At 47.4% G+C, this 57,671-nt stretch carries 52 protein-coding genes and 2 pseudogenes; 37 read left to right on the top strand and 17 right to left on the bottom strand.

The genetic code is table 11. The features are described from left to right. Window positions 1-249 precede the first annotated feature (249 nt). Window positions 250-1,149, top strand: coding sequence for a YeeE/YedE thiosulfate transporter family protein (locus C4S60_RS10430; protein ID WP_244183080.1), 900 nt, complete (start codon window positions 250-252; stop codon window positions 1,147-1,149). Window positions 1,150-1,249: 100 nt separating this feature from the next. Here the strand turns inward: C4S60_RS10430 and C4S60_RS10425 are convergent, their stop codons facing one another. The 6 genes and pseudogenes from C4S60_RS10425 to C4S60_RS23650 all read right to left on the bottom strand — a co-directional run. Further along, window positions 1,250-1,906, bottom strand: coding sequence for a HEPN domain-containing protein (locus C4S60_RS10425; protein WP_103880287.1), 657 nt, complete (start codon window positions 1,904-1,906; stop codon window positions 1,250-1,252). Between the two features lie 108 nt (window positions 1,907-2,014). Then, window positions 2,015-2,647, bottom strand: a complete 633-nt coding sequence (locus C4S60_RS10420) for a peptidase M15 (protein ID WP_103880286.1) — start codon at window positions 2,645-2,647, stop codon at window positions 2,015-2,017. A 323-nt stretch (window positions 2,648-2,970) separates the two neighbouring features. Further along, window positions 2,971-3,365 (bottom strand): annotated as a pseudogene (locus C4S60_RS10415) (transposase); the annotation flags it as partial. Window positions 3,366-3,442: 77 nt separating this feature from the next. Continuing rightward, window positions 3,443-3,847 carry a Cu(I)-responsive transcriptional regulator gene (gene cueR, locus C4S60_RS10410; RefSeq protein ID WP_103880285.1) on the bottom strand — a complete coding sequence of 135 codons (405 nt, stop codon included), beginning with the start codon at window positions 3,845-3,847 and terminating at the stop codon, window positions 3,443-3,445. Between the two features lie 10 nt (window positions 3,848-3,857). Next, entirely contained in the window at window positions 3,858-6,227 is a 2,370-nt protein-coding gene (locus tag C4S60_RS10405) for a heavy metal translocating P-type ATPase (protein WP_103880284.1), read from the bottom strand. A 359-nt stretch (window positions 6,228-6,586) separates the two neighbouring features. Then, window positions 6,587-6,961, bottom strand: a pseudogene (locus C4S60_RS23650) (transposase family protein); the annotation flags it as partial. A 339-nt stretch (window positions 6,962-7,300) separates the two neighbouring features. On the opposite strand from C4S60_RS23650, the gene C4S60_RS10395 reads away from it, so the two are divergent. Together C4S60_RS10395 and C4S60_RS10390 are read left to right on the top strand one after the other, a co-directional pair. Then, a complete protein-coding gene (locus C4S60_RS10395; RefSeq protein WP_160111354.1) occupies window positions 7,301-8,050 on the top strand; it encodes a cytochrome b in 750 nt (249 codons plus the stop codon). 655 nt (window positions 8,051-8,705) lie between these two features. Further along, window positions 8,706-8,996 carry a hypothetical protein gene (locus C4S60_RS10390; protein WP_103880282.1) on the top strand — a complete coding sequence of 97 codons (291 nt, stop codon included), beginning with the start codon at window positions 8,706-8,708 and terminating at the stop codon, window positions 8,994-8,996. Between the two features lie 37 nt (window positions 8,997-9,033). Here C4S60_RS10390 and C4S60_RS10385 read toward each other — a convergent pair whose 3' ends face one another. The 6 genes from C4S60_RS10385 to C4S60_RS10360 form a co-directional block, all read right to left on the bottom strand. Further along, entirely contained in the window at window positions 9,034-10,017 is a 984-nt protein-coding gene (locus C4S60_RS10385; RefSeq protein WP_103880281.1) for an isopenicillin N synthase family dioxygenase, read from the bottom strand. A gap of 68 nt (window positions 10,018-10,085) precedes the next feature. Beyond that, on the bottom strand, window positions 10,086-11,162 hold the full coding sequence (locus C4S60_RS10380) for a BMP family ABC transporter substrate-binding protein (protein ID WP_103880280.1): 1,077 nt from the start codon (window positions 11,160-11,162) through the stop codon (window positions 10,086-10,088). A gap of 311 nt (window positions 11,163-11,473) precedes the next feature. Continuing rightward, on the bottom strand, window positions 11,474-12,403 hold the full coding sequence (locus C4S60_RS10375; protein WP_103880279.1) for an ABC transporter permease: 930 nt from the start codon (window positions 12,401-12,403) through the stop codon (window positions 11,474-11,476). Next, the gene (locus C4S60_RS10370) at window positions 12,403-13,563 is read right to left on the bottom strand and encodes an ABC transporter permease (protein ID WP_103880278.1); all 1,161 of its coding nucleotides are present in this window, start codon (window positions 13,561-13,563) and stop codon (window positions 12,403-12,405) included. The genes C4S60_RS10375 and C4S60_RS10370 overlap by 1 nt, the downstream gene beginning before the upstream one ends. After that, window positions 13,556-15,088 carry an ABC transporter ATP-binding protein gene (locus C4S60_RS10365; RefSeq protein ID WP_103880277.1) on the bottom strand — a complete coding sequence of 511 codons (1,533 nt, stop codon included), beginning with the start codon at window positions 15,086-15,088 and terminating at the stop codon, window positions 13,556-13,558. Before C4S60_RS10365 ends, C4S60_RS10370 begins: the two co-directional genes overlap by 8 nt. 202 nt (window positions 15,089-15,290) lie before the next feature. Next, the gene (locus tag C4S60_RS10360) at window positions 15,291-16,208 is read right to left on the bottom strand and encodes a LysR family transcriptional regulator (RefSeq protein ID WP_103880276.1); all 918 of its coding nucleotides are present in this window, start codon (window positions 16,206-16,208) and stop codon (window positions 15,291-15,293) included. Between the two features lie 113 nt (window positions 16,209-16,321). Here C4S60_RS10360 and C4S60_RS10355 point away from each other — a divergent pair, with 113 nt between their 5' ends. From C4S60_RS10355 to C4S60_RS10325, 7 genes are all read left to right on the top strand, one after another. Continuing rightward, window positions 16,322-16,804, top strand: a complete 483-nt coding sequence (locus C4S60_RS10355; protein WP_103880275.1) for a TRAP transporter small permease — start codon at window positions 16,322-16,324, stop codon at window positions 16,802-16,804. 3 nt (window positions 16,805-16,807) lie between these two features. Next, window positions 16,808-18,106: a TRAP transporter large permease gene (locus C4S60_RS10350; protein WP_103880274.1), complete on the top strand. Its 1,299-nt coding sequence runs from the start codon at window positions 16,808-16,810 to the stop codon at window positions 18,104-18,106. A gap of 12 nt (window positions 18,107-18,118) precedes the next feature. Beyond that, window positions 18,119-19,144, top strand: a complete 1,026-nt coding sequence (gene dctP / locus C4S60_RS10345) for a TRAP transporter substrate-binding protein DctP (RefSeq protein ID WP_103880273.1) — start codon at window positions 18,119-18,121, stop codon at window positions 19,142-19,144. Between the two features lie 63 nt (window positions 19,145-19,207). After that, window positions 19,208-20,308 (top strand): NAD(P)/FAD-dependent oxidoreductase, encoded by a 1,101-nt coding sequence (locus C4S60_RS10340; protein WP_103880272.1) that lies wholly within the window; start codon window positions 19,208-19,210, stop codon window positions 20,306-20,308. Beyond that, window positions 20,292-20,591, top strand: coding sequence for a (2Fe-2S)-binding protein (locus C4S60_RS10335; protein ID WP_103880271.1), 300 nt, complete (start codon window positions 20,292-20,294; stop codon window positions 20,589-20,591). Before C4S60_RS10340 ends, C4S60_RS10335 begins: the two co-directional genes overlap by 17 nt. Before the next feature lie 11 nt (window positions 20,592-20,602). Further along, window positions 20,603-22,096, top strand: a complete 1,494-nt coding sequence (locus tag C4S60_RS10330; protein ID WP_103880270.1) for an NAD(P)/FAD-dependent oxidoreductase — start codon at window positions 20,603-20,605, stop codon at window positions 22,094-22,096. After that, entirely contained in the window at window positions 22,035-22,403 is a 369-nt protein-coding gene (locus C4S60_RS10325) for a RidA family protein (RefSeq protein WP_103880269.1), read from the top strand. The genes C4S60_RS10330 and C4S60_RS10325 overlap by 62 nt, the downstream gene beginning before the upstream one ends. 108 nt (window positions 22,404-22,511) lie before the next feature. Here C4S60_RS10325 and C4S60_RS10320 read toward each other — a convergent pair whose 3' ends face one another. Further along, a complete protein-coding gene (locus tag C4S60_RS10320; protein WP_103880268.1) occupies window positions 22,512-24,083 on the bottom strand; it encodes a diaminopimelate decarboxylase family protein in 1,572 nt (523 codons plus the stop codon). Between the two features lie 502 nt (window positions 24,084-24,585). Between C4S60_RS10320 and C4S60_RS10315 the strand changes: the two genes are divergently transcribed. From C4S60_RS10315 to citC, 5 genes are all read left to right on the top strand, one after another. Continuing rightward, complete coding sequence (locus C4S60_RS10315) at window positions 24,586-25,962, top strand: aldehyde dehydrogenase (protein WP_103880267.1); 1,377 nt, start codon at window positions 24,586-24,588, stop codon at window positions 25,960-25,962. Between the two features lie 303 nt (window positions 25,963-26,265). Further along, window positions 26,266-27,258: a Bug family tripartite tricarboxylate transporter substrate binding protein gene (locus tag C4S60_RS10310; protein ID WP_103880266.1), complete on the top strand. Its 993-nt coding sequence runs from the start codon at window positions 26,266-26,268 to the stop codon at window positions 27,256-27,258. An 85-nt stretch (window positions 27,259-27,343) separates the two neighbouring features. Then, the gene (locus C4S60_RS10305) at window positions 27,344-27,838 is read left to right on the top strand and encodes a tripartite tricarboxylate transporter TctB family protein (protein WP_103880265.1); all 495 of its coding nucleotides are present in this window, start codon (window positions 27,344-27,346) and stop codon (window positions 27,836-27,838) included. Window positions 27,839-27,847: 9 nt separating this feature from the next. Beyond that, window positions 27,848-29,353 carry a tripartite tricarboxylate transporter permease gene (locus C4S60_RS10300; RefSeq protein ID WP_103880264.1) on the top strand — a complete coding sequence of 502 codons (1,506 nt, stop codon included), beginning with the start codon at window positions 27,848-27,850 and terminating at the stop codon, window positions 29,351-29,353. 197 nt (window positions 29,354-29,550) lie between these two features. Next, window positions 29,551-30,642 carry a [citrate (pro-3S)-lyase] ligase gene (citC, locus tag C4S60_RS10295; RefSeq protein ID WP_103880263.1) on the top strand — a complete coding sequence of 364 codons (1,092 nt, stop codon included), beginning with the start codon at window positions 29,551-29,553 and terminating at the stop codon, window positions 30,640-30,642. 49 nt (window positions 30,643-30,691) lie between these two features. Here citC and citX (C4S60_RS10290) read toward each other — a convergent pair whose 3' ends face one another. After that, window positions 30,692-31,180 (bottom strand): citrate lyase holo-[acyl-carrier protein] synthase, encoded by a 489-nt coding sequence (citX, locus tag C4S60_RS10290; RefSeq protein WP_160111353.1) that lies wholly within the window; start codon window positions 31,178-31,180, stop codon window positions 30,692-30,694. Between the two features lie 272 nt (window positions 31,181-31,452). On the opposite strand from citX (C4S60_RS10290), the gene C4S60_RS10285 reads away from it, so the two are divergent. From C4S60_RS10285 to C4S60_RS10235, 11 genes are all read left to right on the top strand, one after another. Beyond that, window positions 31,453-31,707, top strand: a complete 255-nt coding sequence (locus tag C4S60_RS10285) for an OadG family protein (protein ID WP_103880261.1) — start codon at window positions 31,453-31,455, stop codon at window positions 31,705-31,707. 9 nt (window positions 31,708-31,716) lie between these two features. After that, the gene (gene oadA / locus C4S60_RS10280; RefSeq protein ID WP_103880260.1) at window positions 31,717-33,516 is read left to right on the top strand and encodes a sodium-extruding oxaloacetate decarboxylase subunit alpha; all 1,800 of its coding nucleotides are present in this window, start codon (window positions 31,717-31,719) and stop codon (window positions 33,514-33,516) included. Between the two features lie 9 nt (window positions 33,517-33,525). Continuing rightward, on the top strand, window positions 33,526-34,830 hold the full coding sequence (locus C4S60_RS10275) for a sodium ion-translocating decarboxylase subunit beta (protein WP_103880259.1): 1,305 nt from the start codon (window positions 33,526-33,528) through the stop codon (window positions 34,828-34,830). 102 nt (window positions 34,831-34,932) lie between these two features. Next, window positions 34,933-36,570, top strand: coding sequence for an ATP-binding protein (locus tag C4S60_RS10270; protein WP_103880258.1), 1,638 nt, complete (start codon window positions 34,933-34,935; stop codon window positions 36,568-36,570). Then, window positions 36,567-37,253, top strand: coding sequence for a response regulator (locus tag C4S60_RS10265; protein WP_103880257.1), 687 nt, complete (start codon window positions 36,567-36,569; stop codon window positions 37,251-37,253). The genes C4S60_RS10270 and C4S60_RS10265 overlap by 4 nt, the downstream gene beginning before the upstream one ends. 252 nt (window positions 37,254-37,505) lie before the next feature. After that, a complete protein-coding gene (citD, locus tag C4S60_RS10260) occupies window positions 37,506-37,808 on the top strand; it encodes a citrate lyase acyl carrier protein (protein ID WP_103880256.1) in 303 nt (100 codons plus the stop codon). After that, the gene (gene citE / locus C4S60_RS10255; RefSeq protein WP_103880255.1) at window positions 37,805-38,683 is read left to right on the top strand and encodes a citrate (pro-3S)-lyase subunit beta; all 879 of its coding nucleotides are present in this window, start codon (window positions 37,805-37,807) and stop codon (window positions 38,681-38,683) included. The genes citD and citE overlap by 4 nt, the downstream gene beginning before the upstream one ends. A gap of 52 nt (window positions 38,684-38,735) precedes the next feature. After that, window positions 38,736-40,205 carry a citrate lyase subunit alpha gene (gene citF / locus C4S60_RS10250; protein ID WP_425275122.1) on the top strand — a complete coding sequence of 490 codons (1,470 nt, stop codon included), beginning with the start codon at window positions 38,736-38,738 and terminating at the stop codon, window positions 40,203-40,205. 3 nt (window positions 40,206-40,208) lie between these two features. Then, on the top strand, window positions 40,209-40,730 hold the full coding sequence (gene citX, locus C4S60_RS10245) for a citrate lyase holo-[acyl-carrier protein] synthase (protein ID WP_103880253.1): 522 nt from the start codon (window positions 40,209-40,211) through the stop codon (window positions 40,728-40,730). 16 nt (window positions 40,731-40,746) lie between these two features. Continuing rightward, window positions 40,747-41,670, top strand: coding sequence for a triphosphoribosyl-dephospho-CoA synthase CitG (gene citG, locus C4S60_RS10240; protein WP_425275121.1), 924 nt, complete (start codon window positions 40,747-40,749; stop codon window positions 41,668-41,670). A 35-nt stretch (window positions 41,671-41,705) separates the two neighbouring features. Beyond that, window positions 41,706-42,479: a DUF5718 family protein gene (locus C4S60_RS10235; RefSeq protein ID WP_103880251.1), complete on the top strand. Its 774-nt coding sequence runs from the start codon at window positions 41,706-41,708 to the stop codon at window positions 42,477-42,479. A 62-nt stretch (window positions 42,480-42,541) separates the two neighbouring features. On the opposite strand, the gene C4S60_RS10230 is transcribed toward C4S60_RS10235, so the two are convergent. Continuing rightward, on the bottom strand, window positions 42,542-42,817 hold the full coding sequence (locus C4S60_RS10230) for a hypothetical protein (RefSeq protein ID WP_103880250.1): 276 nt from the start codon (window positions 42,815-42,817) through the stop codon (window positions 42,542-42,544). A gap of 536 nt (window positions 42,818-43,353) precedes the next feature. On the opposite strand from C4S60_RS10230, the gene C4S60_RS10225 reads away from it, so the two are divergent. The 5 genes from C4S60_RS10225 (at window position 43,354) to C4S60_RS10205 (ending at window position 48,930) form a co-directional block, all read left to right on the top strand. After that, a complete protein-coding gene (locus C4S60_RS10225; RefSeq protein ID WP_244183079.1) occupies window positions 43,354-44,451 on the top strand; it encodes an ABC transporter ATP-binding protein in 1,098 nt (365 codons plus the stop codon). Between the two features lie 31 nt (window positions 44,452-44,482). After that, entirely contained in the window at window positions 44,483-45,529 is a 1,047-nt protein-coding gene (locus C4S60_RS10220; RefSeq protein ID WP_244183078.1) for an ABC transporter substrate-binding protein, read from the top strand. An 84-nt stretch (window positions 45,530-45,613) separates the two neighbouring features. Beyond that, on the top strand, window positions 45,614-46,858 hold the full coding sequence (locus tag C4S60_RS10215) for an ABC transporter permease (RefSeq protein WP_103880247.1): 1,245 nt from the start codon (window positions 45,614-45,616) through the stop codon (window positions 46,856-46,858). A gap of 4 nt (window positions 46,859-46,862) precedes the next feature. Further along, window positions 46,863-47,714 carry an ABC transporter permease gene (locus tag C4S60_RS10210; RefSeq protein WP_103880246.1) on the top strand — a complete coding sequence of 284 codons (852 nt, stop codon included), beginning with the start codon at window positions 46,863-46,865 and terminating at the stop codon, window positions 47,712-47,714. Between the two features lie 292 nt (window positions 47,715-48,006). After that, window positions 48,007-48,930, top strand: coding sequence for an alpha/beta fold hydrolase (locus C4S60_RS10205; RefSeq protein ID WP_103880245.1), 924 nt, complete (start codon window positions 48,007-48,009; stop codon window positions 48,928-48,930). Here C4S60_RS10205 and C4S60_RS10200 read toward each other — a convergent pair. Beyond that, window positions 48,922-49,950: a helix-turn-helix transcriptional regulator gene (locus tag C4S60_RS10200; RefSeq protein WP_103880244.1), complete on the bottom strand. Its 1,029-nt coding sequence runs from the start codon at window positions 49,948-49,950 to the stop codon at window positions 48,922-48,924. The genes C4S60_RS10205 and C4S60_RS10200 overlap by 9 nt on opposite strands. A gap of 153 nt (window positions 49,951-50,103) precedes the next feature. Here C4S60_RS10200 and C4S60_RS10195 point away from each other — a divergent pair, with 153 nt between their 5' ends. The 6 genes from C4S60_RS10195 (at window position 50,104) to C4S60_RS10170 (ending at window position 57,125) form a co-directional block, all read left to right on the top strand. Continuing rightward, complete coding sequence (locus C4S60_RS10195) at window positions 50,104-51,771, top strand: PKD domain-containing protein (RefSeq protein ID WP_103880243.1); 1,668 nt, start codon at window positions 50,104-50,106, stop codon at window positions 51,769-51,771. Between the two features lie 135 nt (window positions 51,772-51,906). Next, complete coding sequence (acsA, locus tag C4S60_RS10190) at window positions 51,907-53,658, top strand: acetate--CoA ligase (protein WP_103880242.1); 1,752 nt, start codon at window positions 51,907-51,909, stop codon at window positions 53,656-53,658. A 40-nt stretch (window positions 53,659-53,698) separates the two neighbouring features. Next, entirely contained in the window at window positions 53,699-54,691 is a 993-nt protein-coding gene (pdhA, locus tag C4S60_RS23775) for a pyruvate dehydrogenase (acetyl-transferring) E1 component subunit alpha (protein WP_103880241.1), read from the top strand. Further along, complete coding sequence (locus C4S60_RS23770; RefSeq protein ID WP_103880240.1) at window positions 54,684-55,679, top strand: alpha-ketoacid dehydrogenase subunit beta; 996 nt, start codon at window positions 54,684-54,686, stop codon at window positions 55,677-55,679. The genes pdhA and C4S60_RS23770 overlap by 8 nt, the downstream gene beginning before the upstream one ends. Before the next feature lie 10 nt (window positions 55,680-55,689). Beyond that, window positions 55,690-56,916: a dihydrolipoamide acetyltransferase family protein gene (locus tag C4S60_RS10175; protein WP_103880239.1), complete on the top strand. Its 1,227-nt coding sequence runs from the start codon at window positions 55,690-55,692 to the stop codon at window positions 56,914-56,916. After that, complete coding sequence (locus C4S60_RS10170) at window positions 56,886-57,125, top strand: acyl carrier protein (RefSeq protein ID WP_103880238.1); 240 nt, start codon at window positions 56,886-56,888, stop codon at window positions 57,123-57,125. Before C4S60_RS10175 ends, C4S60_RS10170 begins: the two co-directional genes overlap by 31 nt. Before the next feature lie 99 nt (window positions 57,126-57,224). Here the strand turns inward: C4S60_RS10170 and C4S60_RS10165 are convergent, their stop codons facing one another. Continuing rightward, the gene (locus C4S60_RS10165) at window positions 57,225-57,464 is read right to left on the bottom strand and encodes an RNA recognition motif domain-containing protein (RefSeq protein ID WP_103880237.1); all 240 of its coding nucleotides are present in this window, start codon (window positions 57,462-57,464) and stop codon (window positions 57,225-57,227) included. Window positions 57,465-57,671: the final 207 nt, after the last annotated feature.

The raw sequence follows: 57,671 nt of genomic DNA, 5'->3' as shown, positions 1-57,671 counted from the left end.
ATGAGGATCTTCCAAAGCGCGTGATCAAGCTAAAAGAACTCATCATCTAATAGCGAGGATGTCCGGAGAAAGATCTTTAAAACTTAATATATAAAAAGGGAGAACTGCGTTACACAGGATGAAGCTCGTAAGGATGTCTTCAATTACATCGAGGTGCTTTACAACGCCGATTGTGTGTCAAATGCGAAATAAAGTAAGGCTGACTATAGTTACTGATAGCGCCTTTTCAACCCGTTTCAGGTGACTCATATGCTTATTCTGTCGCTAGTATTTATCGCTACCATAGGCTTTTTGGCTCAAACCACCGGATTATGCATGGTACGTGGTGTGAAAGAAGCCGTTTCTGGAAAGCCCGTGTTTCTACTATCTATTTTGTTAAGTGGTACCTTAGTATGGGTAGCGATCGCCATCTCATACTGGTTTGAGTACCCCGTGAATTACTCTCCAAGTTATCCAACACTTTGGTCCGCTGCTGGTGGTCTGATTTTCGGCATGGGGGCGGCATTCAACGGAGGTTGTGGGGTATCGACCATTAGTCGCTTTGCTAGGGGCCAAATCGTCATGTTTGCTACTGTTGCCGGGTGGTTGGTGGCATGGCTTACGTTAGCGGATATATTGAAAGGGGGGGCTGTCTCTCCATATTCAATGGCGGTTTCCACCCTACTTGGGATACTCATCGTCGTATCTGCAGTATTACTGGTCTTAGCCTTTCGTTCGAGCACAGAAACGAGGAATCTTTGGCTTTCGATGCTGGGGATTGGTTTGATGGCAGGGTTGGTTTTCATCTATGAACCACACTGGACGCCAAGTGGACTATTCAAATCAATGGGTCTATCGCTCTGGAATGGTCAAGAGGAGAGTTGGCCTAGGGTAGAGCGCTTTTACCTGTTCGCATTTTTGGTGATTGGCATGGTCGTTGCCGCGCTATTAACGAGCTCTTTCAAGTTTGAAAGCACGTCTGTTCCACAAGTCACCAAGCACTTTGCCGCGGGTATTATGATGGGGATAGGTGCAGTCATGGCGGGAGGCGGTAACGACACTCAGCTGCTGGTCTCGCTTCCTTCGTTGTCGCTAGCTGGACTGGTCACCACATTCTCAATAGTTGTGGGGATTTGGGGAGTAGTGAGTTTTCGGGGCAAAGGAGCGTGATTTTGGCTACTTGCTCATTCGTGCTTGCTTTGGAATGAAGACAAGACGATGCCTGTAATGCAATGAGGCCTTCAATAAGCGTCTACTGTGGCAAGGTCTTCTAACTATCGCTGATAAGCGGATAAACCGCATCTCCCCAGACCTGGTCAGCAGAGTCCATCATGACCTCAATGATTAGCGGTACCAGTTTTTCGAGAATACTAGAGCAATCTTTTATTTGTTGTCTGTTGGCCGAGCTTAGATAGGTTGCGCCTCCATGGATTAATTGGTTACGTAACGTATAAAGACGAGAAAAAACAATAGAGAGGACTTTTGCAGTGTCATTGTTGCTAAGCGCCTTGTTTGCGGCAACCTTTGCTTTAAAGCGCTCTTCTTTCCAGCTCTCTTCATCAATTCGACCTGCATGGAAATTCCAATAGGCCTGAAGAATAAACTCATTATCTAGGATAACCCGAATAGCATTTGAGTACTCGTTCCAAACAAGTTCGTGCAGTTGATTGTTCTTATCACACTCAACGAGCTTCTTTAGAAACTCCCCGTAGAGCCCTTGTTCTCCGTAACTATCCCGCTGTTCAAATTCTTGAGCATAGGCAGAGTTAAACGCGATCCATAAAAAGATAAACTTAGAGTCGTCATCATCACACTGTTCGGATTTGTTGAGCCAACTCAATGCTCTATGAATTCGCAGGCTAAGGTTTTGAGGATAAGTAGTTCGCTCTACTCTTTGACGCGTCTTCAATACGGTGTAATCTGGCATATGTTAGCTACAATTCTGCAATGGATGTTTGTTAGTATATAAGTGTTTTGTTGCTTAATGTTTGATCTGTTGAGCAATATTTGAATGTTGTTAATTACCCACCACCATTCACCCCATGACTTCCCTCAACATAAGGTCATACTCATGGTTATGACGCCCTTCAAAATTGCCCATACCGGGCCTGGTCAGAATGCCTCTTGAGTTGAGGATATGGCTCTTAATCTCTTTTGTTGGTTTTTCATGCCACGAAATATTGAATGCAGCCAGTTTTGGGAAAAAATACATGCTTGAGTAATCAGGCACGTTGTCATGAATCCACCAGGCGAGAGCTTGCCAGTGGCCTGTTCTTTCGTAGTAAGGTAAAAACGAGTTCACGACGATACACGCCGTTGCGCCAATGTATCCGTCTTTATCTTTATAGTCCCAGATGTGACCAGCGTAGTTAGCCTCATTTCGGGCACAGTTGTACTGGTTTTTATTCTCCGCACCTTTGGCATTCACGGCAGGTGAGCGATACGCAGAACGAATCGATATACGGCCGAACTGACTCTGGATGGGCTCTAACACTTTGTCGCAAAGTTGGCGACCAGACTGAATGGCGATATCGGGATAGTCTGGAATATTTGGGATCCCTTCTATTTGTGAGATCTCGGAATACAAAAAATCGCGCATGAAGAAATTTGGAGAGAGTCTGACTCTACCTAGTTCCTCTAGAGATTTAACGCGTTGAGGTTGTTTCACCGTCCCCTCCTTGTGATCGGTTTACCCAAGTGCATTGGGTTGCATTTCATTTTGCATAATGAATCAGGATAGAAGCTGTTGGAGTGTTTTAACAATGACAAGAGTTAGAAACATGATGTGAGTTAAAATTGGCGGGAGCCGTGGAGAGCAGCCTTTTGTTTAACACTCTAAAACCCATTATTGCTGGGTGTATAGTGGACAACAAATTCCGGACACTGATTTAAGCCGATTTTCGGCATTAACTGGCGACAGCCCATCATTTGCTTGGTGAGGCAGTTGCCTATTGCAGTAGTCCATCAAGTAATAGCTGATGTCTCTTAGCCTGACCAGATGTAATTAATATCACCACACCAAACTTCATTTGGCGTAGCAACGGAGAACTCACGCTTCAGCAGATTCGGGATATCTGGTCGTTCTGACTTAGCCTGCTTATAGCGGTGCGAGCCTGGTTGTTTGCTTATCAGCTCAGCTTCTTGCATAAGCTTTCGTACTTTGAATCGTTCAACTTCGAAGCCTTCAGACTGCAGCATAGAAGCAAGAGTCCGACTACCAGCAGCGCCACGCTCTATCTTTAGTTGATCGACCCAGCGGCGCAAGGCTGTATCACCAACATCTAAAGAGCGTGCTGCTTCAGCTATTGAGTAGCCTTGATCGAAACCAAGCTCGCAGCATCCATTTTGAACTCAGAAGAAAATGTACGTCGTTGTCGTTTTGCCATTGAACACCTCATTTATGGTGGAGACTTTACCACCTAATTTGGTGTCCGGGATCATTAAACCACTACAAGACCAGATCTCAGCTAGAACAGGTTAGTCGCTTAAGAATGTTACAATGTGGGCTACCATCACCACTACAGCTGTCTGCAAGTTCCATAAGAATCCTCTCCATATGCTGGAGCTCTGCAATTTTTGTTGATATGTCATCGAGATGTTGTTGCGCTATTTGTTTGACTGCTCGACTTTCACGCTCGGGATTTTGCCATAACTCGAGCAGAGACTGTATGTCCGCTAGTGAAAACCCTAAATTACGTGCTTGTCGTATGAAGCTTAGTTGATCGATCTGCTCGTTGTTATACAAGCGGTAACCTGATTCACTGCGGGGTGAATTTTGAATTAATCCTGACTTCTCGTAATGTCTGATCATTTTAGCAGTTAAACCACTGGTCTTGGCAGCGTCCCCAATCGTCATAAGTTTCGTCATAGCATGCTCCTCATGTAAAAGACATTCGTTGTAAACGTAAGGCATTGGTTATGACAAAAACACTACTACATGCCATTGCAGCTCCAGCTAATACTGGGTTTAAATAACCTATAGCCGCCAAAGGAATACCAATCGTGTTAAAAGCAAAGGCCCAAAAAAGGTTTTGCTGGATATTTTTATATGTAGCGCTGGCTAGAAGCAGAGCTATAGATACAAGTTTAGGGTTACCACGCATAAGGGTTATTGCTGATGCACTTACTGCCACTTCGGTTCCTGTAGCCATAGCTATACCTAAATCAGCTTGAGCCAGTGCCGGAGCATCGTTAATCCCATCCCCAACCATAGCTACTTTATATCCTTGTGCCTGATAGTTCGAGATAGCGTGTGCTTTCTCTTGAGGTAATACTTCTGCTTGTACATTATCCAGTCCAAGTTGCATAGCGATATAATTTGCACTCTCATTTGAGTCGCCAGTCAACATTGCCACTTTTATGCCAGTGTCTTGTAGCCGTTGAACGGCAGTTCTTGCTTCTGGTTTAGCGTTGTCAGCAAAACACAGTAGACCTAGAAGTTCTATGTTGCCACTCTTGGTTTCGGCGAGCCACGATACTGATGCACCCTTTGTCGATATCTTGTCGGTTGGAAGTGAAAGCCCAAGCTCTCTCATCCAGTTACTTGAGCCTAGTATCACATCGCGTTCCTCCACCTTAGCTTTTACACCTTTCCCTGCGACAACCTGAAACTCATTTACTTCGGCTAACCCAATATGGTGTGACTGAGCATAGTTTACAACTGCCTTAGCCAGCGGGTGTTCGCTATTGTGCGATAAGGCATAAGCTAGAGTTATGACTTCGTTATCATTACCTCGAATAGGTGTAGATTGCATCAACTCAGGCTTTCCTTTGGTTAGAGTGCCAGTTTTATCGAATACTACGTAATCAATTTTAGTCGCCTTTTCAAGTGCAACGGCATCTTTGACTAGAATGCCATGCTTGGCTGCGGTCCCGGTACCTGCCATGATTGCAGCGGGGGTTGCCAAACCAAGTGCGCATGGACATGCAATTACGAGCACCGCTACCGCATGCAATATACCTTGGGTCCAATCATTGAAAACTAGCCCCCAAAACAAAACTGTGGCAAAAGCAACAATCAGAACAAGGGGAACAAAAATACTGCTTATCTTGTCTACTAGCGCTTGCACTGGAGCTTTAGCGCCTTGTGCCTCTTCGACCAAACTAATGATTTTCGATAGAGTGGATTCCGCCCCTACTGCAGAAGCTTCAAATTCTAAAACCCCGTCTAAATTAATTGAACCTCCAGTAATTTTGTCTGAAATGCTCTTGTGTAGTGGAATACTTTCGCCAGTAATTAACGCTTCATCTACATGACTACTGCCTTTAATGACAATGCCGTCAGAAGGTATGCGTTCACCAGGTAATACTTTTACCATGTCACCTTTTTTAAGCTCTGATGTGGAAATGGTTTGCCATTGATCGTTTCGACGCACTAATGCCGAAGCGGGCTTGAGACTTTCCAGTTCTTTAAGAGCGTCGGTTGTTCGTTGTTTTGCACGCTTTTCTAATAATTTGCCAAGTAACACCAAGGTTATGATAGCCGCACTGCTTTCAAAATACAGATGTGGTGAGTCATGATGCCCTTCATAGCTGAGCCATAAATAAAGTGACAAACCATAAGCTGCACTGGTACCCATTGACACGAGTAAATCCATATTGCCAGAGCGTGCTCTTAGTGCATGCCAACCGGCTTTGTAAAAACGGGCACCAAAATAAAACTGTACAGGGGTTGCCAGTAGCCACTGCCACAACGGAGGCAACATCCAATCTGCATTAAATATCAACCCAATCATAGGTAGCACCAGCGGCAGTGTGAGGATGGCTGAGCCTATTAGTGACCAACTGTCTCTTTGAAAAGCAAGGGGTCTCTCTGTAGTATCATCTGCCTGTTCGACACCACTGTGGTTAGTCAGTTCATAACCTGCAGCAGCTACAATTTTTTGCAAAGAGTCAACACTCGTGCCAGCTGTAAATTGCACGTTAACTTTTTCAGTTGCCAGGTTTACCTCTGCAGACAGTACTCTGTTGTTTTTCAAAAGCGCCTCTTCTATGCGTTTGGCACAGGTCGAACAGGTCATGCCTTTGACTGAAAACTGCCGCTTTTGAGTTTTGAGACCATAACCAGAATTTTTAATAGCGTCGGCAATTGAAGAAAATTGAGCATCACCAATTACTGTCGCAGTTTCCGTTGCAAGATTTACACTAGTATTGGCTATGCCCGTTACTGAAAGTAAGGTTTTCTCTATTCGACTCGCGCAAGAGGCACAAGTCATACCGGTTATTTCTAACTGAATAGTTTCTGTCATAGTGAATACTCCCATGTGACTACTGCGGTCAGTTAAAATAAATCTAGACCTTGACATAATGGCAAGGTCAAGTGGGAAGATTAATTATTCGGTATCCGTTAACCAGTCCGCCATTGACAAACCAAATGTGAGCCAACGCAGTCGATCTACTTTTTCTTCTTATGTGATCATTTCCAGTCTTCATGCTGGAAATATGAAAAAGAAAAATCTGTATTTGCGAAACCACCACCTGTTGCCTCTGATATCAACGAAGCCAACGCACTCATCGAGGAGTTGTGGGAGCATTTTCGCCACTAACCTGTTCAGTTATATCGCTATCTTGGTTGGGCAATGTTATTTGAGTATCCGCAAGAACCGCTCTCTGCAAATAACTCGTGCCCTCTGTTCGCCTGAATGCGCTGGATAGGAGATGGCATTTCCTTCACTACACATTCGATGAAATCGACAGTGTTTGCTGCTGTGCGCCGAGAACAGCACCTCGGAATCCGATAACGGGAGCAGTCATCGATAGCTGCGTACTGGTAAATTCCATGTGCTATTTTACTGGTATCCAACTGGACTCGAACACCAGGGACCGGGCGCTCGTATGTTTGGAAACCTTTTTTGCGTTGGTAAGTTACAATCGGTTTAACACAAGTTTCTTATAAAACTCTATGGATAGTCGCTGTGCTTAGGTGTGCTTGTAGAAGTCGGATTGGTTCTGTTTGTGAGCGCTGGGCACCAAAACTGCGTTTCTCGTGCACTTAAGGATCAATGTCGAGCATTATGTGGTTAAGCATCCTTGCTGATTTTAAAGCTTGGGGATAGCTAATCACCCCAAGTCATAACACCAGTGGTGAAAGCTACAGGCTTTGGTGAAGATAAATCTTCCAATATTGTTAATGTATAGGGGGCTTTGAGAAAAACAGGCTTTCCTGTTGTCTTGCAATTGCTAAAAAAATTAACAGAAAGTTGTCGAAAACTAGTTGACCTTACCATTGTTGGAACCTCTATCGTTTTTGGGGGCTCGCGGATTATCGCGAGTTAAAGCCAGATTTAATTTGTTATTCACTGACGATATGAGGTTACTCAGAATGACTTACTCAGCGTTCTTTAGATTTATCCATTTTTTTTGTGCTCTCGCTGTTTTTGCACTCATACCCCTTGGCTTCTATATGAAAGGAGTGGGTGACGAACAACTTCTTATCACGCTCTACGATTTACATAAATCGCTTGGGGTGTTGATTTTGGCTATGGTCATATTTCGAATATACCTGAGAATAAAAATCGTCGAGCCTACAAGCTCTGTAAGTCACACTAGGCTAGAGCGTAGTTTATCATTCATTACTCATAAGAGCCTTTATGCACTGCTTCTGATCATGCCGGTGTCTGGCTGGCTTATGTCAAATGCAGCGGGCTTTCCGGTTTCGTTTTTTGGATTATTCGAGCTTCCCTACTTGGTCGCCAAAAATGACGAAACAATAGGCATTTACCAGAATATTCACTTTTTTGCAGCCTTCGCTTTGATCGCCCTGATCATGTTGCACGCTGCTGGCGCACTAAAACATCATTTCATAGATAAAGATGAGACGCTAAAGCGTATGAGTTCAAATAATCTGGGTAAAGCAGGGGGAATATTTATTGCCTCAACGACGAGTTTGTTTTTTGCTGTTTCGATTTATCTTTGGTTATCTAGTGAAGGCGTTCAAAACAAAGCGCATGACAACGCACATGGTGCGGGGCATACGAGTATGGAGGCTTCTCTACACGCATTATCTCCAGAAGGTGTTATTAATCATTCACAAGAAGGCGCGCACGAATCTGAACACCACGGCACGCATTAATAGGTTTTCAATCAAGAGTATTAAACTATATACAGTGTAGTTGGCCACTTTTCCTTTTTACTCTGTTGTATTTGCAATTGCAGTAAGTGATTTTAACGCGCTGTATTACAAAATCTATGTGAGCATCGGGGTTTTGTTGGTGACTTACCTAGCCGACAAAATAAAGAATGTAGCAGTCTTGGTCGTCTTAGGAATGGGCTATACTTTTCACGCGAAATACGATGTGATTCACGAAAGATTATTTATTAATTCCGGTATGCCCACTTGATGGTATGAGTTCTGTGTCACGTTTGATGTAATTGTAGGTATTTTGCTGCCTCAATAAAAGGTTATATCGACTGATTGATGGCCGGAAATATGGATCATTGAAGGATGCCGAGCGTCAACTAACGGTCACATTTCCCTATGGAGAGCGTGAGAGATACACACCTCAAGATATCGTGAATCTGATGAAATATACCGAGTCGGTAGGGTGGAGTTACCAGGCGTTTGTGGATGAGTGGGAGAGCATGACCAGAAACTAGGCCAAGTTGGTGAGGTTATGGCTTTATATTCGTGATAGTGCTAATCCTTAGGGGGATAGCAACATTTTAGGAGCGAGAAATGAACTACTTTGCAGAGGACCCCTTCTAGGTTAATTAAACCTGGAGGGACCATGAAAAAATTAAAATCGCAATATCGCTATATGACCACAAAGGAGATTCGTGGTGTCATCTGGCGTGATTATGTGGCAATTCGCAGTGGCACTCACAAGCACTTTAGTACCAAGCAGGAGAAAAGCTTTTATTTCTTACACCAAATCGAGTGTAAAGGGTATCCGATTAAACTGCGTGCCGCACGAGGTAAGGCGCTGGCAGACCCTTGGGATGACTACGCTAGTACGGTTTACAAAACCGTTAAGAGCTGGAAGCACAATTCCAGACGCCAAAAGCAATACTATAAGTAGTGCTTTGTTCGTAAACGCCCGTTTTGGGCGTTTATCATTAATCCATTGAAATTTTTTCCTTTTGATCAGCCTCCCCCTCACTCCGATACTCATAAGTCTCCGAGAACCGCGACAAAATCCAGTCTCCTGCCGTGATGGTGGGATAGCGGGATTCTTCGCCGGGTGATAAACATGAGTCCAACGTGGTGACAGGGGTATCAAAATCCGGTTCAACAAAGAACGGCATCGAGAAGCGGGTGATGTTGTCGGTCGGGCTGACCACTCTGTGCGGCGTGGATTTGTAGCGATTGTTGGTCCAGCGCTGCATTAAATCGCCAATATTGACCACAAAGCTATTGGCAACGGGTGGCGCATCCAGCCATGTGCCGTTTACGTCCTGTACCTGTAATCCACCAATATCGTCCTGATATAGCAGGGTAATGCAGCCATAGTCGGTGTGTGCGCCTGCGCCATTGCTGTTTTGCGCCTGAGGAGGGTAGTGGATCAGACGAAGCACACTGATTGGACAGTTGAAATATTGGGTGAAAAAGTCTTCCGGTTGATTAAGGGCCAGTGCCATGGCCTTGAGTATCTTAAACGCGACCTGCAAAGTGAGGTCGTAGTGCTGCTGCATGACTTGTATGAACCCCTCAAGATTGGGGTACTGGTTAGGGCCGTACAGCAGAGGGCATCGCGCCACCTGGGGGTGATGCTCACTTAAATCGAGCGCCATATCAAACGTCTCTTTGAAATCCTGCGGGCCAGACGGGTCGAGCTGCTCGGCGTTCACCTGTCCCCAGCCACGATGGTTGGCAGACTGTTTGATATTGATTCTCTGCTTTTCATTTTGGTCTAAAGCAAAAAAAACATCGGCGATGGTTTGGGCTTTGGTAAATTGCTCGGCGGGGATGCCATGTCCCACCACATAGAAAAAGCCTTTATCACGACAGGCGTTATCTATTGACGTGATGACTTCTTGCCACTGTTTGGGGTCAGAGCCGGAGAGTGTGGATATGTCGATAATGGGTAAGCTTGCATTCATAGAGTGGTCCCAATTAGCCCAACTGAGATTGGGCTAATGTTTTGGTGGTGTTGTGAAGTGGTGTGTTGTTATTTAGGAATGGTCGCGTCGATGCCTTCGACATACCAGTTGACTGCAGCCAGCTCTTTGTCGTTGAGGGTGTGACCTGCTGCAATCACTTCTTTACCTGTGTTATCGACCATGGGGCCCGTGAACGGGTGGAACTCGCCAGATTTGATTTTTGCGTGAGTGGTCTTAATCGCTGTTTGAATGTCTGCTGGAAGCTCAGGGTTGATAGAAACGATCTGTAAGATATCTTCCTGGAAGCCACCCCAGAAGTCCTCTGGCTTCCATGTCTTCGCCATTACCTGCTTAACGGTATCAATGTAATGAGGAGCCCAGACATCACGAACGGAAAACATGTGCGCTTTCGGAGCAAAATGGCTCATATCAGAGGCCTGTCCAATACCCATTACGCCACGTTTTTCAGCCGCGATGAGCGGGGCCGGGCTATCCGTGTGTTGCACAATGATGTCTGCACCCTGATCGATCAGGGCATTGGCTGCGTCAGACTCTTTGCCCGGATCATACCAGGTGTTTACCCAGACAATCTTTATCTCGATATCGGGATTGACGCTCTTCGCACCAAGATAGACTGAGTTGATGTCTCGAATCACTTCTGGAATCGGGAACGAAGCGATATAGCCAATGGTGTTGGTTTTGGTCGCCATACCTGCGGCAACACCAGAAACATAGCGGCCTTCATAGGTACGCAATCCATAGGTCGAGACGTTCTTCGATTGTTTGTAGCCGGTCGCGTGTTCGAAGGTGACTTTCGGGAAGCGTTTAGCCGCTTTGATGGTGGGGTTCATAAAACCAAATGAAGTGGTAAAGATCACGTCGTGGCCGGATTTCGCTAGCTGGGTAATGACGCGCTCCGCATCCGCGCCTTCAGGCACATTTTCAACATAGGTCGTGGTGACCTTACCGTCAAAATACTGTTCCATCTCCTGTCGTCCCTGATCGTGTTCGTAGCTCCAGCCGTGATCCCCGACCGGGCCAACGTAAACAAAGCCGACTTTTAGCGGCGACTCTGCCAGTGTTGAGGTGGAAAAAATGGCAGACATGGTTAATGCTGCCGTGGTCATCCATTTGTTCAGTTTCATGAAATTCTCCATTTCTCTTTATGATTTTTGGAACGTGCCAGGAGCTACTGCAAAATACTGACCAACTTGTTGCTATTGTGTTAATTGTTGCTGTCTGGCGGTGTAACGCTTGTTTGATAGGGGGCGGCGGTCTGTTGAGTTGTGGAGTGAGGCGTGCTGCGTCGCTAGCCTCAGACTTGGTTGGCTGATTATGGTGAATCTCGGGTAACGACGCGCACCAAAGTTGTGCGATCTGCTGAAGGGAGCAGGTTTAGGTGGTATTGCCCTTTGCACTCTTAGGTACAAAGGGCAACGTTAAAGGTGCAAGTTCTCTAATGTAACTTGGGATCAAAGGGTTTGCCTAAGCTCGCCGGTGTGGCCAGTTTCTGTTTCAATGCATCTGAGCTGATGATCACCATCACGACGATGGTCGCCAGATATGGGGTCATGGCGAGCAGGTTAGGGGAGATATCAAAACCGAAGCCTTGCATCAGCAGGTGCAGGATAGAAGCGGCGCCAAACAGATAAGCCCCCAGTACTAAGTAGCCGATGCGCCACGACGCAAAGACAACCAGCGCCAGAGCAATCCAGCCACGGCCGGCGGTCATGTTCTCCATCCACATAGGGGTATAGACCAGCGACATGTAGGAGCCCGCAAGTCCCGCCATGGCACCACCGAACAGAGTGGTCATCATACGGACTTTTAATACGTTGAATCCGAGCGCAGTGGCAGAGTGAGGGTTTTCACCCACCGCCCGCAAGGTCAACCCGATAGTGGTTTTATTGATTACCCACCAACTTACACCCACCAATAGCAAACTCAGATAGATAAACACGTCCTGACTGAATAGCAGCGGGCCGAAAAACGGGATGTCCGACAGAAGCGGGATGTGGATATCCTGAAACCCATCGATGGTGGTACCGACCAGACTGGTGCCAAGAAAAGCGCTTAACCCGGTACCGAAAATAGTGAGCGCTAGCCCGGTGGCTACCTGATTGGTATTTAAGACCAGCGACAACAGGCCGAAAATCAAGGCCATCATCATGCCGGAAAAAATCGCCAGGCTGACACCAAAAAATAAACTACCTGTGTAGTAAGCACCCGCAAAACCCGCCATGGCGCCCATGAGCATCATGCCTTCCTGCCCTAAATTCAGTACGCCGGATTTTTCGCTGATCAGTTCACCGAGCGCGATCAACAGCAAAGGGGTACCCGTTTTCAACGTTGCGATGAGGAACTGTTGAAGCAGTATGATATCCATTAGAGTACTCCTTGATTTTGCGATTCGGATTGAGTGTTTGTTGCTGTGGTCGTCATCGTATTAACGGACTGACGCGATGCGGCCCTTTTTGAGAAGTAGGCTTTCGGTGACATGACTTTGATGCGATAGAAGATCAGAAAATCGCAGGCCAATAAGAAAAACAGTAAACAGCCCTGGAATAATCCGGTGATGGCTGTGGGCAGTCCGAGTTCAATTTGGGCTAAATCACTCCCCATATACAGCGCGCCCATAAAGAGAGCAGACACAATGATCCCATAGGGATTCAATCGTCCCAGATAGGCAACAATGATCGCGGCGTAGCCATAGCCAGGTGATACCGAGGGTATCAGTTGACCGATAGGGCCGGTTACTTCGGCCGCTCCGGCAAATCCGGCAAGTGCACCGGCAAATAACATCACTCCCCAAATGATTTTGTTACCGCTGAACCCGGCATAGCGTGCCGCAAGCTGGTCTTCACCGTAGACACGTATTTTAAAGCCGGGCAGGGTCTTGAATAAGGAGAAGCCACACAGCAGAGCCACAACTATGGCAATCAGAATGCTGATCGACGCTCGTCCTTCATCGAGTATCAGAGGAAGCAGTACGCTGTCAGAGAACATCACTGACTCGGGAAAGCCAAAACCTTGCGGGTCGGCAAGTGGGCCGTGAACTGCCCAAAGCAGGGTATAAAGCCCGATATAGTTGAGCATGATGGTGGTTAAAATGATGTTGGTATGGAAGGCCCGGTTCAAAAAGGTGGGTATCGCCGCCCATGCCATGCCCGCAGCGATGCCCGCAAGCAGAGCCAGAAATAACAGGCCGAACCCGCTGGTTTCGGTGGCATTGATCGCAACGTACGTGGTGGCGATGGCCCCGACGAGCAGCTGTCCTTCTGCACCAATGTTCCAAATATTGGCCCGATAACAAATTGCGAGTCCAACGGCACACAATAATAGCGGCGTCGATTTAACCAGTAGTTCGCCAATATTATAAGCATCGCTGAATGGCTGGATAATAAACACATTAAAGGCTTTGACGGGACTGACATCGAGCAGCATAAAAATGAGACTAGAGGTCAGCATGGTCAGGACAATGGCAATAAAAGGAGAAATCCAGGCCATCGCTTTGGAGCTTTCCACCCTTGGTTCTGCATTAAGCATACTGACTCTCCTTGTCTTGAATGAACCCGCCAGCGATCCATTTGCCGATTTCTTCTATGGTGGTTTGTTGAGTGTTGACGGTGGGGGACAATTGCCCTTCGTAGAGAACGGCCAGTTTGTCGCAGATGACAAACAGTTCATCAATATCCTCGGAGATCACCACAATGGCTGAGCCGGCATCTCTGAGTTCAATGATCTGTCTGTGAATGGCGCTCGCTGCACCTATGTCTACTCCCCAGGTAGGGTGGGCACAAATCAGCACCCGTGAAGCTTGCTTTACCTCCCGGCCGATGATGAATTTCTGGAGATTGCCGCCGGACAGGCTTTTTGCCTGCGAAAAGCGATCACGGCATTTGACGTTGTTGTCGGAGATGATCTGCTGCGCTAAAGATGCCAGTTTACGATGCTGGATCAGACCATGTTTGGTCAGGGTATCGGAATTGGTCAGAAGGGTATTGTCTTCCAGCGACATCTCGGGAACCGCCCCTTGGCCGAGTCGCTCTGCAGGAACATACGCCATACCCAGTTTGCGGCGTTTACCAGCGTCGAGATGACCAATGCCGCGCCCATTAAAAGTGATGCTGTCACTTTTTGTTCGGGTGTCTTCACCGCTTAACGCCGCTAACAGGTCCTCTTGCCCGTTGCCTGCGACTCCGGCGATGCCAAGGATCTCTCCTGCGTTCAGCTGAAACGAAACATTGTTTAATCCACACCCAAATGGATGAGATGGTGTTAGCGACAGCTGGTGGATCTCAAGTGCCGTGTTGTCGGAGCTCTTTTTCGGATAGTGTTCAGAAAGCTCCGCGTCGGATCCGACCATCATCCGGGCGATGGAGTCAGCGGTTTCATTGGCAGGGATGCATTCTCCGCTCACCTTTCCAGCGCGCAGGATTATTGCTCTGTCACACAGTTCCGTTACCTCTTTGAGTTTGTGACTGATGAACAATATGCTGCAGCCTTCTTTGGCCAGCTTTCGTAGTACACGAAATAACCCAGTCACCTCCAAAGGGGTCAATACCGATGTTGGTTCGTCTAGTATCAGCAGTTTCACGTCTTGCATCAGGCAGCGAACGATCTCAACTCTCTGACGTTCGCCAATGCTCAAACTGTGTACGTAGCGATCAGGCTGGACATGAAGGTCATATTTCTCGCTGATTTCGAGAATGTGCTTTCGCAGGTCGCCAATTTTATTACGAAACTCTTTGTCGAGGGCGAGCTCAATGTTTTCCTGGACGGTCAAGGTTTCAAACACTGAGAAATGCTGGAACACCATGCCAATGCCCATACGCCTCGCCTGATTAGGAGAGTCTATGGTGACTTCATGGTTGTTCCATAAAATGGCACCGCTGTCTGGCTGGTTCGTACCATAGATCATTTTTACCAGCGTCGATTTGCCTGCACCATTTTCGCCCAGTAGCGCGAGAATTTCCCCTTTATGGAGCATCATGTCGACATTGTCGTTGGCGATCACGCCGGGAAAAGCCTTACTGACGTGCCAGAGTTCCAGTAGTGGTGGGTTTTTCATTTCGCACAGAATCCTTTCAAATGCTTAAGGTGAAGAGCTCAATGCAATAAACTGACCAAGTTTTATCCCTCCGATGGTACGTTGTTTGTATGGTCTCTTTGAACAGTCGGATATCCACTGTCCAGTCGTGGTGCGTATGCACCACTCTGGTAGGAAAGGAGAGGGAAGGGTCAGGGTGAGGGCTTACTGCTCATTGCATCTCTTAAGATACCGCTACAAATGAAACCACACTCCTCTTGATATTCTCGGCAAATAACTTCGCCAATTGTGACATTGGCTTATGCGCTGGGGTCAGAATGGCGTGGTCGAATGTAATTACCGGAGCGAACCGGCGGAAGATGACGTTACCCTGACCGCCTTTGTAGTGCTTGTAACTGGCGGCGCTGATCGGGTCGCAGATACACGCGCACAACTTCTGCTCCACAAACTCAAACCCAGAAATATAGTTTTGCAGTTCAAACCTGGGGCGATATTTCACGTTGTGTTCTTCAAACAGGACTCGCAGGTGTTCACTTGCCGCGTGGCGCGTAAACAGCGTTGCTAAGGGCTCGTTATCGAGGTCTTTAGGGGTTATGACTTCTTTGGTCGCAAGCGGGTGGTCGATATGCAGAGCAACCACACCTTCAAGGTGAATCGGCTCGACATGAAATGAATCCCGGTCTTTGGGCAGTTCTGAGTAGCCAATATCGTATTGCTGAGAGGCAATCCAATCCTGAACCATGGTGGAGCTGCGCATCATCATCGATACCTCAACCTCAGGCCTGTCTTTGACAAATTCGGCGATCACATGGGGCATAAAGAAAAGCGCCGCTGCGGGCATACAGGCGATTCGAAGTTTACCTCGGGTGAGGTTTTTTACTTCCGCCATCAGCTGTGTTGAGCGTGACAAGCGCTCCAGAATGGCGTCCGTCTCTTCAAGCAGAAAGTACGCCTCAGGCTTAGGGACTAACCGTCCCTTATGTCGCTCAAACAGAGAAAAACCAAGTTCTTTCTCTAATCCGACCAGCATAGCGCTGATCGCAGGTTGAGTTCGGCACAAGGTTTTGGCGGCTAATGTCACCGAACCTGAGCGCATCACGGTGCGGAAGGTTTCGAGTTGTTTGATCGAGATGTTGCTCATTTTAACCTATAAGAAAAACTTATTACTTTAGAGGAATTTTAAATTTGTTTTTATCATCTGTCACCTTTAAATTAACTTGGTGTTTACAAATAAAACAATAAGGAAATGTACCAGTGGAGCAAAAATTCAGATATCTGCTCACCTTCCTGATTGCATCGGTGGCTTTGATGCAGTTCGTTCAGGTGGTGACACGATATGTTTTTGAGGTCCCGATTATGGGACTGGAAGAGTCGATGGTGATCCCCACCTTGTGGCTCTACATGCTTGGTGCCGTTAATGCGTCCAGGGAAGATACGCAAATACGAGCAAATGTGTTGGAAATCTTTATTAAGACAGAGCGTGGCCACCAGATCCTGGCGCTGATCAGTGAGACGATCAGTTTAGTGATTTCGAGCTGGCTTACCTATTGGGCATGGGATTACGTCAAGTACGCATGGAGGGTCTGGAAGGAGAGTCCTACGCTCTATATCCCCACTTTCTATCACGAATGTTCCGTATTTATCGGTTTACTTCTGATCACTCTCTTTATTGCCATGCACATTGTCAGGTTGATTCGTCAACTTAAGTCTCCAACTTACATAGAAAACAAGGTTTAAATTATGATTGAAGTAGCTCTGTTGGCAGTGGCCGTTTTGGTCATACTGCTAACCTTCGGTGTGCCATTACCGTTCTGTTTTGGCGGTGCATTAATGGTCATGAGCTTCGTCGGCGACATGTCGATGAAAGGAAATATGATGTGGGGTGCCGGTCAGTTAATGAACCCCGTTTTGCTTGCGATACCTCTTTTTGTACTGGCTGGCACCATCATGAGCCGCAGCGGCATTGCCGCCAGTCTGCTCGGGTTTGTGAACGTATTTGTGGGTCATATACGTGGTGGTTTGGGCATTGTTGCGTCGTTCAGTTGCGCCATTATTGGTGCTATCTCTGGCAGTGGTCTGACAGGCGTGGCGGCGATCGGTCCCTTGCTTATCCCTGAGATGGAAAAGCGCGGCTACCCAAGAGCTTATGCGACCGCGTTAATTGCCAACTCGTCGATTCTGGGGCTGTTGATCCCACCGAGTGTCACCATGATTGTTTACGGTTGGGTGACCGATACATCGATTCTGGCCTGTTTCCTGGCCACGCTTGGTCCGGGCCTGCTGGTAACGTTCAATTTCGCCATGATCAACATCTACAAGGCGCGCAAGTTTCCTCTGATTCTGGATGACAAGCCTACTATGTCAGAGATGATCAAACAGACATCCAGCAAAACGTTTACGGCAGTACCAGCACTATTAATGCCAGTGATTATTCTTGGCGGGATTTACGGCGGCGTGATGACACCAACCGAGGCCGCGGCTGTTGCGGTTATTTACGCGGTGCCAGTTGGCTTTCTGATCTACAAAGGTCTGAGCTGGAAGACGCTGCTTATTTCGGGCAAAGAGTCGGCAACCGCCGTTGGCTCAATCATGTTCATGATTCTGTTCAGTCTGATCCTGAGTCAAATGTTTGTGGTCGAAGATATTCCACAGCAATTGGTTGAAGCGATTTTTGGGGTCACTGAGAACAAAGTCCTGCTACTGATTTTCATCAATATCTTACTGTTTTTGGTAGGAATGGTGGTCAATGATCTGACTGCAATCATTCTTATCGCGCCACTTTTGCTACCGCTTATGACAGCGATTGGTATCAGCCCAATTCAGTTCGCTGCGATTATGGGGGTCAATACGGCAATGGGTGGTGTGACTCCGCCGTACGCATCGATCCTTTATCTAGGCGCTCGTATCGGTAACGTCAAGTTCTCTGAGGTGGTTGGCCCTGCGATGTCATTAATCGTATTTGGTTATCTGCCTGTCGTGATTCTTACCTCATTCTGGTCAGAACTCTCATTATTCCTCCCTACTGTGTTTGGTTACTAAAAGGAAATTACCATGATCAAAACAAGTATGTTTGCACCAACAAAGACACTGAAAAAATGTACTGTGCTCGCTTCGCTCATCGCTGCAACGATGACTGCGATACCTGCACAAGCAACAACCCTGAAAATCAGCCATGTTCGCCCGCAGGGTACCGTGGTGGATACCGACATCAAACAGCTAAGTGAAGAGCTTAAGACGGCGACAGATGGCGATCTAAAGCTCAGAGTGTATGCGGCGAATGCACTCGGTGACTACACCTTGGTCCAGGAGCGGATCTCTGTTGGTGCGATCGATATGGCACTGCAGCCTGCATCCACCTCTACCGACAGAAAAATGCAAATTGGCTTGCTGCCGTTTTTAGCCAACAACTGGGAAGAGGCGCAGAACATTTATGGAAGCGGGGCACCAGTGCGTCAGGCGATGGAGAAGCTGTTTGCCAAACAGGACATCACTCTGCTGGCGGCCTATCCGGTGTATTTTGGCGGAATCTCGCTTAACCGAAGCGCGGTCGATGCAGGCAACCCGGATGTGAATAAGGGTATCAAACTTCGCGTACCACCAATTAAAAGCTTCCAATTGTTGGCGGATAACGTGGGTTATATAGGCTCTCCGCTGCCATTCTCTGAGGCGTTTACCGCAGTACAGACGGGCGTTGTTGATGGTGTGATTGGATCTGGTGCGGAGGGATATTATGCCTCATTCCGTGATGTGACCAAAACTTACATTCCCCTTAATACACACTTTGAGATTTGGTACTTGATGATCAACTCAGAGCGCCTGGACGATCTGGATGATAACGAGAAAAGCGCACTGGTCGCGGCAGCCGCGCAATTTGAATCTCGTCGTTGGGATGCAGCACAACAGGATCAGAGCGCCAATGAGCAGAAATTGGTCGATGCGGGCGCAACCATTGTTGAGGTAACGCCAGCTCAGCTGAAACTCACGGCAGAGAAAGTCCGCGCGACAGTGTGGCCGCAGATCATCGACGACATCGGCTCTGAATGGAGTCAACCAATCCTAGACAAAGCGCTGAACTAAACCTGGCGCACGTTCATCGGGGCGCGACCGCGCCCCAAATAATCTAAGTCTGAAGAGAACGATATGAAACCGGAATATATTGTAGTCGGTGGAGGTGTCGTGGGCTGCGCTGTGGCTTACGGATTGCTCAAAGCCGGACATAAAGTCACCGTATTAGACGGTGGGGATAGTGCCCACCGAGCCTCACGAGGCAATTTTGGGTTGGTGTGGCTATCCAGTAAAGGTTTAGACGCACCGCATTACGCTGCCTGGACAAGGCGCTCAATCAATTTGTGGCGCAATCTGGCCGATGAGCTGGAAGAGCTCACGGGTGACAACCTTAACCTCGTTCAGCAAGGTGGCTACGACTTCCATTTTTGTGAGCAAGAGATGGCCGCGAAGGTCAGACAGTATGAAGCGCTCCGTGAACAGTTGGGCACGGACCATCCTTACGAAATCTGGGACAGAGAACGACTATTAGCGGAAGAGCCGGAAATTGGCCCTGAGGTGGTTGGCGCCATTTATGGTCCGGAAGATGGTCACGTAAACCCGCTAAAACTGCTTCGAACTTATATCGCCGCAATTCAGAGTATTGGCGGCAAAGTGGTGGCGGGCGTCAATGTTGTCGATGCCAGCAAAGACAGCTCGGGACGTTTTGAAGTCTTGCTCGAAGATGGCACGCGTTATCACAGCGACAAAGTGATCCTGTCTGCGGGACTGGGGGCGGCGACGCTGGGGCCAAAGCTGGGTTTCGTGGCACCTGTTAGCGCGCAAAAAGGGCAAGTGCTGATCACCGAAAAACTGCCCCCAAATAAGCTCAAGCGACCCTCAGGGATTATCCGACAGGTTGATGAAGGGGGCATTCAGATTGGTGACTCTAAGGAAAATCAGGGCCTGGATGACAGTGACACCCTGGAGGTCACTGCGGCCATTGCGGAGCGGGCGATCGCGGTATATCCGTTTTTGGCTCAGACCAAGCTGGTCCGCAGTTGGGGGTCGATTCGAATTATATCGCCCGATGGTGTACCGATTTATCAGCAGTCTAAAACGAACCAGGGTGCGTATCTCGTTAGTTGCCATAGCGGCATCACGCTAGCTGCGGCCCACAGCTATTTGCTTCCGTATTGGTTAGAGGGTGCGGTGGATGCACCTGATTTGGAGTTGTTCAGTGAAGACAGATTCTAAGTTTCAAAGATTGGTTGCGTCTGAGACGCAGCAACAAACGGTTCAGTTTTTCTGGGAAGGAAAATCCTATACGGCCTTAGCCGGTGACACCATAGCATCGGCACTGCTTGCCGCAGGTGTGGATCATACCCGAGAGTCTCCCCAATCTGGTTCGCCACGAGCACCATTTTGCATGATGGGCAGCTGTTTTGAATGTCGTGTGGAAGTTGATGGTGAACACAATGTACAGGCGTGTATGAATGTGATTCAAGACGGTATGTCTATTCAGCGTCAAAGTAGTTAATGGGAGGGCTTATGCAGGACGAACTAAGCAATAATGTGGATGTATGTATCATTGGTGCTGGTCCCGCGGGTATGAGTGCGGCAGTGCGCAGCGCTAAAGCGGGAGCGAGCGTCGTCGTGATCGATGAACAGCCCAACCCGGGTGGGCAGATATACCGTTCGCTTAAGGAAACGGGTCACCCTAACGGGCACATTTTTGGGCCCGACTATCAACGTGGCGCTGAACTGGTCAGGGCCTTTAATCAAGCGAACATTACGCACATTACTCAGGCAACCTTGTGGCGCGTCGACAGTGATAATCGTGTTTACTGGAGCCAGAACGGGGCCGCGAGAAAGATCGCTGCCAAACAGATAATCATCGCCACGGGCGCGATAGAAAGGCCGTTTCCATTTGTCGGCTGGACACTTCCCGGGGTGATGACGGCGGGTGCGGTTCAGATTCTGATGAAAACATCTGGGTTAGTGCCGAATAAGGCGGTTCTGGTAGGTACGGGGCCGTTAGTTTATCTACTGGCGGCGCAGATGATTGACGCAGGTGCGCCTCCTCAGGCGATAGTGGATACCCAGAAAGCGGACAGTTACATCAAGGCCATCAGGTATGCCAGTGGGGCGTTAAAGGGACGACAGGTGCTCTTTAAAGGTCTTAAGTTGCTGGCAAAACTTCGTAAGGCCGGTATCAAGCGTTACACCAGTGCCAGTGACATCGTCGCCGACGGCAATGGTAAGGTGGAGTGGTTAACGTTTATTAGCCAGGGACGTAAGACATCGCTCGAGACACAAAGTGTGTTGGCGCATGTTGGCGTGGTCCCGAACGTGCAGTTAACAAGGGCGATGGGGCTCGAGCATCACTGGGATGCATTGCAAATGTGCTGGTTGCCGACACTGGATACGAATAACCTCAGCTCACGCAATGGCGTATATGTTGCGGGAGACGGTGGCGGTATCGGTGGGGCGGTGGTGGCAGAGCGTCAAGGTGAACTTGTCGCCGTGAACGCATTGATTTCTCTGGGTATCGTCAAGAGCAGTCAGGTCGCCAGTGAAGCCGAAGCGTTGAAAACAGCCATCAATAACGACATGGCCGTACGCCCATTTCTTGACGCGCTGTACGCCCCGCCGAAGCAGGCTCTGGTGCCCAGCGATGAGACCATTGTCTGTCGCTGTGAGGAAGTGACCGCCGGAAAAATTCGACAACATGCGGCGAAAGGTGTTCATGGCATCAATCAGATTAAAGCCTACACCCGCTGTGGTATGGGCCCCTGTCAGGGACGATATTGCGGAACTACGGTGGCCCATATCATCCAGGATGAAACGGGACTACCGATGGAGAAAGTGGGCTACTACCGCCTGCGCAATCCAATCAAGCCGTTAAAACTTGGTGAGCTAGCCAGCTTAACCCCAATAAATCAGTCGTTTATGAACAAATACAGAAACAAAGGAACGAATAATGAGTCAGGTACAACGTCAGTACACCAATCAGCGAATGAGCAAAGTAGTTATACACAATAATACCGTCTATCTTTGTGGCCAGGTGGGGGTTAAAGGGACCAGCGTGGCCGAACAGACCGCTGAGGCGCTGGCACGAGTTGAGAGTCTACTGATCGAAGCGGGTAGCGACAGAGACCATGTTTTACAGACCACGGTCTGGCTGGCGGATATGCAGGACTTTGATGAAATGAATGGAGTGTGGGATACGTGGTTTAGGCCAGGCTTTGCCCCAGCCAGAGCATGTGGTGAAGCGAAGCTTGCCAGTCCGGAACTGAAAGTTGAGCTGCTTGTAACCGCTGCGCTGAAAACATCAACGACTCAGGAATAATGGCTGCTAAGTGGCTCTGAGTGGTTAAACAAAAAAAAGCTCCCATTGGGAGCTTTTTCATTCGTCAGATTTCAAAGTAAGCGCTGAGAGTATGACTCTGTTATTCGCTTATTTTGAGTAGCTAGGCGTTCTTGCTACGCGGCGCTTAGTTTTTGCTGCTGGCTTCGCCGTTTTCTTCTCAAGCTCTGCTTTTGCTTTGATAAAACGCTCAGGCAGGATTTGCGTTGCAAATACATCTTCAACCGTTTCAGCGCGTTTGATAAGCTCAGCTTCACCGTCTTTAACTAGCACTGTTGCTGGACGCGGTAGCGAGTTGAACTGGCTCGCTTGAGACTCTGCATAGTGACCCACATCCATAATAGCTAGAACGTCTTTTGGCTCTAGAGCTGGCATGCGCGCACCGCTTTCCCAGATTGATGGGATACAGATTGGACCTGCGATTTCAGTTGTCTTCTCAAGTAGAGGCTGAGTCATCTTATTAGCTGGAAGAACCGGGTTCTTAGACTCTTGAGACTCAACTAGCGTTGCCAGGTAGGTAGACGCATCAACCATGGTGTAGGTGTAGTCCATCTCCTGATCATCTTTCACTACGTATACAGAGGTTAGTAGCGTACCGATGTTGCCCGCGATGTAGCGACCAGGTTCTAGCCATAGTTGTGGGATCTCGAAGCTTTCTTTGTTGAACTCTTCCAGCATGCCTTTACATACAACGCTTGCATAGTCTTCGATTGTGTTCGGGTTCATCATGTGCTCAGCGCTACGACACTCTGGCTCACGCTCACGTGGCCAACCGCCGCCAAGGTCGATTTGGAATGGTTGAACGCCACACTCACGAGAGATCTCGATAACGTTGCGTGCGTACTCACGGTATAGCGCATCCCAACCTTCAGGCTGCTTAGAGAAACGACCCAGATGAGTGTGGAAACCGTAGAATTCGAACACATCGATTTCTTTCACGCGGTTGATGATCTTTTTCGCTTCTTCTTTTAGCAAACCGAATTTGATCCACTTCATCGCACCGATGAAGTTAGGGAATGGGTATGCATCTGGTTCAAAGTCGTTGAAGAAATCTTCTGGGATAACTTTCAGACGTACTGCGATGCGTACTTTCTCTGTTGGCTTCACTTCGCGAGCGATACGCTCAACGATTTCGATTTCTTCGTAAGAGTCCAGGTGGATTGCATAGCCATACTCAATCGCTTTACGGATAGCAAGCTCAGGCTTAACTGTACCGTTTAATGCGATGGTTTTTGGATCTGCGCCTGCGATGTAGGTTGCTTCAACTTCACCAGGACCGAAACAGTCACCGCCAACGCCTTCTTCGTTACAGATAGCACGAACCGCGAAGTTAGTGTTCGATTTAATAGCGAACATAACGTTCACAGGCTTTGGCCAGTTTGAGCCAAATGCGTTCTTAACACGACGCAGGTTGCCACGCAGTGTGTCTTCGCTCAGAACGAACAGTGGGCTACCGTACTGCTCGACAAGATCAGAGGCTTTGCAACCACCGATGTAAAGGTCGTCACCCTGTGTTGTCAGCTCGTCAGTAGGAGTCAGAATATTTTCGAGACGCTCTGCATAGTTCTGGTTTTCTTTGTGTTCGGCCAGAAGCTGCTGTTGCGTTTCTAAAATAATGCTCAGTTGCTTTACAGATTCTTCTAAAAGCGCTTGATTTTTCATATTCGTTCCTCACGAAGTCGTTGAAAATTTGCGTGTTTGCTTAATGAACACAAGTCTATCCAGTGATTAAAAATTCAGCATGTCACTGAGGGTCAATTATTCTTACACCTGAAGTTAAAATATTGACTTTAATGATTTTGTTGTCAAAAGGACGCAGGTACCCACATTGGGTTACCTGCGTTAAAAAGTAACGTGATGAAGTTATTTACGTATCTTTAGAAAGGTTAAATTTAAGGCGGGGCAGGCGATGGTGTTGATAACTGGATGATCCCACGCCCTATATTGTCAGCGGTAGCATTGAAGGAGCTTGAGTCAAGTAACATGGTTTAAAAACTCGATCACCCTAGTCAAATAAGCTGACACTCAGTGACATAGGTCTGCTGAATACTTGGGTTAAATTATAGCCATTTTGAGGTGGGGCTCACTGTCTCATCAAATAAGTCGAAAAGAGACAAGACTCGGTCTAGCTCTTCAAAGTACCCAATTTTACGAGGTAATCATTATGTCTTTTGATATCAACAACGCTAAAGGTGTATTCGCGACAGTGGACGCTGCGATCGAAGCAACTCACAAAGCTCAAAGAGAGTTTTATGTCAACACCACCAAAGAAGGTCGCGAAGCCATCATTACTGCAATCCGTGGTGCAGTATTAGCACGTGCAGAAGACTTCGCTAAAATGGTTCGTGAAGAGACAAAACTAGGCCGTGTTGAAGATAAGATCGCGAAACACCAGCTGACTGCGGCGAAAACGCCAGGTACCGAAGTTCTGGATACTAAAGTCTGGTCTGGCGACAACGGTATTTCTTTGGGTGAGCGCGCACCTTATGGTGTGATTGGTGCGGTTACACCGGTTACTAACCCAACCGAAACCATCGTTAACAATGCGATCTCTATGCTCGCGGGCGGTAACGCGGTGACGTTTAACGTTCACCCATCTTCTAAAGTGGTGTCGGCAGTGATGATCGACCTTCTGAACAAAACAATCGTTGAAGCGGGTGGTCCGGAAAACCTGGTCACTATGGTTAAAGAGCCAACACTTGAAACTCTGAACGAGATCGCGAAGTCGCCACTGATCAACATGCTGGTTGGTACCGGTGGTCCGGGTCTGGTTAAAGCAATTCTGCAATCAGGCAAAAAAGGTGTTGGTGCAGGTGCGGGTAACCCACCAGTTATCGTTGACGCTTCTGCAAACCTGGATCTGGCTGCGGCTGGCGTTTACGGCGGTGCGTCTTTTGACAACAACCTGCTGTGTATCGGCGAAAAAGAAGTGTTCGTAGAAGAAGCTGTTGTGGATGCGTTCCTGGACAAGCTAGAAGAAGTGGGCGCTTATGTGCTGACTGCAGAAGAAGCGGAGCAGCTGACAGAAGAAATCCTGACTCTGGACGAGCTTGAAGGCGCGAAACCTTGTACTGCACACGAAATTGCACGTGTATGGCACCCAGTTAAAAAGCACGTGGGTCAGGACGCAGGTGACATCCTTAAGTCTATCGGTGTGAAATCTGACACTCGTCTGGCTGTTATGCTGGTTGAAAATGACCACCCACTTGTACACGTAGAGCAAATGATGCCTGTACTTCCTGTGGTTATCTGTAAAGACATCGACGAAGCTATCGAGCGCGCTGTAGCAGCAGAGCGTGGCAACAAGCACTCTGCATGTATCTACTCTGGCAACATCGAGAACGTGACTAAGTTCGGTGCTCGCATCAACACGACTATCTTTGCCCACAACGGCCCAACACTGTCTGGTGTTGGTTACAACGCAGAAGGTACGTCTACGTTTACTATCGCGGGTCCAACCGGTGAAGGTATCACTAACGCACTGTCATTCACTCGTGCACGTCGCTTTGCGATTGCTCAAGGCGGTCTGCGTATCGTTTAATCGATACAGTTAAAGTTGACAACATTGAAAGCCGAAGCGTTTGCTTCGGCTTTTTGCGTTCTTTCAGACAGTTTACGGTAGCATTATGTTTTGAATTAATATTTAAAATCAGATGGTTATGTCTATCTTCCTATTAAAGTGCATTAACGCCATAACCTACATTAAACAACTGATTTATGAAGTGACGTATCACATAACCTACAGACAGTTCATTCAATAATAACCTTATCAACTAGGGCGGATTACCCATCAATACGTTACTGGTTGGAATCATAAATAACATAATCATTATAGGTATATAGAATGAACATGAAACTCAATGGCGTGATGATGGGAGCCGCAATGACCTTGATTGCTGCTCTACCACTAACCAGTGTTGCTGGTCAGGATGACTACCCACCAAAGACTCTATCGTTCGTCGCTCCTTCTGGCGCTGGTGGTGGTTGGGATTTGACCATCCGAACTGTTGCAAAAACACTTAAAGACACTGGTCTTGTAGAAGCCAATATGCCGATCACCAACCGTCCTGGTGGTGGTGGTGCTGTTAACCTAGCGTATATGCAAACACAGAAGGGTAGTGACAAGCTTATCTCAGTTTACTCTCCACCAATATTATTGACTCACCTTACTGGTGCCAGCAAATACAGTTACCAGGACACCACGCCTTTAGCTCGCTTAATTACTGACTACGGCGCATTTGTAGTGTCCAAAGACTCTAAGTACACGTCCATTAATGAAGTGATGGAAGCGCTCAAACAGGATCCTAAGTCGGTCAAGGTTGGCGGTACATCTGCAGCAGGCAGTATGGACCATATTCAGTTCCTACTGATCGCAAAAGCTGCGGGTGTTCCTAACTTAAGGCAAATTGACTATATCTCGTTTCAGGATGGTGGTGCAGTGGCTCAGGTTCTGGGTGGACACGTTGACCTCATTTCGACCGGTCTTGGCGACGTGGCTCAGTTAGTCGAAAGTGGCAATCTTCGTGCACTCGCGCAAACCGCCTCTAAACGGGTTGGTGAAGGTGAAGTCGCCAAAATTCCTACCGTTAAAGAGCAAGGTATCGATGCCACATTTGAAAACTGGCGTGGCCTGTTCGCTCCGAAAGACATGCCTGATTACGCAGTAACATACTGGCACACAACACTTAAAGAGATGGTGGAAACGCCAGAGTGGGCAGAAGCTCGCAAGCGTAATGGTTGGGATGCTGCTTACCAAAATGGCGAAGATTTCAGTAAGTTCCTTGCACAAACTAACGAGCAGTACAAAGCGATACTTGCCGAAATCTTTAAAAACTAACGTTCCTCGTTAATTGGCTAGAGCGCAGTCATGCTCTCTGGCCAACTGTGACCAAGTTTCTCTCTCGGTTCGAAAAGGATTCAAAATGGAAAATAAAAAAGTTAGTCCAAACTGGGATGCATTTACCGGCATATTCAGCATCGCTTTTGGTCTTATTTATGGTGGTATGACATATGCGATGCCCAGGGCAGCATTTGGAAATCCATTAGATCCCATCTACTTCCCAATGGGGGTAGCCGTCTTGGCCATTATTATTGGCTGCATTCTTTTGGCAAAAAGTAACATTAAGGCGTCGGTTCAGGCGTACATAAATCTCATTAATGAAGATGAGGTGAAGAAGTTTGACCGTAAACGCATCCTGTATACCTGCATTGTATCTATTGGCTACGCTTTGCTATTCGATTCGCTGGGCTACGTTATCAGTACTTTCCTGTTCTTGTTCGCGATGTTGACGATTACCAGTGGCATTAATGAATGGAAAAAGAGTGCGCTTGTTGCCATCGCTTTTTCAATAAGTGTGTTCTTTATCTTTAATACCTTACTGGCGATTAGTCTTCCACCACTACCTTTTATGGGTTAAGGCTCTTATATGTCTGATATTTTTGTTAACTTATTTAATGGGTTTGGTGTCGCATTCCAGCCATACCACCTACTTCTTGTAACCGTGGGTGGGGTACTAGGTACTATCGTTGGTATGTTGCCCGGTCTTGGTCCTGCGACGGGTGTTGCCGTACTACTGCCAATGACGTTTGCTATGGGGCCGACCGCTGCATTGATCACCATGACGGGTGTATATATTGGTGCGATGTTTGGTGGTTCTCGTAGTTCTATTCTAATCAACACTCCGGGAGATGGTGCGGCACTGGCTGCGACGTTTGATGGTTATCCGATGGCCATGAAAGGACGCGCAGAGTCCGCTCTGGCGATTTCGGCCATTGCTTCTCTTATTGGTGGCATGATTGCAGCGGTATTAATGACGCTTTTAGCAGAGCCAGTTGCGGGGTTTGCACTTAAGTTTGGTCCGGCTGAGTATTTCTTACTTATGGTGGCAGCCTTGTCTATGACCGCGTCGATGTCCAAAGGGAATATGCTGAAGGGCTTCCTGTCGATGGTGATTGGTCTTGCAATTGCGACGGTAGGGATCGATGCACAAACCGGTACTGAGCGCTTTACCTTTGGTAACCTTCACTTACAGACCGGTATCGACTTCCTGGTGGTGATCATTGGTATTTACGCAATGGGTGAAGTGTTTAAGAGCTTCAGTTCATTGAGTAAAGGGACTAAGAAAGCGCAAACTAAATTCAAGCGAATCTGGATTGAAGGCGATGACTGGAAGCGTTCTAAGTGGGCAATCTTCCGCAGTGCACCTGTAGGCTTTATCATCGGTTCTCTGCCTGGCGCTGGTGGTACCATGGCCTCGCTAATGTGTTACAACAACGAGAAGCAACTTTCTAAACATAGTGAAGAATTTGGTGAAGGCGCAATTGAAGGCCTGGCTGCTCCGGAGTCGGCAAACAACGCAGCATCAATCGGTGCGATGATCCCAATGCTATCACTCGGTGTCCCGGGTTCGGGTACAACAGCGGTGATGATGGGTGCACTACTGATGTTGGGTATTCAACCTGGTCCGCTATTGTTTGTTCAACACGCTGACGTCGCCTGGGGCTTAATCGCAAGTATGTTCGTTGCGAACATCATTCTCGCGGTAGTGAACATCCCACTGGCAGGTGTTCTGGTACGAGTTTTGGCCATTCCACCTAAGGTACTTTATCCAATCGTACTGGGTCTTGCTTTCATCGGCTGTTACGCGATCAGTAACTCTGTCATCGAATTCTATATTCTGGTTATCTTGGGTGTAGCGGGTGTTGTGATGAAGCGTGCCAACATTCCAACTGCGCCGATGATTCTGGCAGTGATTGTTGGTGGTACGATGGAACAGTCATTCCGTCAAGCGTTTAGAATCTCTAATCAGGATTTATCAATATTCGCGAGCTCGACGGTATCTCAAGTGCTCATTGCTATTACGGTACTGTCAATTGCGCTGCCAATCATCGGCATGATGAAAAAGCGTAAGCAAGTTCAACAACCGGCTTAGTATTATCTGATGTCGTTCGTAGAAGCCAATTGATTTCGATTAATTGGCTTTTTGTCTTTCCAATATTCACCATCAATTAAAACAATAAACGCCATTTAGTTGATTTTCCCTGTCTATCGTTATGATGTGTTTCATCCTTTGCGAGGGAGTGGGGAATGATAATGAGATGGCCAACTAAATGAAAAAGAGCCGCGCGAATGTCATACCGCTTCGAACAAATTCAAAGACAGAACTCTCGAAAAATGGGGGCAGTGAGAGAATTCCTGACCAAAATGGGGTTGGGCGTGGATCAAGACGTCGAATTTTTCGTCGTTGCCTATGCGGGGCAAAAGATCGTTGCGACAGGAGGTTTGGCTGGTAATACGCTCAAGTCGATCGCTGTGGATGAAGGTGTTCAGGGGCAAGGTTTATCCACTTCGTTGCTAAGCGAGCTAGTGACGATGGCCTACGACCTCGGACGCTACAATTTGTTCATCTATACCAAGCCGGATAACTATCGATTGTTCAAACAGGCCGGATTTCATAAGCTCGCGTCAGTGAAAAATCGAGTGGTGTTACTTGAGAATAGTCGTCATAGATTGAGTGATTACTGCCACACGCTGCGTTCATTTAAACAAGAAGGGGAAGTCATTGGCAGCATTGTAATGAACGCGAATCCCTTTACCAATGGCCATCGATACCTGGTAGAACATGCCGCGTCACAATGTGACTGGGTACATCTATTCGTGGTTAAGGAAGATCGTTCATTCTTTACCTATCAGGATCGATTACTGATGATACGAGCGGGTCTTAAAGACCTTACCAACGTCGTTATTCACGAAGGCTCGGATTACATTATCTCTCGGGCTACTTTCCCAAGTTACTTCCTGAAAGATGAAGGCGTGATTAATTACTGCCATACCGCGATGGATTTGCAGATCTTTCGCAGCCATATTGCCCCTGCGTTGGGTATTACTCACCGGTTCGTTGGTACCGAGCCGATCTGTGCAGTCACGCGTTTCTATAACCAGCAAATGCAGCAATGGTTAACAACACCTATTTTGCCCGATGCGCCTGTCATGTTGAGTGAAATACCTCGGGTTGAATGTGCGAATTTGCCAGTCTCAGCTTCACTGGTGAGAAATTTGTTATTTGACAATCAATGGGACATGATTGAAAAACTGGTTCCTAAGACCACCTTCAGTCATTTAAAGCAACTGTTTGATTTAGAAACATCACCTTATCAGGTTAAGCGCAAGGCGATGACGATTGTCAGAGAGGCTCAGCAGCCTCTGGGAGTCAGTCACTAATTAAAAAAAAGCGCTGGGAAGTCCGGCGCTTTTCAGTTCTTTTTCCTTTTTATTTTCCGATGATCGCTTCAATGGCTTGCTGGATTTGTTCGGGAGTATGGCGCTTTACTGAAGCGCAGCGCTGCGCGGTATCATCACAAACCAGGCAGGGTCTAGGTGGCATGTAAGAAGAGCGACGTGAGATGGTCTTGCCTTGGCGACACATAACATCAAAGTTAAATAGCCTGCCAAAGGGATGAGTATGTTCGATTTCGATAACGGCTTTCTTCAGCAAGCTGCCAGAGCGAATGTCAACAGCAAACAGAGCGTCATGGGAAGGAACAGTCGCAATGTCTTTCTCTACGATTTTCACCTGCATGGTCTCCATTTTGTTGAAGACACTTTCCAAAGCTGCGCTGAAGACCATAGGAACCCAGGACTGATTCAATAATCTGGTTGGTATGTTCAGTGTCAAAGAGAGCACTGGCAGGTCATGGGTTAAACGGAAATTGTTTTTGCGTTCAGCTCTTCGTTCTAATTGGGTTACGGTGTCAATCATGATGTCCTCGTGTGCATAACCGGCTCGTACACATAACATAACGGCAATCATTGTTGCTGAATTAGAGCTAAAAAACGTTTATCTGTGGCGGTTGAGTTTTTAATGACGTAAATGGCGCAAATTACCGGGCGCCTGACTGAGTGGAGAAAGTAATTAAATTTATTTACGCCATTAATGCACTTTAGAGGAAGTTATTACGATGATGCGCTTCACGAAGTCATTTGGCACATCACTTTAGACTCATATTACTCTTTTTGATATGGGTATTCACAATGAATCATCAACCAATCATTTATGAAGGCTTTGTTCTCATGGGCTTAGGCATGGGGTTTGTCTTCTTCTTTCTCTGCTTGATGGTGGGTGCAATCCGATTGCTCACCAAACTGTCTTCATTCGTTCATCCTCATCAGGCAGACACTGCATCTCAACCCCAAAGTGATGTTCAGTCCGATGACAACATAGTCGCCGCAATTACCGCTGCGATTCACCATCATAACCAACTCAAAGCCAATGGCGCCAAAATCTAGGAGAAACCGATGTCTGATGTTAAAAAGCCACTAGGGATTACGGACGTTGTATTACGTGACGCTCATCAATCGCTCTTTGCTACCCGCCTGCGCCTTGACGATATGTTGCCAATCGCAGAGCAACTTGACCAAGTAGGGTATTGGTCTCTGGAGAGTTGGGGGGGAGCCACTTTTGACTCCTGTATTCGCTTCTTAGGTGAAGACCCGTGGTTAAGATTGCGAGAGCTTAAAAAAGCCATGCCAAACACCAGGCAGCAAATGCTGTTCCGAGGTCAGAATATCCTCGGTTATCGCCATTATGCGGATGATGTGGTCGATAAGTTTGTTGAGCGAGCGGTGTACAACGGTATGGATGTATTCCGCGTTTTCGATGCGCTAAACGACCCTCGTAACCTAAAACGTGCTATTGAGGCGGTGAGAAAACAGGGGGCTCATGCCCAGGGTACGATTTGTTATACCACCAGCCCGGTTCATACCATGAATTCATGGGTAAACCTTGCAGAGCAACTGGTCGAAATGGGTGTTGACTCAATTGCTATCAAAGATATGGCGGGTGTTATGACCCCGAATGAAGCAAGTGAGTTGGTCTCAACACTCAAAAAACAACTTGATGTTGAGCTGCACCTGCACTGCCATGCAACGGCCGGTATGGCTGATATGACGCTACTAAAAGCGATTGAAGCTGGCGTTGATCGAGTCGATACGGCCATTTCTTCAATGAGTGGCACTTACGGGCATCCTGCAACGGAGTCTTTGGTCGCGGCCCTGAAAGGAACAGATCGAGATACGGGCCTGGATATCTCCAAGCTTGAAAATATCGCAGCGTACTTTCGCGAAGTTCGTAAAAAATACCACGCGTTTGAGGGACAACTTAAGGGGGTCGACTCTCGCATTCTTGTCGCTCAGGTTCCTGGTGGCATGTTGACCAATATGGAAAGTCAGCTCAAACAGCAGAATGCGATAGATAAAATCGACTTGGTTTTAGAGGAGATCCCCAAGGTTCGCGAAGATCTTGGTTATATTCCTTTGGTTACTCCCACCTCACAAATCGTCGGTACCCAGGCGGTGATCAACGTCATGATGGGAGAACGCTATAAAACCATTACCAAGGAAACGGCTGGCGTATTAAAAGGTGAGTATGGACAAACACCTGCCGCAGTAAATGAGACGTTGCAGCAGCGCGTATTGGAAGGGGCGGAAGCCGTGACCTGCCGTCCTGCTGATTTAATTGCGCCAGAGATCGAGTCATTAACTTTAGACGTTCAGTCCAAAGCAAAAGAGAAAGGCATCTCACTGGCTGACGACTTTATTGATGATGTGCTCACCGTCGCTCTGTTTGAGCAAGTGGGCTGGAAGTTCCTGGAAAATCGCCATAACCCCGATGCGTTTGAGCCAGTTCCTGAGGCGAAAACCGCTGAAGAACCCGTGAAACAGAAAGTGGCGAGCGAACCGGGCGTTTATACCATCAGGCTGAACAACCAAGCGTATGTCGTGAAAGTAAATGAAGGCGCAGATCCTGAAGTCCTGGCACAAACGACCACCGAAATGGCTCAGACCGTTCCAGCTCCTACAGTATCCAATGCACCTTCGGGCAATGCTGAATCCGTTGCGGCTCCGCTCGCAGGCAATATTTGGAAAGTACATGCCAAACCCGGTGAGCAAGTAAAACAAGGTCAGGTCCTGCTTATTCTTGAAGCGATGAAAATGGAAACGGAAATCAAAGCATCGAGAGACGGACTGGTAGAAGCAGTGTCGGTAAACGAAGGCGATGCCGTTCAAGTTGGCGACTCATTGTTGGCTCTTGCTTAAGGTACCGTTATGAACAGTGTAATTGCGTTAATTAACGACTTTGGGTTTCTGCATCTTCAGTTCGGTCAGGCGGTAATGCTTGTCATAGGACTAGTGTTGCTTTACCTGGCCATTGTGAAAAAGTTCGAGCCTCTACTTCTTGTACCTATCGGTCTGGGCGGCATTCTGGCTAACTTGCCAGATGCTAACCTCGCAGTAAGTGGTGTAGAAGCGGCGATTTATAGTGGTAAAGCGGAGGTTTATCAGGCACTGAACAGCATTTTAAATGTGGCTGATGTGACCAAAGAGAACCTGAAACACGCTTATGAGATGGCGACTCCTTTAGAGAAAATGCAACTCATGCTTTTAGCTGAGGAGTACAACTATACCGATGGTATGCTGTACACCTTCTATAGCGTTGCGATCGCTTCCGGTGTTGGTCCGCTGGTTATTTTCATGGGTGTCGGAGCGATGACAGACTTTGGTCCTCTGCTTGCCAATCCGAAAACGTTGTTGTTGGGGGCCGCCGCTCAATTTGGCATCTTTGCGACGGTTCTTGGCGCGCTCGGGTTAAGTCAGCTAGGTATTATGGACTTTAGTGTGGCTCAGGCGGCCGCCATTGGCATTATTGGTGGTGCTGACGGCCCTACGGCAATATACGTTTCGAGTATGTTGGCTCCCGAGCTTCTAGGTGCAATTGCGGTGGCCGCATATTCATACATGGCTTTGGTCCCTATGATCCAACCACCCATTATGAAGGCACTGACCAACGCAGAAGAGCGTAAGATCTCGATGACTCAATTACGCGCGGTCAGTAAACTTGAGAAAGTATGCTTTCCATTGATGCTGTTGATTCTGATTGCAATGTTGCTACCTTCAGCGACGCCGCTTCTTGGTATGTTTTGCTTTGGCAATTTGATGCGTGAATGTGGCGTTGTCGAGCGGCTGAGTGACACTGCTCAAAATGGTCTGATCAATATCGTGACGATTTTCCTTGGGCTTTCAGTGGGTTCTAAACTCATGGCGGATAAGTTTCTACAACCGCAGACGCTGGGTATCCTCGCACTGGGAATTGTTGCCTTTTGCATCGGTACCGCAACGGGGGTACTTATGGCAAAACTGATGAACAAAGTCTGTCAGGAGAAGGTGAACCCGCTTATAGGTTCTGCTGGTGTCTCGGCCGTGCCAATGGCAGCACGTGTATCCAATAAAGTCGGACTGGAAGCGAACAGCCAGAACTTTTTATTGATGCATGCGATGGGACCAAACGTGGCTGGAGTTATTGGCTCAGCGGTTGCAGCGGGCGTAATGATCAAGTATGTGATCGGTGGCTAATAATTAGGTGAAAAGGAAGATCTAGTTATCTTCCTTTTTATTATTAATATTGGCAGACTATCCAAAAATAGACATTATAAAATGTGGTTAAAAGGAATTTTTATGAAAGCAGGTGTTATGCAACTGCTGCAGGGGTTTAAAAAAGGCCTCACGTTTAGAAGCCGTGTTTTTATATTAATCTTTGGTTTGATGATCGTGCAGTTAGCCATTGTCACGACAAACTTTCATCAAGGTCTACTCGATACTTTAGAGCATCAGGTTGGTACTAGAGCATTAATTCAGGCAAAGGAAATTGCGAGTGATCCTGAATTAATACAGGAAGTAAGAATCAAAAATATTCCAGCAATCGAACGGCTTATTGGTCGACTACACAAAATATCAGACGCCAGTTTTATAGTTATTGGTGATGAAAAGGGGATTCGATTATCTCACCCTGTCAAAGAGAACATCGGATTACCTATGCAAGGCGGTGATAATGCCGGTGTGCTTGAACAAGGAAAATCTTATATTTCACTTCGTGAAGGCAGTCTGGGTTACGGCGTTCGTGGTAAAGCGCCTGTTGTCGATTTTGATGGTCAGATTATCGGTGTGATTTCTGTCGGTTATCTGTTCAATAGGTTTGATCAATGGGTGGCTTTTTATGCGGAACCACTACTCATTGAACTATTGATGACGCTGGCGATTACGCTAGTGGGTGCCTGGTATTTCTCTAGCCATATCAAGCAAAAAATGAACGGTATGGAACCGTCTGAGATTGGCTTGGCGCTTCACTTGCAAAAGTCGATTCTTACCTCTGTCTATGAGGGGGTGATTGCAATTGACCGAACGGGTAAGATCCTCGCGGTTAATAAAAATGCGGCACAGATTCTCGGTATTGAATCCTATTTTGAGCAACTTAAATCAAGTTCAATTTTGGAATATATATCTAATTCTCAGTTCTTTTTTCAGACACCATATGAAAAAGACATTAAGGATGAAATTATTGTTCTGAATGGACAGACCGTTATAGCAAATAGAGTAGCTATTTATGATCAAAATGAATTATTTGGTTGGGTGGTGAGCTTTCGAGCAAAAAACGATATTAATTCTTTAACCGCTGAGTTGACGCAGATCAAACAATATACTGATAATTTGCGAGTGATGCGTCACGAACACGCTAATAAGCTCTCAACAATCAGTGGATTAATAGAAATTGGCGCGTATGATTCGGCACTAGAGCTAATTAATAGTGAAAGTACAAGAAAGCAACAGCTCATCGATTTCATCAGTTCGCGAATTCTATTGAAGCAAGTTGCTGGTATTCTACTGGGTAAATATGCGCGAGCTTGTGAATTAGGCTTGGTGCTAGAATTTGATCCAACTTGTCAGCTGACAAGACTCAACGCTTCAATAGAACCTAATGAATTGTCAGCCATTATTGGCAACTTAATTGACAATGCGTTTGAAGCTACTTTGAAAAACCCTTCTAGCGCGAAAATCGTCAATGTATTGATCACAGATGCTGGTGACGACTTAGTCATAGAGGTCTCCGATAATGGCTGTGGTATCGCTGATGAAATCGCAAGCACCATATTCAGTCGTGGAGTGACAAGTAAAGATGATACCGAGGGCCACGGGATTGGACTGTACCTGATCAATCGCTACGTCACAAATGCAGGGGGCGTTATCCTGGTTGATGATGCTGAGCCTAAAGGAACAATATTCTCGATTTTTATACCGAATAAAGGTAATGAAGTATGAATTCAATAGATGTCTTAATTGTTGAAGACGAGGCAGGGATTGCAGAGTTGCATGCACAGTTTTTTCGTCAAACGCTGCGATTTAACCCTGTAGGAATCGCCTCTGATCTTGCCATGGCAAGAACCATGATTCGTATACATAAGCCTAAGTTGATCATCTTAGATAACTATTTGCCAGATGGTCGGGGCATTGACTTGTTGCGTGAAATCATTGCGGACAAAAAAGCGCCGCAAGCGGACGTTATCCTGGTGACAGCGTCTAGCGAGATGGAAACGGTCAAAGAAGCGTTACATTGTGGCTGTTTCGACTACCTTTTAAAGCCCATTTCTTACGAAAGGCTACAAGAAACATTGAATCGCTATCTGAAATACAATTGTGCTACCAAAGCCTTTGATACCATTAGTCAGCGGCACGTTGATGACCTGTTTAATATGCAGGCTCGAGAGAAAAGTTCAAGTGGACTACCTAAAGGGATTGGTGAGCTTACGTTGGACAAAATTCATCAGGTGTTTAATAACAACAGTGGCATCAAGTTTACCGCCGAAACTTTGGGGGAAGCTGTTGGAATCAGTAAGACAACCGCAAGGCGATACTTGGAGCACTGTGCCGCTAGTGGTTTTCTCTCGGTTGAGAATGAACACGGTCGAGTAGGTCGACCAGAACGAGTGTATGTTCGTCATTAATCCATTACCCTCCAACCCTTCACCCTCCTTTTTTAAACGCCTTACTTGTTGATAGTAGGGCGTTTTTCTATCGATTTTTTGTTTTTCTCTTAATTAAGTTCATTGAAACCATAAGTCAACTTTAGCCTATGGTGAAATTTGAGCGCAGTCCATCAATATCCTTACTGGTTCACTGAGAATAGTGCTAATGCAGTCAGTGACAACCACGGCTCGCAAAGTCAGTTCTAATCCAAACTACCCTAAGGATCCATTATGGAAATACTTCAGCGCTCATATGCTGGGACTCTGGAATCAAGTGATTTGCTTGTCGAAGTCTCCCCGTATTCCGGGGGCTCTGTACAAGTTGAAATTATCAGCTCTGTAGAGAAGCAATTTGAGCACGCCATACGCAATGTGATCATGTCTACTCTCGAACAAATGGGAGTAAATTCCGCTCGATTGACCGTCAATGATAAAGGTGCCCTTGATTGTGTAATAAGGGCACGCGTACAAGCTGCCGTGATGCGTGCGTCGAAAGGCGATGACTGTCATCAACTTGTGTGGGAGGCAATATGAGCAAAAAACTAAGACGCAGCATGCTGTTTGTTCCCGGCTCTAATGCAGCCATGCTCAGTAATTCGTTTATCTACGATGCCGACGCAATCATGTTCGACTTGGAAGATTCAGTATCGCTACGTGAAAAGGATACTGCACGAATGTTGGTCTATAACGCCTTGCAACATCCTTTATATCGCGATATCGAAACCATTGTCCGGGTAAACGCACTTGACTCTGAATTTGGTCGTTCGGATGTGAAGGCAATGGTGAAAGCAGGTGCAAACGTTATTCGTTTGCCCAAAACGGACTCATTGCAAGATGTCGTTGAGATGGAGGCGGAGATAGAGCAAGCCGAGGTTGATTTTGGTCGCGAGCTAGGCAGCACCAAAATGCTGGCAGCGATTGAATCAGCAATGGGAGTCAATAATGCCGTTACTATTGCACATGCCTCAAAGCGTTTGATTGGTATTGCACTTGGTGCCGAAGACTACGTCCGTGATCTTCGCACACAGCGCAGCCCAGAAGGCACAGAACTTCTCTTTGCCCGCTGTTCAATACTTCAGGCCGCGCGAGCCGCTGGCATTATGGCGTTTGATACCGTCTATTCTGACGCCAATAACGAAGAGGGCTTTCTTAAAGAAGCCAGTCACATCCAGGGCTTAGGTTTCGATGGAAAGTCTCTGATCAATCCGCGACAGATTGAGCTTCTGCACAACGTGTTTGCTCCATCAGAGGGAGAGGTTGAACATGCGCTCGCAGTGATTGAAGTTGCTGAGGAAGCAGAGCGACAAGGTTCAGGCGTGGTGTCACTCAACGGCAAGATGGTCGATGCGCCCATCATCGAAAGAGCTCGTTGGACTCTTGAGCGAGCGAAGTCAGGTATTAAACGGTAAGGCAGTACGTAACATGAAACATAATAATCTCGAACTATTAGAACGTTATCAATTGCAGCCTTATGCTGGGCCGCATGCTCTCACCCCACACCTGAACGATAGTGATAATCGTAAACAGCGAAAACTATACCGTGAACTACAGCAGGCCGTGGAAGCCAGTCAGTTAAAAGATGGTATGACGATTTCATTCCATCATTCGTTTCGTGGTGGCGATAAGACGATAAATTTGGTGATGGATGTACTTGCGGAAATGGGACTAAAAAACCTGACACTGGCTCCCAGTTCGTTATCCGATGTTCACTCGCCACTACTTGAGCATATTCGTAATGGCGTGGTCAGGAAAATTTACACATCCGGGTTACGTGGCGAGCTCGCTGAGGAAATTTCCAGAGGGCTAATGGAAGAGCCGATACACATTCACTCTCACGGTGGCCGGGTTCATTTAGTGGAATCGGGCGAAATCGATATCGATGTTGCGTTTCTCGCGGTTTCGACCAGTGATGAATTCGGTAATGCCAATGCGGTCACCGGTAAAGCGCGCTGTGGCTCACTTGGCTATGCGCAGATAGACGCTAAATATGCCAAGCACACCATTCTGCTTACTGAGCAGATAGTGCCGTTTCCAAATCAGCCTGCTTCGATTGCACAAGACAGTGTGGATGCCATTGTAGAGATCGCATCGGTTGGGGATGCTTCAAAGATTGGAGGTGGCGCTACGCGCATGACAAGCAATCCACGTGAACTGTTGATCGCAAGAAAAGCCGCGGAGGTAATTGAACACTCCGGTTACTTTTATGACGGATTCTCGATGCAGACGGGATCTGGTGGTGCTTCGTTGGCGGTCACACGTTTTCTCGAAGAGAAGATGCAAAGGAATCAGATTAAAGCAAGCTTTGCCCTTGGTGGAATTACCTCCACCATGGTTGACTTGCATGAAAAAGGTTTGATTAAGACGCTGCTGGATGTTCAATCGTTTGATGCCAACGCGGCGGATTCAATGTCTCGTAATCCAGGGCATATCGAGATCTCTGCTAACCAGTACGCAAACCCTGCCTCAAAGGGCGCTGCGGTAGAGAAACTTGATGTGGTGATCCTCAGCGCACTCGAAATTGACACTGAGTTTAATGTTAATGTGATTTCGGGATCTGATGGTGTTATCCGTGGGGCGTCTGGTGGCCACAGTGATACTGCTGCCTCAGCTAATCTGACCATCATTGTCGCTCCTCTTGTCCGCGGTCGCATTCCTACCGTGGTTAACTCAGTACTTAATATCGTCACTCCGGGTAGCCAGATCGATGTGTTGGTAACCGATCATGGTATTGCAGTTAATCCAAGTCGGCCTGAGGTGGCGAGTCGCTTGAAAAAAATGGGCATCGACCTGATGAGTATTGAGCAATTGCAACAACGCGCTCAACTCCTTACTGGTGAGCCTCGCGCGATTCAATACACCGACAAAGTCGTGGGAGTCATTCGTTATCGTGACGGTTCGGTTATCGATGTCATCAAACAAGTGAAGGAATAGCGTGTGCATGATGCTCCAGGCACCAGCTTAGCGCAGATACTGTTTAGCAGAGAGCAACGCGCTGCTAAACAGCGAGAGTGGGTTAACACCCACTCTCTGCCACTGGTCAGTTTTACAATCAATATGGTTGGAGCAATAAAGAAAAACCGCATCGCCAAGGTAGCGTTCAATAAAGGTCACCAAGCGATTGTGGATACTTGTGCACGGCTGAACCTGACCATTCTGAAAACAGATAGGGTTGAGGCTGACACCGGTTACGAACTGCTGCTCTTAATCGATACAAGTGATGTTCATTCCCTGAAACGGGCAATGGTTGAGATTGAAGAAACGCACTGTTTAGGTCGTTTGTTCGACATCGATGTTATCGGAATCGATTATCACCCTCTGTCCAGACAATCTATTGACCAACCTCGCAGGCGATGCCTTATCTGCGAACAAGAAGCGAAATCCTGTATTCGTCAACAGAACCATTCTGTTCATCAACTTATCAAGAAAATGACGGAGTTAATCAATGCTTGCCAATAAAACGATAGAGTGGCTGATGGATGACTGTAGTCTGTATGAGCTCGAGCATAATAGCGGCGAACCCCGACTCAACATTTGCGCGTTGGCAGGTAACCTTGCCTACCACGCAATGATGCTTGAAGTTCATTTGACCCCAAAACCTGGTTTAGTTGACTGTGCAAATTCAGGTGCTCACAAGGATATGAACATTGAAACCTTTGTTGCCAGTTGTGATGCACTTCGTCCTTATATGAAAGAGTTTGTGCGTGTTGGCTACCAAGCGGAGCATGTTCATGCTCGCGATCTGTTAGCCCCCTTACGTCGAGTTGGACTCAGTGCTGAATTGGCAATGTACAAGGCAACCAACGGTGTAAATACCCATAAGGGGATGATTTTTACCCTTGGTTTGATCTGTGGTGCGGTGGGCTGGCTATACTGGCGCGGAATCAGTTATGACTCCAACAGAGTACGCAGTGTGATAAAGGCGTGTTGTTCAGGGTTAGTTAACGACCAGCTAAAAGGCATTGCCTCAGAGCCAAAAACAGTGGGTGAGCGTTTGTTTGTCCAGTATGGCTTCACCGGGGTCCGTGGAGAAGCTCAGCAAGGTTATCCAACAGTATTTGAACATGGTTTACCCATCTATCATCGTTCGATTAACGAAGGAGAGTCTGAAGAGAAAGCACTAAGTTTGGCATTGTTATCGCTGATGGCGAAGAATCAAGATACCAATGTCGTCAATCGAGCTGGGCTTTCAGGGTTAAAGTTTGTCAGGACGGAAGCTCAAAAGTTATTAGAGGCTAACTACAGCTCGCATCAAGCTTTCGAACAGGAACTACAAACGTTGGATGACGCCTTCATTCAAAGAAATATCAGTCCGGGTGGGAGTGCGGATTTACTCGCAGCTACTTGGCTACTAGCTCAACTGGATATGTGTTCGCAAGTACTCATAACCAAAAAGTAACTGAAAATTGAATAGTTTAAGAATTGGGAGAAGGAATGTTCAGTATAGGTATCATTGGAAATTTCTCTGGACATGTAAGCGGTGCAGAGCAGGTCGAAGAAGAACAGTTACCCAATGGGATATTTATTATAAATTGCGAAGAAGACTGCACGATTACGTCAGGTTCAACGTTAAGGTACCCCGAACACGGTCGGGAGGTAGATATTGAACCTGAATTTGTTTTGCGTTGCCAGGTTGAGTATCAGGGCGGCAAAGTAAGCTCACTCACGACAACGCATCTATCTATTGGTAACGATGTGACCATTCGCAATCTGCCCGGTAGTGATAAGATTTCTCAGCGTAAATCATGGGGAAAACACTCAAAAGGGATAAACCGTCATTGGTGGAGTGTATCGCGTCTCTCTCCCGTGAATTATGACGAAAATATCAAGCTTATCTCTTATATAGAGAGAGACGGGGCGCTTCATTTAACAACGCCCGCCGTCAGTTGCACCGAGCTCAAAGTGTTCTATTGTCATTTGATGACGTGGCTTGCAGATAGAATAAATGAGCAGCACGACGAAGGTATGTACGAACAGATCTTACCTAAGCTGGAGGAGCTTGGATACCCAGAAACGCTGACTTTGTATACGGGTGCGCCCAATTATACAAACTGGGGTAATGAGCAGTTTCTTCAAACGGGGGACATAGTGCATATTGCTGCTTATAACAGTCAACGGATTAGTGAAGCGACTATCGAAGAGATGTTTCGTCGTCAACAACTGATGAATTCAGATGCCGTTCTTTCATTTTCACAACGCGTAGAATAGAAAAAAGAGCAATGACGAAAACAGTTGTCATTGCTCAAGTTCCAACAAAATCCCTACAAAAGCTATAAACTTAGCTCTGTTGGAACGATACTCGCGCCATCATCAATTTCTAGTTGGCTGATAAAACTGTTGCTATGTTCTTTGCATAACGGTACCACGAACAACGCTCGTTGACAGATGGAAGACTGAGTGACCAACACACCGTGATGATGCTCTTTGGTGCAGTTTCTTTCAGCACAGTATCCATATTCTCTGTCAGAAAAGTGTTTCCAGTAACTTAGCCAATTTTGTTTTGATTCTTCACTAAGTTTTCCGCTAAATGCATTCGTGACTATCATATCGCTACCTCTTTGATTAGCTTCGAATACATAGTAAATCTGCATAGCAACGAGAGATTTGAGTTAACCCTCATGTTGCAAAGGAGACAATGCCGTTATTGGTACTAATGAATTTAATCACGCGATGCACCAGTGTGCGGTACCAGTATAGCTTGTCTATGCTGGGTTTCTGTTCATCAAAAATGCTGGGATATACTGAATTACTTAAGCTCTAGTGCTTTGATATAAATCGCTTTTGTTAGAGAAGTGCGCACTTCTGGTGATGTCGCGTTGTGTGATAATGAATCAAATTAGAGCTTACCTCTGTATTTCTGTTGTATGTTGGCATTTTTGTCTGCCTACATTCGGACCGACTTGACTTTCCCGAACTAAAATCGTCATTTATACATCATGTGCAACATTTCCATACCTTGCTTTGTCACTGAAAAATAAAGGATAAATCACAAATTTGGCGATCTAATGTTGCTCATTTGTTAATCAAAACTACTGTTTTTGAGTAGTGCTCAGTATCTGAGATTGTGGTTAGAGCAAAAGGAATGACAGCAAACATGGACAGCCGTTACGTACAATTTAAGAATGTAAAAAAGAGCTATGACCGACACAACTTTGTGGTGAAAGACTTTAGTCTGGATATTGCCAAAGGCGAATTTGTCACTCTGTTGGGCCCGTCAGGGTCAGGGAAAACCACCTGTTTGATGATGCTTGCTGGTTTTGAAGACGTGACCAGTGGTGGAATTGAGGTGAATGGAGAACTGATCACGGATGTCGCGCCCTACAATCGCAATATCGGCATGGTCTTCCAACATTATGCGCTGTTTCCTCATATGACGGTTGGCGAAAACCTCGCATATCCTCTTCGTGTTCGCAAAATGCCAAAAGAACAAATCAAACAAAAGGTTCAGGAGTTTTTAAAGCTAGTTGAACTGGAGCACTTTGGTGACCGCTATCCTGGACAGTTGTCCGGTGGGCAGAAACAAAGGGTGGCGTTAGCGCGTTCTCTAATATTTGAACCCTCTATTGTCCTGATGGACGAACCACTTGGTGCTCTGGATAAAAACCTGCGCGAACAAATGCAATTCGAGATCAAACGCCTCCATGAGCAGCTCGGCTTTACCGCGATATACGTTACCCACGATCAAACAGAGGCGCTCACCATGTCTGATCGTATTGCGGTGTTTGAAGACGGTGTGGTTCAGCAGTGTGCCGATCCCTCTACGCTGTACGAGCGTCCTGCCAATGCCTTTGTTGCGGATTTTCTTGGGGAAAACAACCATCTCCCCGGTACGTTGACAAACATCGATGGCGATCATGCTCACATTCAACTTACTGATGGCACGGATGTGGTGGCGACCGCCATTAACTGTCCTGAAGTGGGGGAGCGCTGCTTGCTAGCGGTGCGCCCGGAAAACTTCTTTATCGGAGACAAGGACGAAGTGAACAGCAACCAAGTGTCAGCAACATTTGTAACCCGATTGTACGTTGGTGACTTCATCCGTTACTTCTTCAAGCTGCAGGATGGCAGAGATGTAATGGTGAAGCTCCTCAATGACCAACAAGCACCGAGCTTTAAGGCCGGTGACTCAACTAGCCTAACGTGGTCCATTTCTGATGGGTTAGCGCTCGATCACCCTTAGTCAAGGAAAGAAAGGATATATGATGACAAACATGAAAAAGTGGCTTCCGGTTGCACTCGCGCTTGGACTGAGCAGTGCAGCGATGGCTGATCAGCTTACCGCGGTATCGTTTGGTGGTGCGTATGGCGATGCTCAGAAGAAACACATGCTCGACCCGTTTACGGCTAGTACCGGACATAAGGTGTTGTCGGAGAACTACTCTGGTGGTATCGCCGAACTTAAAGCTCAGGTGGAAAGTGGCAACGTACTTTGGGATGTGATTGATGTCGAGGTAATCGACCTGGAACGTGCCTGTTCTGAAGGGCTGCTGGAAGTTTTTCCGATGGATACGTTACCGCCAGGCGATGATGGCACACCAGCACAAGATGATTTCAGTGAAGAAGCCCTTGCCAATGAGTGTGGGGTAGGGAACATCGTTTGGACCGTTCTGTTTGCCTATAACCACGATACGATTCAGGGTGCTAAGCCAAACTCGATTCAAGCTCTGTTTGATACCAAAACATACCCTGGAAAACGAGCCTTTAGAAAGCGTGCTCAGGTAAACCTGGAGTGGGCATTGTTGGCTGATGGCGTCGCGAAAGAAGATGTGTACGACGTGCTCAGTACCGAAGAAGGCCAGAAACGTGCCTTTGCTAAGCTTGATACCATCAAAGATGACATTGTGTGGTTCGACAGTTGGTCGCAAGCGCCTCAGCTGCTTAATGATGGTGGTGCAGTGATGGTTCAGTCGGCGAATGGCCGTTTCTTTGATGCGATTCAGCGTGAAGGAAAGCCATTTGAAATGGTGTGGGACTCTCATGTCTACGATCTTGATGTGTGGGCCATTGTAAAGGGCACCAAGAAGAAAGCACTGGCTGAAGAGTTTATCCGTTTTGCGACGGGGTCAAAACCGCTCAGCGGCATGCCAGAGGTGGCCTATGGACCAACGCGTAAGTCGGCGTATCAGTATGTGGACCCTTCTGTCATTCCAAAACTGCCATCTTCTCACCTTGATAAAGGGGTAAAAGCATCAGGCGATTTTTGGGCGGATTATGGCGAATCGCTGGGCGAAAAGTTCAACGAATGGTTACTTCAATAAGTTGATAACGAGTTGCTAAGATTGGGCCATGCTGTCAGTAACGGTGTGGCCCAGTTATTGGAATACTTTCAAGGATGAAATGGTATGGCGAATGAAAATACGCTGACACTGACAGAGATGAAACAAAGCGAGAAAAAGCATCGCAGTAAGCAATGGATGTTGTTCTTGTTTACCTTGCCTTTGTTATTGTTCGTGCTTATTTCTTTTTTGGCGCCCATTACTACGATGTTGTACCGCAGTGTGTATCACCCAACGGTTGCTCAGTTGGTACCAAATACTCTGGATGCGATGCAGTCCTGGGATGAGTCTGCAGGGGAAATGCCATCAGATGACATTATTCGGGTATTCATGCTGGAGCTGCACGATCTCGCGAACGAACGTCGCTCTGGTAAATTGGCCGAGGAAATCAACCGTTCACTTCCCGGTTCATCCAGTTTAATCAAATCAACCGCTCGAAAAATCAAAAGGATTCCTAAAACAGAGCTGCAATCTTCAGACGTCAGTGCACTGCTCGATAAACATAAAAAATGGCGCTCTCCGGAAGTGTGGGTCGCTATTAAATTGTCAGGTAATAAATGGACAGAGCGCTACTATCTGACTGCTTTGGATCTCAAAAAGTCGCTGCAAGGGGATATTGAAGCCAGAGACACCAAGATCTACATCAAGCTCTACTGGAAGAGCCTTAAGATAGCTCTGTACATTACTTTGCTAACGGCGATTATCGCTTTTCCTCTGTCGTATTATTTGTCCATGGCCTCACCGAGCAAAGCTAACACTCTGTTGGTATTTGTGCTGCTTCCGTTCTGGACATCCTTGCTAGTGCGGACGACGTCGTGGATCGCGTTGCTGCAAACCAATGGTGTGGTCAATAGCACGTTGAAGGCTATTGGCATCATTGATGAGCCTCTTGAACTGCTTTATACCGAGTTCTCTACCATTATCTCGATGACGCATATTCTGTTGCCCTTCATGGTACTGCCGCTGTATAGCGTGATGAAAAATATTGACCCCAGCTATTTTCGAGCGGCTCTGTCGCTGGGATCCAAGCCAATGCCGGCATTCTTCAAAATCTACTTTCCAATGACGCTACCCGGGTTGAGTGCCGGTGCTCTGCTGGTATTTATCATCTCGATTGGTTACTACATCACGCCTGCGCTGGTGGGCGGAACGGACGGGCAAATGATCAGTAATATCATTGCATTCCATATGCAGTCGTCCAATAACTGGGAGTTGGCGGCGGCGCTGGGCAGCTTGCTGTTGGTGTTAATTCTGGCGCTCTATTGGTTGTATGACCGATGGGTAGGCGTTAATAACATTAAGTTAGGGTAAGAGTATGAAGAGATTTCCACGCTACTTTACGCCGTTACAAAAGTTAGGCTCATTATCTCTGTCTGCGAGTGCCTACCTGACACTGTTTTTTTTGATGATGCCGATTCTGGTGATTATCCCTCTGTCGTTCAATGCGGAGCCCTATTTCAGTTTCACTCCGGGTATGCTTGCACTAGACAAAGAGGCTTATTCACTCGAATGGTATGCCGAGATCTGGCATGACGACAACTGGCTGTTGGCGATAAAGAACAGCTTCCTTATTGGTATTTGTGCCACGATACTGGCTACCGTATTGGGGACGCTGGCGGCCATCGGGCTGAGCAATTCGGCGATGCCAATGCAACGAATCATTATGGCGATATTGCTTTCGCCAATGATTGTGCCGTTGATTATTACTGCGGCAGGGATGTTTTTCTTTTATACCCAGCTGAATCTGGCAGGCACATTCTGGGGGGTGGTCATCGCCCATGCTGCATTAGGAACACCTTTTGTGATCATTACCGTCAATGCGGCTCTTGCGGGCTTTGATTACTCCTTAGTTCAAGCCTCGCTAGGCATGGGAGCACGGCCAGTTTACACTTTTGTCAACATCATCATGCCTCTTATACGCCCGGGGGTTATTTCCGGGGCGTTATTCGCGTTTGTGACTTCATTTGATGAAGTCGTGGTGGCGCTGTTTTTGGCGGGACCGGAGCAAAAGACCATCCCAAGACAGATGTTTTCTGGATTGCGGGAGCAGATTAACCCAACCATTTTAGCGGTTGCCACGCTGTTGGTTGTGGTATCAGCGTTACTTCTGTTTACTATTGAGTATCTGCGCGCCCGGGCAGAACGCATCAAAATGAACAGTTGGTAGACAACACTCATGCACCAAGGATCATGAGTGTCGTAAACATATCGGATCATATTAAGCACGTCTACCAACTGAATCAGGAGTCTCTAACTGTAAATGTTGGTTAAAGTAAGCGGTAAGACTGACCCTGCCGGTTCAGTCTCCGCTTCGCTTTTTTGGACACTAAAGGGTACTTCCTTTCACACTGAGTCCTCAGAACAACAGTTTGCAACTAGCGGCCCTATCTGGCATCGCTGTCTATTTGTTACGCTGATGTTAAATCAATGCAGGGCGATACGTTATAGGTGAGTGACACATGAAAGGGATAGGCTGGACATTATTTGGGGTTATTGGATTGCTATCCGGGTGTGGTTCGGACCAGACCTCTGCTCAAATTGAGGCGAAGTACACCAACAGCGCTTCCCAGTTTATTCAAATCGGCAGGAAAAGCGTGCATTATCGGGACGAGGGCGTGGGAGAGGTGGTGATTTTGCTTCACGGTACGTCATCTTCGCTTCATGCCTGGGATCAATGGGCTAAACGTCTAAAGCAGGACTTCCGGGTAGTTCGGATGGATCTGCCAGGTTTTGGACTGACAGGACATGAGAGCTTTAATCGTTATGAGATCAGTGATGATGTCGTGTTCCTGAACATGTTTATGGAGGCGTTAGGAGTTAACAAGGCGCACATTGTTGGCAGCTCTCTGGGCGGGAGAATCGCTTGGGAATATAGTCTGCATCACCCTGACGATGTCATGAGTCTGACGTTACTTAACGCATTGGGCTACCCGCAAGAAACATGGCCGCCTGGTATCGAGATGGCCCAATGGCCCGTAGTCGACAAGTTGATGGAGTGGGTCACGCCTAAGTTTATGTTCAGGCAGGGCCTGAAAGAAGTCTATTTTGACCCTCAATTAGTCACTGACGAGTTAATCGATCGATACTATGATCTGATGACATACAACAGTAACAGGCAAGCCTTCACTCAACGTGTCAAAGCCTCTTTAGATCAGGATGCCGATAAAATCAGGGATGTCTCCGTGCCGACATTCATCATGTGGGGCAGGGAGGACCTTTATTTCCCGGTAGAAAATGCCGCCCGATTCAGCCAAGACATCGAACATTCACAGCTAGTGGTGTACGAAAACGTCGGACACTTACCCATGGAGGAGATCCCTCAGCAGTCTGTTAATGATTTTAAACAGTTTACCTCAAAGCTGAGTTCATCGGAGTCACTTTGAGTGGCGTTGAATGAGAAAGGCTTTGGGCGTCATTCCAAACCAACGCCTGAACGCTTTATATAAGCTACTGGTCTCTTTGAAGCCCAGGTTGTAACTAAGCTCGGTAATGGTTGGAGGGACAGCCTGACTCAGTTGCTCTGTCGCCAACTGCTTACGGGTGTCATCGACAATGATTTGGAAGGTCGTTTGTTCTTTGTCGAGTTTGCGATACAAGGTCTGACGGCTGATGTGAAGCTGTTTCGCGACGGCTTCGATATTTGGAAGCTGGCCGTCATGCAAACTGTTAGTAATGATTGCGGCAACCTGAGAGTGCAACGAGCGAGTGCTGCTCATGGCTTCCAGTTGCAGTCTTGCTGTTTTTGCCATGACTTCGCGCAGATAGTGATTGCTGGACACGACTTTGAGGTTGAGTAAATCAGACGCAAAGACCAACTGACATTGTTGTGCCTCAAAACTAAGATGGTGGCCGAATATTTCGTAGTATTTGTCGATATATTCTGGTGGTGAATGACAAAACGTTGCCCTCTCAATAGGAATGGGGTGGCTGGTTAACATACGGGCCCAGGATACTAACGCACTCATGCTGCGTTCAATAGCGGCTACCGGATAGCGTTCCCTAGAGACGATGGTTAGTGTTAGGACAACACTTTGCCCAATGTCTTCCACCTTCCAATTTTCGGATGGATTCATGAGTGCGATGTGTTCTCGAAAGATGCTCAGCGCTTCTCTTAAATCTTCAGACTGACTCACCCAACTTGCAAGCACGCCTTTTGCCTCGGAGGTTATCGTTGTGCCGATGATAAGTCCAATCTCAGGGGAAGGATGTGCTCGTACCAACTGTTGCCAGATCTTTACCAGAGTTTTCTCTGGAATACGCGAAATGGTCGCTGGAGAAAAGTGTTCGATATCTGCCAGCTCGTTGTCTGATACGATACCTTTATCGCGAAGCTGTTGGTAGGCATGGATGAGGTCCCACGCTGCCGCGGTTGAGATCGTGTTTGAAATGTCAGTATCGGCCATAAGTGGTACCACGGGACAATGAGTTGCAACAAATGAACATATTCGAGCCTTAGTAAGCTAGGTAGCATACCTATTCATGATGATACAGGAGCTGTAAAACTTAACAACATCGGTTAAAAGAATAACAACGCGCAAAAGGATTAGGGTAAGTCGGTGAACAAAAAACAAATCAAATCAACCATTTTATTGATTGCAGTAGCTGGTGCGGTTTCATCATGCGGTGGGGACAATTCTGCGGATGACAGGGTGAGTGACGCTTTTCAAGTTGAGTTAGTCGAAGCTTACTTTCGAGATGAGGACAGTTCGGTTGGTGCACTGGGGGGACGAATTAACGCTATATATCAGTCAAATAATGTAGAGAATATGGAAGAGCCTCTGAATATCAGACTTTATTGGCAGTCAGAGAATGGGCAAAAAATCGAACCCGAATTTCTTCACTTGCGTGCCCGATTTCCCGATTCGATTACGGTGCCTGACGGTACGAATATTCCGGAAGGTGTATCGCAAATTCGTATAGAAATAGACCATGAGAAACTACCCGAAGTAGTTCATAGGTCCGTTCGGTTTCATGACTTCACAGGCAACGTTGGTGTGTCAGGGCCTGGCGGGAATTATGAGCAGTCTTGGTATTACGGTATTGACAGACCTCAAATACTAGCAAATCGGACTGAGGAGTCTGGGGGGCTGTGTCGCTATGACAACGGATTGGTTGCGGTGACTGATATGAACAATACCCGGGATATGGACTGGGAAAATAAGGTCTACTCCCCCTACGCGAACCGCGTGAATGATGATGCGTTTCCTCCTTATCAGTTTACCTGCTCTGCTTCACCGATAAACGAGTACAAAGCGATATCCGATGACTGGGGAATTTGGACCTATTCCACTCTCAATGATGCCATGTTTTACGGCACGGTTGTGTATGACACCTTCTTAAAGTATTTAGGCGAACCTCCCCTGGATGAAAAGATACGTTTAAGAGTTCATTATGGTAACGAGATGGGGGTATTGGCCGCCTGGGACGGCGCGTACGCCAGTTTCAGTGATGCTTATGGAACTCATTATTCGACGGCCACTTTGGATATCATTGCACACGAGGTAGCTCATGGCGTATTGGCGCGATTATCTGCACTTAAGATCTTCCCGGGTCCGTTAAGTGATGATGCCATTACACTCCATGAATCCTTTTCGGACATTTCGGGTGTCATGGTCAAGCACGAATTTGGTGTGACTGAGGACTTGTGGATTCATGGCGCTGAGGCAGACGGATGGGTCAGGGTGCTCAGTGCTATTGAGACCGAAACTTCAGCGATTCCGAGCTATCTGGATTATCAGGAAGCCGGTTCCAACCCCTACCTTCGCATTGGAATCATGACGTACCCTTTTTATTTGCTTGCTCAGCAATGGGGAATTGAAGCCACATATAAAGTGTATCTGAAGGCGGCGACATCCTGTTGGCAACCTGACTCGACTTTGCCGCAAGCAGCGATGTGTATTCAACTGGCCGCGAGTGATTTGAATTACTCGAGTAACGAGGTAGCGGACGCATTTAAGTCGGTGAAAATTCGTCTGTTTGACGAAGGTGTGTTGAGCCATTTTGACTCTAGCAGTAGTGGTCGACAATGGCAGTTCAGCGATAATAGTTACAGTAGTAGCACAGTGACGAACTGGGAATGGGACTTTGGCGATGGCACGGGCTCTACCGTTGCCAATCCGAGTCACGTATACGACGATACTGGTGTATACACCGTGCGTCTCTCTGTCACCGATCAACTCGGTTACCAAGACTACTTTCAACGAACGGTTCGTGTGACTGAGTAATGGGCTTTAGCAATAGCATTGACAAATCAGTCAATGATTATTTGATATAGAACATGATTTTAGTCAGCCAAACTTCGGCATTTCTCCTACCCTATAGATACATGCTTCGAGCAGTATTTGATAATGGAGAAAATCATGGACTTTCCCGAAATCAAAAAAGACCCCAAATCGGCCAGCCGACACAATCTGGTTGATTACGCAGAGACCTATTCTCATTTCGACTGGAGCGCGGTCAAACATCAGCTCGTAGGGGATGGGCAGTCGATCAATATTGGCTATCAGGCGGTAGACCGCCATGTTGAGGCCGGGTTTGGTGAGCAGATTGCCATCCGCTGGTTAGGTAAGAATGATCAGCAGGTAGACATCAGTTATCGGCAATTGAAGGAAACCACCAACCGATTTGCCAACCTGCTTCTTGAACTGGGGATTGAAAGACAAGATACGGTATTCGCCTTGTGTCAGCGTGTCCCTAATCTGTATTACGCTATGCTCGGCACCGTGAAATTTGGCGCGGTTTTCTCACCGCTGTTTTCCGCTTTCGGGCCAGAACCCATTCACTCCCGAATGGAGATCGGACAGGGAAAAGTGCTGGTAACCAGCGAAGCCCTGTATCGCAAGAAAGTTCAGCCGTGGCGAGACGAACTGACCTGCCTGAAGTGGGTGCTGCTGTACGATGTTAAGCACGAGCTTCCGGAAGGCTGCTTGGATCTTGATGCCCTGCTAGCACAAAGCGATCCAAACTTCACCATTGAACCCACCGAACCTGAGCAGTTGGCGTTGCTTCACTTTACTTCCGGCACGACTGGTAAACCTAAAGGCGCGATGCACGTTCACAACGCGGTGCTCTGGCATCAGTTATCGGGTGCGTATGCTCTCGATATGCAGGCCGGAGACATCTATTGGTGTACCGCCGATCCGGGTTGGGTGACAGGGACTTCATACGGAATCATAGCCCCATTGTGCAATCGCCTTACATTGATCATCGATCAAGCAGAGTTTGACGCGCAGCGATGGTATCAGATCCTGAGTGAGCAGCAGGTCAACATCTGGTACACCGCGCCGACTGCAATTCGTATGTTGATGAAGGTGGGAGAAGAGCAGGCGCAGGGCTACGACTTAACGGCATTAAGGTTTATTGCCAGTGTGGGTGAACCACTTAACCCAGAGGCAGTACTCTGGGGACAGAAGTGTTTCGGCCAAGCGATACACGATAACTGGTGGCAGAGTGAAACCGGTGGGATTTTGATAGCGAATCTGGCGACCAATGCCGTACGTCCTGGCTCTATGGGAAAACCGCTGCCCGGTATTGAAGCGGCAGTGTTTATCGGGCCAGAAGGGGACAAAACACTCAGCACCACCGTCGGCGAAGTAGGTGAGCTCGCCATTAAGAAAGGCTGGGCCTCCATGTTCAGAGGTTATTTGAATCAGGAAGAAAAGTATCAGAGCTGTTTTGTTGGTGACTGGTATCTCACTGGTGATTTGGCTTATCAGGATGAACAGGGTTACTTCTGGTTTGTGGGAAGAGCTAACGACGTAATCAAGAGTTCTGGCCACCTCATTGGTCCGTTTGAAGTGGAAAGCGCTTTGATGGAAAACCCGGCGGTAGCGGAGGTGGGGGTCGTCGGACTGCCTGACCCGGTCGCGGGAGAAATTGTTAAAGCGTTTGTGGTGACCAAGCCAGGCTATGAGGCCGATGAAACCTTACTCAAGACATTGCTTGGTCATGCCCGTAAGCGTCTCGGACCTGCAGTTGCACCGAGAGAAATAGCATTTCGGGAAAACTTGCCGAAAACCCGTAGCGGGAAAATCATGCGAAGGCTACTCAAAGCGCGAGAACTCGGGCTGCCTGAGGGTGATACATCAACGCTGGAAAGCGACGAAAAATAAGTTGATTACGTGATGTAAGCACACAAGGAAGGAGAGACACGTGGCAAACCATAAAACCCATATTACCCGTGAACACCTGCATTACTTGCTCACTGAAATGATTCGTATCCGGCGCTTCGAAGAGGCGTGCGTAGGCCTTTATAACGAGCAGAAAATTCGTGGATTTCTCCATCTTTATAACGGTGAAGAAGCAATTTCTGTCGGGGTGATGCAGGCACTGACCGATGAAGACGCCATTTTAGCGACCTATCGTGAGCACGGCCATGCACTGGCTCGCGGCATTTCAATGCAGTCGCTGTTTGCAGAGATGTTTGCTAAGAAAGAGGGCTGCAGTGGCGGACGAGGCGGATCAATGCATCTGTTTGATTCCGAGAAACGTTTTTACGGAGGCAATGCCATCGTGGCGGGTGCACTGCCACTGGCTGTTGGACTAGCGATGGCCGATAAAAAACTCAAGCGCAATAATGTCACTTGTTGTTTTTTCGGTGAGGGGGCCGTGGCAGAAGGTGAATTTCATGAAAGCATGAATCTGGCAAAACTCTGGCAATTGCCCATTCTGTTCGTTTGTGAAAACAATCTCTATGCGATGGGAACGTCACTGGAGCTGGAAGAATCGAATCAGCAGATCTATGCCAAAGCGGCGAGTTACGGCATTGCAGCACAGCAAATTGATGGCATGAACGTCGTTGATGTGGAAGCGGCCAGTCAACTGGCTTGTCAGACGATACGAAATGGCGCTGGCCCGCAATTTCTGGAGTGCCGAACCTATCGTTTCCGGGGACACTCCATGTTTGACTCCCAGCAATATCGGGATAAGGAAGAGATCCAAAGCTGGCAGAAAAAAGGACCAATTGTGCAGTTAAGTCATTGGCTGCAGAGCAACCATCAGATCAGTGCTGACGATATAAGGGCAATGGAAGAGCGGGTCGACAAGGAAATCGACAACGCCATTAATATGGCGTTACTGGGTCATGACGAACCCGTCAGTGATTTACACAAACACGTTTATGCTGAAGGGGGAAATCATGGGTGATATTTCTTATCGAGAAGCATTTCGTGCCGGCATTATTGAAGCGCTGGAAAGTGATCCCAGAGTGTTCCTGATGGGCGAGGATGTGGGTGATTACGGTGGATGTTACGCCGTCAGTAAAGGGCTGATTGAGAAGTTTGGCAGAGAGCGAATTATCGACACACCTTTGGCTGAGTCTGGGTTTGTTGGTGCAGGCATTGGGGCCGCCATTGGTGGCATGCGGCCGATTGTCGAAATCATGACGGTGAACTTCAGCCTGCTGGCTTTAGATCAGATCGTGAATAACGCCGCTACCTTGCGGCACATGTCAAACGGACAGATCGGTGTGCCCTTAGTGATTCGAATGGCGTGTGGGGCAGGAAAACAACTCGCAGCCCAGCATTCACACAGTTTTGAAGGGATTTTCGCCCATGTTCCGGGGCTTAAGGTGTTGTATCCTGGCACTATTCAGGATGCGAGGCACATGCTGAAAATGGCTTTGGCCGACCCTGATCCGGTGATCATCTTCGAGCATGTGATGCTATACAATCGCATTGAGGCTATAGATGAATCTGCGCCTATCGACGATATGCACAAAGCCGTGGTGCGTCGACCTGGGACTGATCTGTCCATATTTACCTGGGGCGGCAGTCTCTATAAAGCAATGGAAGCAGCAGACCAGTTACAGGCTGTTGGTCATAATGTCGAAGTGGTGGATCTTCGCTGTTTGCGGCCTCTGGATCGCGACACTATCATTGAGTCGGTGCAAAGGACCCATAAGGCGATGATTGTCGATGAATCCTGGAAGAGTGTCGGTATGTCAGCTGAGATCAGTGCGACGCTGGCAGAGCAAGCGCTGTATTATCTCGATGCGCCGATCCAACGAGTCAATGGTCAGGAAGTACCATTCCCGTACGCTGAACACCTGGAAAATGCGTGCATTCCTCAGGTAGAGGACATTGTCCAGACCGCGCTGGTTATGCTAGGGACTAACGAGGCTGCAAATCGATAAGGGGCAAACGATGACAAAACAGACACACGATCTTGTGATGCCCGCCTTTGGTGCCGATATGGCGACGGGAACCTTGATTGAATGGTTGGTGAAGGAGGGAGATGAGGTCAAACGAGGCGATGTGGTCGCGGTCATTGAAACCAACAAAGGCGCTATCGAACTGGACGTGTTTGAAGATACTGTCATTGATAAGCTGCTGGCGAAAGTAGATGACGAAATTCGGGTTGGCACCAGCATTGCGCGTCTCAGGGGACCGGGACCAAAGACCAGCGAAAATGAGCAAGAGACTTTACCCACAGATGAGTTTGATGAGGCTATGGCAAAGGAGGTTGAAGGAAGTGCTCAGCCACCGTCGCTGAATGCGGAACCTGTATCTGCTGACGATTCCTTTGTGCTGGCCTCGCCCGCGGCGCGCTATCAGGCAAAAATCCGAAATCTAAACTTGTCTGAGTTCGTAAAGAAGCAGGGCGCACCGGTCACGCTTAAAGATCTGGTTAGCGAACCGGAAAAAGCGGAAGAAAAGACCGTGAAAACCGAAGACCGTTCAAAGCAGATGATGCGTGAAGCCATCAGCGATACAGTGTCACTTTCGAAGCAAACCATACCGCACTATTACCTGTCACATCGTCTGGATATTACGGCACTTCAGCACTTTGTCAGTGAATTTAATCAAGACAAACCTGCCGAAGACCGGGTACTGTTGGCGGCGCCTATGCTGGTCGCTATTGCCAGACTTCTCGCCAAGCAGCCTCAACTCAATGGGCTTTATGTGGAAGGCAGTTTTCAACCTTCTTCGGTAGTGCATCTGGCACACGCGGTTAATGTACGAGGTAGTGGTTTAATCATGCCTGTGATCAGAGATGCAGAGCAACACGACGCATCCACCATAATGAACATCATTACCCATCAAGTGGCGGAGGCTAGAAGAGGGCGATTGCCAATGTCGCAATTAACCGGTGGTACATGTTGTGTCAGCAGTGTTGGTGAGCGGGGAGCTGAACAGATGTCTGCGGTCATCTTACCGCCTCAGGTGGCTATCATCGCTTTAGGCAGCCCTCATCAGCAAGCCCTGGTGGTGGATGGTGAACTGAAAGTGCGTGACGTTATTATTGCAGGTTTGTCAGCTGACCATCGCGTCAGTGATGGCCATATTGGCGCGAAGTTCTTATATCAGCTTAATAAACTCATTCAAAAACCGGAGCCGTTATGGACAGAGAGCAACTCAATCAACTCGTAATTAGCCAGTTAACCAACATAGCCCCTGAATTGGAGGGTGAGCCTCTGGAACAGGATGAAGATATGCGCGATGCCTTCGATCTGGACTCAATGGACTTTCTCAATTTGGTCACGGCAGTGAGTAAGCAAACAGGAATCAATATCCCCGAGGTGGATTACCCGAAGGTATTAACCATCGATCATATGGTGGAATATCTGCTTGCTCGTTAGCTTGCGCTAATGTTTAAGCGGTCAGAATTAGCGTTATTAGAGGTGACATTGCGATTAGGGTGACATTGTGGCCAGTGTATTACTGGCCAAACACAAGGATTAGTGACCGGCAAACTTCACTCGGATTTTGTTACCAGCGAACATCGTCAGGTTGAGCTCTTTGATTGCTACTTTGGCTTCTTCGACATTCGGCATAGTGACAAATGCAAAGCCTTTTGAAGTGCCCGTTTCTTTGTCCAGAACGAGGGTGCATTCAGTCACACGACCATAATCCAGAAACAGTTTACGGACATCGTGTTCAATAGTGTCACGAGAAAGATTACGAACTAAGATTTTCATTTTGAACCATCAGGTATGGGAATAACCAGAGAATTGTCTCAGGTTATGGCGAGTAAACCAAGTGATAGTTGACGCTAAAATACCTTAAGGGTCTTAAGATGCAGGAATCAGAGCGTCAAGTAAGGTTTGGTCTTGATTCAGCGGGCGCGATTATACCGCGAAAATCTCAATGGGCGAATTGTTGATCACGCCGTATACAGATTGCTG

Source organism: Vibrio hangzhouensis, assembly GCF_900107935.1.
GTDB classification, from domain to species: Bacteria; Pseudomonadota; Gammaproteobacteria; order Enterobacterales; family Vibrionaceae; genus Vibrio; species Vibrio hangzhouensis.
The sequence above is the reverse complement of the archived record's forward strand: the minus strand, read 5'-3'. Positions and strand labels throughout refer to the sequence as shown.

What these genes read in the sequence shown, in the direction of transcription:
- C4S60_RS10430 (WP_244183080.1), top strand. Translation starts at nt 250, where the DNA reads ATGCTTATTCTGTCGCTAGTATTTATCGCTACCATAGGCTTTTTGGCT.
- C4S60_RS10425 (WP_103880287.1), bottom strand. Translation starts at nt 1,906, where the DNA reads ATGCCAGATTACACCGTATTGAAGACGCGTCAAAGAGTAGAGCGAACT.
- cueR (WP_103880285.1), bottom strand. Translation starts at nt 3,847, where the DNA reads ATGACGAAACTTATGACGATTGGGGACGCTGCCAAGACCAGTGGTTTA.
- C4S60_RS10405 (WP_103880284.1), bottom strand. Translation starts at nt 6,227, where the DNA reads ATGACAGAAACTATTCAGTTAGAAATAACCGGTATGACTTGTGCCTCT.
- C4S60_RS10395 (WP_160111354.1), top strand. Translation starts at nt 7,301, where the DNA reads ATGACTTACTCAGCGTTCTTTAGATTTATCCATTTTTTTTGTGCTCTC.
- C4S60_RS10390 (WP_103880282.1), top strand. Translation starts at nt 8,706, where the DNA reads ATGAAAAAATTAAAATCGCAATATCGCTATATGACCACAAAGGAGATT.
- C4S60_RS10385 (WP_103880281.1), bottom strand. Translation starts at nt 10,017, where the DNA reads ATGAATGCAAGCTTACCCATTATCGACATATCCACACTCTCCGGCTCT.
- C4S60_RS10380 (WP_103880280.1), bottom strand. Translation starts at nt 11,162, where the DNA reads ATGAAACTGAACAAATGGATGACCACGGCAGCATTAACCATGTCTGCC.
- C4S60_RS10375 (WP_103880279.1), bottom strand. Translation starts at nt 12,403, where the DNA reads ATGGATATCATACTGCTTCAACAGTTCCTCATCGCAACGTTGAAAACG.
- C4S60_RS10370 (WP_103880278.1), bottom strand. Translation starts at nt 13,563, where the DNA reads ATGCTTAATGCAGAACCAAGGGTGGAAAGCTCCAAAGCGATGGCCTGG.
- C4S60_RS10365 (WP_103880277.1), bottom strand. Translation starts at nt 15,088, where the DNA reads ATGAAAAACCCACCACTACTGGAACTCTGGCACGTCAGTAAGGCTTTT.
- C4S60_RS10360 (WP_103880276.1), bottom strand. Translation starts at nt 16,208, where the DNA reads ATGAGCAACATCTCGATCAAACAACTCGAAACCTTCCGCACCGTGATG.
- C4S60_RS10350 (WP_103880274.1), top strand. Translation starts at nt 16,808, where the DNA reads ATGATTGAAGTAGCTCTGTTGGCAGTGGCCGTTTTGGTCATACTGCTA.
- dctP (WP_103880273.1), top strand. Translation starts at nt 18,119, where the DNA reads ATGATCAAAACAAGTATGTTTGCACCAACAAAGACACTGAAAAAATGT.
- C4S60_RS10340 (WP_103880272.1), top strand. Translation starts at nt 19,208, where the DNA reads ATGAAACCGGAATATATTGTAGTCGGTGGAGGTGTCGTGGGCTGCGCT.
- C4S60_RS10330 (WP_103880270.1), top strand. Translation starts at nt 20,603, where the DNA reads ATGCAGGACGAACTAAGCAATAATGTGGATGTATGTATCATTGGTGCT.
- C4S60_RS10325 (WP_103880269.1), top strand. Translation starts at nt 22,035, where the DNA reads ATGAGTCAGGTACAACGTCAGTACACCAATCAGCGAATGAGCAAAGTA.
- C4S60_RS10320 (WP_103880268.1), bottom strand. Translation starts at nt 24,083, where the DNA reads ATGAAAAATCAAGCGCTTTTAGAAGAATCTGTAAAGCAACTGAGCATT.
- C4S60_RS10315 (WP_103880267.1), top strand. Translation starts at nt 24,586, where the DNA reads ATGTCTTTTGATATCAACAACGCTAAAGGTGTATTCGCGACAGTGGAC.
- C4S60_RS10310 (WP_103880266.1), top strand. Translation starts at nt 26,266, where the DNA reads ATGAACATGAAACTCAATGGCGTGATGATGGGAGCCGCAATGACCTTG.
- C4S60_RS10305 (WP_103880265.1), top strand. Translation starts at nt 27,344, where the DNA reads ATGGAAAATAAAAAAGTTAGTCCAAACTGGGATGCATTTACCGGCATA.
- C4S60_RS10300 (WP_103880264.1), top strand. Translation starts at nt 27,848, where the DNA reads ATGTCTGATATTTTTGTTAACTTATTTAATGGGTTTGGTGTCGCATTC.
- citC (WP_103880263.1), top strand. Translation starts at nt 29,551, where the DNA reads ATGTCATACCGCTTCGAACAAATTCAAAGACAGAACTCTCGAAAAATG.
- citX (WP_160111353.1), bottom strand. Translation starts at nt 31,180, where the DNA reads ATGATTGACACCGTAACCCAATTAGAACGAAGAGCTGAACGCAAAAAC.
- C4S60_RS10285 (WP_103880261.1), top strand. Translation starts at nt 31,453, where the DNA reads ATGAATCATCAACCAATCATTTATGAAGGCTTTGTTCTCATGGGCTTA.
- oadA (WP_103880260.1), top strand. Translation starts at nt 31,717, where the DNA reads ATGTCTGATGTTAAAAAGCCACTAGGGATTACGGACGTTGTATTACGT.
- C4S60_RS10275 (WP_103880259.1), top strand. Translation starts at nt 33,526, where the DNA reads ATGAACAGTGTAATTGCGTTAATTAACGACTTTGGGTTTCTGCATCTT.
- C4S60_RS10270 (WP_103880258.1), top strand. Translation starts at nt 34,933, where the DNA reads ATGAAAGCAGGTGTTATGCAACTGCTGCAGGGGTTTAAAAAAGGCCTC.
- C4S60_RS10265 (WP_103880257.1), top strand. Translation starts at nt 36,567, where the DNA reads ATGAATTCAATAGATGTCTTAATTGTTGAAGACGAGGCAGGGATTGCA.
- citD (WP_103880256.1), top strand. Translation starts at nt 37,506, where the DNA reads ATGGAAATACTTCAGCGCTCATATGCTGGGACTCTGGAATCAAGTGAT.
- citE (WP_103880255.1), top strand. Translation starts at nt 37,805, where the DNA reads ATGAGCAAAAAACTAAGACGCAGCATGCTGTTTGTTCCCGGCTCTAAT.
- citG (WP_425275121.1), top strand. Translation starts at nt 40,747, where the DNA reads ATGGATGACTGTAGTCTGTATGAGCTCGAGCATAATAGCGGCGAACCC.
- C4S60_RS10235 (WP_103880251.1), top strand. Translation starts at nt 41,706, where the DNA reads ATGTTCAGTATAGGTATCATTGGAAATTTCTCTGGACATGTAAGCGGT.
- C4S60_RS10230 (WP_103880250.1), bottom strand. Translation starts at nt 42,817, where the DNA reads ATGATAGTCACGAATGCATTTAGCGGAAAACTTAGTGAAGAATCAAAA.
- C4S60_RS10225 (WP_244183079.1), top strand. Translation starts at nt 43,354, where the DNA reads ATGACAGCAAACATGGACAGCCGTTACGTACAATTTAAGAATGTAAAA.
- C4S60_RS10220 (WP_244183078.1), top strand. Translation starts at nt 44,483, where the DNA reads ATGAAAAAGTGGCTTCCGGTTGCACTCGCGCTTGGACTGAGCAGTGCA.
- C4S60_RS10215 (WP_103880247.1), top strand. Translation starts at nt 45,614, where the DNA reads ATGGCGAATGAAAATACGCTGACACTGACAGAGATGAAACAAAGCGAG.
- C4S60_RS10210 (WP_103880246.1), top strand. Translation starts at nt 46,863, where the DNA reads ATGAAGAGATTTCCACGCTACTTTACGCCGTTACAAAAGTTAGGCTCA.
- C4S60_RS10205 (WP_103880245.1), top strand. Translation starts at nt 48,007, where the DNA reads ATGAAAGGGATAGGCTGGACATTATTTGGGGTTATTGGATTGCTATCC.
- C4S60_RS10200 (WP_103880244.1), bottom strand. Translation starts at nt 49,950, where the DNA reads ATGGCCGATACTGACATTTCAAACACGATCTCAACCGCGGCAGCGTGG.
- acsA (WP_103880242.1), top strand. Translation starts at nt 51,907, where the DNA reads ATGGACTTTCCCGAAATCAAAAAAGACCCCAAATCGGCCAGCCGACAC.
- C4S60_RS23770 (WP_103880240.1), top strand. Translation starts at nt 54,684, where the DNA reads ATGGGTGATATTTCTTATCGAGAAGCATTTCGTGCCGGCATTATTGAA.
- C4S60_RS10175 (WP_103880239.1), top strand. Translation starts at nt 55,690, where the DNA reads ATGACAAAACAGACACACGATCTTGTGATGCCCGCCTTTGGTGCCGAT.
- C4S60_RS10170 (WP_103880238.1), top strand. Translation starts at nt 56,886, where the DNA reads ATGGACAGAGAGCAACTCAATCAACTCGTAATTAGCCAGTTAACCAAC.
- C4S60_RS10165 (WP_103880237.1), bottom strand. Translation starts at nt 57,464, where the DNA reads ATGAAAATCTTAGTTCGTAATCTTTCTCGTGACACTATTGAACACGAT.